Consider the following 57,671-nt stretch of genomic DNA (forward strand, 5'->3'; position numbering starts at 1 on the left):
TTGTATTCCGCGTCAAGTTGGCCGGCATCGAGCCGACCGGTGTTGTTTTCATTGTGCGGCATGGATGCCGTCCAGAAATAGTTGGACGGGTCCGCAAACGATGCCTGCGTGCCCGACCCCACCGAAATCTGCGGCAGATCGCCACTCAGATCCAGGCCGAAACTCTGCCCGAAGCTGACGTCACGGAAGATATCAAGACGATCGTAGATCTGCTTCGAGTCGACGCGCTGGAGCGACCCCTTGAGCGATAACGGGCCATCGGCCGGCGCCCAGGCAAACGACAGCGAATAATCGCGCGTCACCGTGTTGCTCTCGACAAACCCCTTGTTGCCGCTGCTGTTGACCGGCCCATTGGTCGGCGCGAAGCTGGTCGTGTCGCGGTTGAACAGCGCGCTGCTTTTCACCAGCATGCCATTCTCGTCGAACGTGCTGCTGGCCGGATCGACCGCCAAGGTCTGCGAATCCAGCTGCGTGCCATAGTCGCTCGACTGGCTCTTGTAACGCGACTGGAAGAAGCTGCCGGTGAACGTCAGATCGTCCGAAGGCGCCCACTGCACCGCGCCGTAAATACCGGTGCGACGATAGCGGAATGCTTCGTCGCCAAAAGCAAAGCCGCTCGGCACGTAACGATCGACCCCGTCGCCCAGCGCGGTCTTGAAATAGGGGCTCACGCGGATGAACTGCGACAGCGAGCTGAACTGGCTGTATGCGACATCCGCCAGCACGCCGATGCGGCCGATCGGCGTATCGAAAGAGTCGGTCACGAGCACCGAAGCCGATGGGTCCGCTTGCTGCGCCATGTCGCCAAGCGCCAGTTCGCCCGTCGCGGCAACATGGAACTTGCCGTTGAAGTCGAACGGCATCTTGGTGCGGAGATCGATCTGCCCACCGGTGCCGCCTTCGATCAGATCGGCAGTGGACGCCTTGTATACGTCGACGGCCGACATCAATTCCGGCGTAACGTCGCTCCACAGAATCGCGCGGCCATTGTTGGCGCTAAAAATTTCGCGCCCGTTGAGGCGTGATGCCACGCCGGTCAGCCCGCGGACCTGCACGCCCGAGCCCTGCACCGAATAGTGATCGGGATCGCCCAGCGCCGCAAAGCGCACGATCGACACGCCGGAGACGCGCTGCAGCACTTCGGTGATCGAATTGTCGGGCAACCTGCCAGCATCGTCGGCAACGATCGAATCGACGATCGTCTCGCTGCGACGCTTGCGGTCTTCGGCGGCTTCCAGCGCCGCCCGGCGCCCCGTTACAACGATATCGACAGCAGCGTCGTCCGTGGATGCCTGGTCCGTGTCGGCAGCCCCCTGTGGCGCAACCTGCGCATAGCTGGAAGGCGCGATCCCGGCCGCAACCAACGCCAACGCCGATGCGCCAAACTTGAACGCAGTCGAACGGGCAAAACAAACAGACATCAAACCTCCCCTGACCCGTGGCCTGCCTGGCCCTACGGTAGCGCTCTCATTAGCGCGTGCGGCAGGGCATGCAAATTGGAAAACTATATGTCCGACAGATTCTCGTACTGGTGTAGCATTCAAGCCTTCCATCGTGCGGATCTAAGTGATGTCCGTCACCCAGGCGCGATTAGCCTGCGGCACGTCGAACTGGCGATCCAATGTGTTGGCAGCAACGGCCGTTTTGACGTCCCCCCTGTTTTTTAGCCCATTTTGAGCGAGAGTTTTCCGGCCTTGTGATGCCCTCGGGCAAGGAGCTGGAAATGAAGAAATCTAGGCACACAGACGAGCAGATCGCCTTCGCGCTGAAGCAGGCGGAACCGGCACGCCGGTGGCCGAGTCATCCGGCGAATGGGGATTTCCGAGCAGACGTTCTACCGCTGGAAGAAGGTGTACGGCGGTCTCGGCGTTGATGAGCTGAGGCGCCTGAAGCAGCTCGAGGACGAGAACGGGCAGCTGAAACAGCTGGTCGCCGGCCTAAGCCTGGACAAGCACATTCTGCAGGACGTTCTGGCAAAAAAGCTCTGACGCCTGGACGACGACGCGAGCTCGTCGCGTACGTCCAGGCGTCTCATGCCGTAAGCTGCTCGGCGCTGGGCGTCGAGCGGTCGTCGGTGCGCTACATCTCCCACAGGCCGGACCAGACACCGCTGGTGATGCGCAACCGTGATCTGGCGGCAACGCGGACGCGCTATGGCTATTTCCGGATCTACATCCTGCTGCGCAGGGAGGGATGGGTCGTGAACCACAAACGCGTCTACCGGCTATATCGGAATGATGGACTGAGCCGTCGGCTCAAGAAACCAAGGCGCAATGTCAGCGCTGCCAACCGCGAGTGCCAAGCTGCCGCACTGGCGGCGAACGATATGTGGTCGATGGATTTCGTCTCGGACGCCCTGTTCGACGGCCGGCGGTTACGCGCGCTGACCGTGGTCGACGCCTTTACCCGTGAAGCGCTGGCGATCGACGTCGACCAGGGGATCAAGGGCGAGCAGGTCGTCGAGGCGATGGCACGGATCTCATCGATCCGCGGCGCGCCCAAGACCATTCGTGTGGACAATGGGCCGGAATTCATCTCGAAAGCGCTCGACCGCTGGGCGTACGAGAACGGCGTGACGCTGGACTTCAGTCGACCGGGCAAGCCCACCGACAATGCCTTCGTGGAGTCGTTCAATGGTCGCCTTCGCAACGAATGTCTGAACGCACATTGGTTCCTGTCCATGACCGACGCCCGAGCCAAGATCGAGGCCTGGCGGCGAGACTATAACGAGAGCCGTCCTCACACATCGCTTGGCTGGATGACGCCGGTCGAATATGCTGCTGCGACGGCCGCCAAGGCGGCCGAATGAACGCCGGAAACTCACCCTCAGGTTGGATGAGAAACCGGGGGACCCTCAAGCCGCAAATACAGAAAGTAGCTTGTTCATCAGCTTAGCCCCTAATCTGAGGATCTAAAAATTTGGTCAATCGGATCTGCAATTTGCGCTCACTGCCATTCTGTAATCGGCCCGCGCCGATCAGGGCATCGCGACAAGCTTGAACGAGGCCGACGACTTCGCCAGCAACCGGTCGCCAGCATCGAACAGCTCAGCCTCGATGAACGCAATCGACTTGCCCTGATGGCGAATCCGGCCGACGCACTCGAGCGATCCGAGCATCGCCGGGCGGACATAATCGGTGGTCGCGCTGATCGTCGCACCGATCTGACGTCCGTCGGTCGCGGCGAAAATCGTCGATCCCATCGTCTCATCGAGCATGCTGGCGACGAAGCCACCGTGAATCATGCCCATCGGATTGCAGAAGATCGGCTGCGGTGTAAAGCCGAGACGCAACGCATCTCCATCGTAATCGACGAACCGCCAACCGACCAATTCGCTCATCGTACCTTTCGTGTGCATGCGCGCGAACAGAGCGCGCGCGCGATCATCGGGCTTCAATTGCCGGCATGCCCGGTCGATGTCAGTTGTCGTCACTATCTTCTCTCCATTTGCCACCGCGCCGACCCGTGATACAGATTAGCCGATAGAGCTTACGACGATTGAGCAATCGATCTCATTGGCAGAACTTACAATATCGCGAAGCGCTGATGCAGCTGCGGCCGGGAGAATGACAGGATGTCGGCGGTGTTCGATCGCTTCGCCAAGCCGCCCTGCGCCGATACGCTCGGCTGGCAATTGATCTCCGCCGATCCGGCGACAGGCATCGTCCGGGTGCGGTTCGCGGCCCGCCCTGAATTCGGCAATCCCGGGGGAACCGTGCAGGGCGGTTTCCTCGCGGCGATGCTCGACGACGTGCTCGGGTCCGCGGTGCTGGTCAAGTCGGACGGGGCGTTCTGCTGCGCCACGATCGGGCTGAACGTGCTCTTCGTCGCGCCTGTCCATATCGGAACGGTAATCGGTACGGGTCGCGTCGTCTCGATGGGGCGCAGCATCGCCTTCGTGTCGGGCGAACTGCACGACGATACTGGCGCCTTGCTAGCGAGCGCGACAGCCTCGGCGCGGTTGATTCCCGTCGACAAGCTGCCGTCCGGCGGCGTGGTCGAAAGCTAGACCGCCGTCGCTACCAGCGGCACCGGGCCGTTGCCGAGCTTATCGCGCATATGGCCACGTAGCAGCCAGATGCTAACGATCGCCTGGCCGGTGACCGCAACCGCCGACAGGTACCAGTAAGCCTCCAGCGCGACGTCGCCGCGCGTTGACATGTACAGCGCGGGCAAGACGAACGTCAGCAGCCGACCTGCGCTACTAATCAACGCAGGCCGCGTATCGCCGAATGCCTGGAACATGCCCGAACAGGCGAAGACCAACCCGATCGCGACGAAATTCAGCGAGCTGATCCTGAGATAATCAGCCGCCACCGCAACGACCGACGGGTCATGCGTGAACGGAAGGATCAGCGCTTGCGGGTTCGTCTGGCACAGCAAGGTTAGCACGAGCATGACGATGCTGCCGATCCCCGCGCATTGGTAGAATGTGGAACGCACCCGATCCGGCAGCTTGGCACCGTAATTCTGTCCGGCCATCGCCGCCGCGGCGAAGGCGATCGCCATAGGCGGCAAGAAGATCGACTGAAGGATACGCGATGCGATCCCGTAGCCTGCCTGCACCTGAGGCCCGTAACCGCGGATGATCCAGTAGACGACCGCAGTCATCACGAAGATCATCACGAACTCGCCTGCCGCCGGTAGCCCCACATCGGCAATCCGCCTCCAGATTGTTAGGCGCGGTGCTAGGCGGCGAACATCGAGCCGGAGATGCGGCTGCATCCGGCCGAACAGCAGGACGAAGGCGATGCTCCCAGCCAGAGTTGCGATGCTGCTCGCCAGCCCCGCGCCGAACACGCCCAGTGGATATCCGATCAGCCAACCAGTCACCAGCACTGGCGCAAGCAGCGCGTTGAAAGCAACGGTCAGCGACTGGATCAGCATCGGCGGCCCTGCCACGCCCGACGCTCGGAGCGCTGACCCGATCGCGGCAACCGGGAACATCAGGGCGAGCGCGGGCAGATAGGCAGCGAGATACTGGGCGGCCAGCGCGCTGGTCGCGGCGTCTGCACCGAGCGCACGCACGCCGACGAGACCAACCGTATAACCGATTACCAGAGTCGCCAAGCCCAGCACCACTGATAGCGACAGCGACTGTTCGAACACGCCCTGCGCATCGGCCGCGTCGCGGCGGCCGATCGCCTGAGAGATGAGAGACAACGCTCCAACCGCGACCATCTGGCTGGCCGCCATGACGAGGAAGGTCGTGCTGCCCGCGCTCGAAACGCCGGCGATCGCTGCCTTGCCGAGCTGCGCAACGAAATACAAATCGACTAGGAAATACAGGGTCTGCACAACCAATCCGACGCCGATGAACGCCGCCATACCGATCAGATGCTTGCTGATCGGACCCGTCGTCAGGTCGCGCATGTATCTCTCCTCTCGTACGTGAACGTATCGTGACAGCATTGGTCAGGCGTGGACGATCAGCTTCTCCAATCCGCGGAAGAATGGCAGCGTGCGCCAAGCAGGCTCTGCGTCGCAATCGACGATCTTCAGGGTCGGGAACCGCTGGAATAACTTGAGCAGCGCCAATTGTCCCTCCAGCCTCGCTAGCGGCGCACCGATGCAGAAATGACTCCCGCCGCCGAATGAGAGATGCGGCGCCCGCTTTGCGTCGATTACGAACCGCTCAGGGTCGTCGTACACCGCCGGATCGCGGTTCGCTGCGCGCAAGATCGTCGTCACTGCCTGCGTCGCGTTGATCGGGCATCCGCTGAGTTCGATATCGTCGGTCATGATGCGCTCAGTGACATCGATGGGGCCCTCAAAACGCAGCACCTCCTCGACCAAGAGCGGCGCGAGCTCCGGATCGGCGAGCAACTTCTCGAGCTCGCCCGGGTTGAGCATCAGCAACCGCGCGCCATTGCCGATCAGGTCGGTCGTCGTCATGTTGCCGCCGACTAGCAATGCAATCAGGTTGAGCGCCAACTCCGCATCGTTGATCTCGGCGCCTGCCGCTTGCAGTGCCACCATGTCGCTGATCAGGTCGTCACGCGGAGTGACGCGGCACTGGTCAATCTGGCCGCGGAAATAGTCGCGTAAGGATGTGCGCGCCTGTTCGAGCAAAACCGTCTGCTCGGGCGAGCGAAACGGGTTGAGCCCAAGGGCGACGCCCTCCGACCACTGCCGAAAATCGGTCAGCGATACATTGTCCACGCCGATGATCGCGGCGATCGCATCGATCGGGACGGGCAGGCAGAACGCCACCATCAAGTCGAACGGTCGCTCCGGATCAATGGCGTCTAGCGCGGCGTCGACCACTTGTTCGAGCCGCAGCCGGCACGTCTTGACCCGCGCGTAAAAAGCGCGCTGGAGCGGACGACGAATTCGCGCGTGATCGGGATCGTCGAGCACGATCATCGACGCGACTTCGGAGCGCGGCACGTTAGTCGGCAGCTGCGCCTCCTGGCGGTGTGCGAGATGCGCACAAGTCTCGGCGCGGGCGCCATTGCGGGAGGTGCGGCGGTTGGCGAGCACGCGGTGCGCATCGACATAACGCGTGACGATGAACGTGCCCGCCTGAGGGTCGCGAGCCACTGGCCGCGTTTCGCGTAGCGGCCGTAGCACGACGTGCGGATCGGCTTTGAACACCGGATTCATCGGCGTCAGCGCAAGCAGCGAAGCCTGGGCATCTTCAGTCATCGCGCCCTCCTGCGAACCGCCAAATTGTCAAAACTTGAACACACCGATCGTGTTCTCCTCGGTATCGTGCGCGTAGAAGAACGATCCCGCCGGAATCGTGATGATGTCGGAAGCAACCTCTCCGCCACCCCGTTTCACGCGATCCATCGCGTCTTCTAACGTGTCGGGAATCGCGATGTGTGTGATCGCGCCCTCACCCTTGGTCGCCGGCTTGCCCTCGACGATATGTCCGAACACGCCGGTGCCCTCCGGGAAAGCCAACACCGCCTTCGCATATGGCCCTGCGGTGGTGTCGATCACCATCGGCGCGTTAAGCAACGTTTCATAGAACGTCTTCGCGCGCGCAATATCTGCGACTGGAATCTCCGAGAATACGATACCCGTAGGATGTGCCGTCATTGTTTTTCTCCTTGTTTATGTTGGATTGTGGCTGGTGCCGCTTCAGAAGATGACATGGCAGTCGCTGACCTGTCTAATCCCGCTTAACCCGGTGCAAGTCGCCGGACCGTCGCGCAGACGGATATTGGGGGTGAGTTCAGCGAACGCACTCAGCGTCTCGAATACCTCGATCCATGCGAGGCTTTCCCCCAAACAGCGATGCGCGCCGCCGCCGAACACCAGATGCTTGCGCTGGAAATCGGTCCGCGTGATGTTGAAAACTTGTGGATCCGCGAACAACGCGGGATCGCGCAGCGCGCCCAACAGGCTCGCTGACACGATAGAGTTGGCCGGGATGCGCTCGTCACCCAGCTCGATGTCGGCAAGCGTGAACCTGGGACAGGTGCCGACCGAGGGTTCGTACCGCAGCGTCTCGTTGACCGCGCCCCCGATGAATAAGGCATCTTGCGACAGCAGGTCCCATTGGCGGCGATCGGCGAGCAGCAGCGAAATCGCGTTAGTGATCGTCATCCGCGTCGTCTCCGCCGACGCCAGCATGAGATCGATCAGTTGGACATAGGTCTCCGCCGGCGTCAGTTCGGGATCCACTGCGCTAGCAGATTGCAGATATTGGCGGAGGAAGTCGCTTTGCCCGTGGGTGCGCTGCCGGTCGAGCAGGCGCTCGACATAGCCCATCAACGCCGCGGCAGCGGCGTCGATATCGCCCATCTGCTCGAGCGGAAACAGCGTCAGACCGACCGCCGCCTGCCGCGCCAACCCGACGAAGTAGTCGACGTCCTCTTCCGGGATGCCGATGATGCTGCACAACAATCGCGGCGGCATCGTCTTGGCGAATTCAGTCGCCACGTTCATCTCGCCGCGCGCCAGGTAAGGCGTCAGATGATCTCGCACGAAGCGGCGGATGTCGGGCTGCAGCCGCTTGATTACAGGCATGGTGAATGTGCCAGCGAGCGGTTTGCGGCGACGGCGGTGCACAGTGCCATCGACGGTCGGCATACCGTTGACGAAAAGGTTTTGCAGAGGCCCGACCGGCACGCCGCGCCACATCAGCAGCTGTGTATAAAACTGACATACTTCGGGATGCGTCAGCAGCTGCGTGCACTTATCGTGAGAGAACAAGGTATAGACGCCGATTTCGCGATTCACAGCGCTGACCGTGCGGCGCCAGACGTCGGACCGCTCACGCATGCGCGCTATATAGTTGTGTGGGTGTGCATCGAGTTCTACCTCCGCAACGTCGAAGATATCAACTTCGGCAAGATGGGGCCGGGGCTTTAGATCGGCGCGGTAGTCAACGACCTGGTTTATGGCGGCATTGGTCATCTTGGTACTCCGACGAGATAGGTGACTTTGTAACCGAAGGGCGCGTCGGCGATGCCCGCCTCCCATTCTAACGTGTTTCCGCCGAGTCCTGCGACCATCGCCTTCATCTCGTCGACGGTGTAGGTGCGAAAGGCAGAGACTATGCCGTCCCACATCACGAAGAACGGCACCAATGGCACGACATAGGTGAAGAATAGACGGCCAGGCGTCAGCGGGCGGATGAACGGTGTCATCAACCATGTGCCGAGTGGCGATAGCAGCATCGGTACCAGCCCGAGTATTGACCGCCGCGAGATCTCGAATACTGCGATCCCCTGTCCACTGGCCGCCGAATCACCCAATATTTGCTGCGCGATTTCAGGCCGGAAATGGTGGAAAGCGGAAAACATCGTCCGAATCCCCCGCAGCCGTGCCGGCACCGCCGTCGCATCGACGCTCGCCACTTCGAACTGCAGCGCGCTCGGCTGTTCGCGACAAATCGCCGACAACGCCTCTGCGTTGGGATATTTATCAGTGAAGGTGATCGATGTACCCGGCCGACCCGCTTTGCGGATATCGCGCTGGATCGCCGCAAGCAGCCCGCCGCCGCCCGAACAGAGATCGACAATCTTGGGCGTGCCTGTGCGGTTGATCATTGAGGTCAAGATCTGCACCATAGGCCGGTGTAGCTGCATCCGGACTGTCGAGTAGCGCAGGAAATCGGTCATGTAGTTGCGAATGCTGGACGGAAACCACGCCTGATCCTCGAACTCGAAAAGATGCATTCTGGGGATCAGCGCGGCCATATCGTCTCTCTTGCCGTGCGCCGCCACGATGGCCGCTGTTCACGTCTTGGGGTGCAGAATAGCAAACTTGCGCAAGTTACCTATCGTCAGAACTGACAATGGCGGCGGCTCCTTGCTTACTTCTGCAATGAGCGGGTCCTGGTCCAGTCGTGCCGCCACTCCTGGTCTCTTCCCGGCCGAGCGGTTACGCCGTCTAAGTTCATTGGCCGTCTCAAACTCAATGCGACTCAGCAGCCATCGCGTCGGACGTTTCAAAATCGAAAGCTGCTGCACATTCCAGCTCGCTCCCGATACGCGCGCTCAACAACTCCAGGGCATCGACTCCATTGGACATAATGTGTCGGGACCGGTTATGTGCAGCACGTCATCTTCGGACCTTGTGACGGCGCTCAACCCGGCCCCGGCTATTGTCTCGCCGACAAGCAAACGATCGACGGTGTAGAAGTGGGCCTGCGGATCATGGGCAATTGCGGCGCTCCCGCCGCCTGTCGCACGTCGGCGTCACTGGTTGGAACGATCCGGTTCTGAACTTGGTCACCGTGCGGACGGAGTGACGGTCTGCTCTGACGCAACACGGATCGTGCATCGCACGGTTTCGTGCCTTCAGGCTGCGGCCTTGCTGCACCCCTCGATCGCTTCGCGGTTAGCCGTTACAATTTGGTCGGCCGCGACGATTGCGTGGAACGCTGTCGGGCTTCCACTGTCCATCTCTTATTCGTTCCATCTGAGGCTGTACGAACCAGACCATCGACGCAGCTGCGAGCTGGTAAAGCCGCTTTCTCTTCTCGTCCTCTTCCTTGGCTCTGAGATACGTGTTTTGCCAGTAGCTTCCTTGTTCGCTCGGTCGCAGCGCGATCTTAAAATCCAGCGTTGGGTCGAGTAGGAAGGCAAGCTTCTTTACGCCATTAGCAAACGCAATTGTTGCTTGAGAAACGACTATCGCATCAGGAAAATCAACCTGCCGATGATCTAAATACAGCCGTAACGGCACTCCATCCAACGGCTCAACAGCGGCTCTAGCCATACATCCCCTTATCGAGGGTAAGCTATGCTGTTTCAGATCCTTACGTCAATCACGTATGCGAAGGGGATAGACGCCTCATTTTGCCTGGCGGGCGGTGGTAAGCCGGGATCCCCGGACCAAGCCCGGGATGACGTCGGCAAGGAAGCGAAGCGAACGGTCCAGCAAATGCGGCAATTATGCCAGCGCGTTCAGCGCCTTTTCCACGCCATCCATGGTGAACGGCTTGGGCAGCGTCGGGCGGTCGCGGTGCGCTTCGATCACGCCATCCTGCGATCCGCCGGTGGCAAAGACGAATGGCACACCCTTCGCCGCCAGCGCATCGGCAATCGGCCAGCTTTGTTCGCCATCGCGCAGGTTGACGTCGAGGATCGCCGCATCGATGCCGCCCGCCGCAACCAACGCCAGAGCATCGGCCACCGTATCCGCCTGTCCGGCCAGCGCACGCCCCTGAATATCGAGAAAGTCCTCGAGCATCATCGCAATCAGGGGTTCATCTTCGACAATCAGGATACGCTGTGGGCCATTCATACAGCGTCTTTAGCCATTGGCGTGGCCCCGCGCCAAGTCATTTCGCCTGGCGCTTTATGAAACGGTACAATTCACGAGAACGCTCAATGCTCTACGGCGTTTTAACGTTGAGTACCAAACGCGCCGCCTCGGCCAGTTGCTGCACTGAGAACGGCTTGGCGAGAAAGTGAACATTGTCGAGATCGATCGATTTGCGCACGGTTTCCTCGGCATAGCCCGACATGAACAAGATCGGCAGATCGGGATAGCGCGTGCGCACGCGCCGCACCATCGTTGGCCCGTCCATCACCGGCATCATCACATCCGAGATCAACAGATCGGGGCGCTCGCTATGCGCGAGCAGATCGAGCGCCGCTTCGCCATGTTCCGCGGTCAGCACGGTATACCCCTGGCGGGTCAGCGCGCGCTCGGCGATGGCGCGGACCATATCCTCATCCTCGACCAACAGAATAGTGCCCGTGCCCCACAGATCGGCGGGCTTTTGCTTGGGCGCGGCGAGCACCGGCGCCGGCTCTGCGGCGCTCGCGGTATGGACGGGCAGATACATGGTGAAGGTCGTGCCCGGGCCGTTCTTGTTATTCTCGGCGAAGATGTACCCCCCCGACTGTTTGACGATGCCGTATACCGTGGACAGGCCCAGCCCCGTGCCCTTGCCGACCTCCTTGGTGGTGAAGAACGGCTCGAAAATCTTGGGGAGTACATCGGCCGGGATGCCCGTTCCGGTATCCGCGATATCGAGCGCGATATAGTCCGCGGTCGGCAGGATATCGGAGCGCATCTGGCGGACCTGCTCGGCGGACACGGCACGTGTCCGGATCGCCAATGTACCACCGGCGCTGGGATTATGCGCGATCATCGCATCGCGCGCATTGACCGCGAGATTGACCACGACCTGTTCAAGCTGCCCCGGATCGGCGCGCACCGGCCCCAGATTGCGGCCATGCTTGACCGTCAGCGTCACCGCTTCGCCGAGCAGGCGCTTGAGCAGGTTGGACACCTCGGAAATCACATCGGGCAATTGCAATATCTGCGGGCGCAACGTCTGCTGACGGGAAAACGCGAGCAACTGGCGCGTCAGGCTGGCGGCGCGGTTCGAATTGGCACGGATCTGCTGAATGTCATCATAATCGCCATCGCCCGGCGTGTGCCGCATCAGCATGAGATCACAATGCCCGATGATCGCCGTCAGGATATTGTTGAAATCATGCGCCACGCCGCCGGCCAACTGCCCGACGGCCTGCATCTTGGTGGCCTGCGCCACTTCGCGCTTGAGCCGCGTTTCCTCGCCATTGTTCTTGAGGCTGAGCAGCACGGCCGCTTCACCCAGCCCGCGCGCGCCGGCGATGGTCAGCGCGACCGGCTCGTCGGAGTGATCCTTCAGCCGTACGGCGAGATCGGTGGAATGCGTCGCGCCATTGGCGAAGCGGCGGATCGCATCCGCCACCACGCCCTTATCCTCGCGCACGAGCAGATCGCCGGGATAGAGCGGCGGTGCATCCGCATCGACATGCGCGGCGCGGGCAAAGACCTCATTCATCTGGATGAAGCGACCATCGCGATCGACCAGGGCAATACCGAAGGGCATGAGGCTGACGAGGCTGCGGATATGCTCGCTGGCGGTGGCACCGGCGGCAATCGCGGGCGTCTCCACGCCACCTTCTTCATCAAGCAAGACGATGAGAATCGGCGCGTCATCGCCATCGAGGAACGGGATCTGCAACACCCGCAGCGGCACCCCGCTCAGCCCTTCGCGTTCGAAGCGCACCTGCCCCTGCATATCCGTGACCAGGAAATGCGCGAAATCACGCCCGGCAATGGTGCCGCCGTCTCCAATGGCGCGCGCATGCAGCACGCGATTGGCCTGGCGCACATGACCATCCGGGTCGATCAACGCGGTCATGATGCCCGCCGCCGCCAAGCGATCGCCGGTCGGGCCGGCGATCAGCGCCTCGACGCTCGCCGCCATGTCGATCCCCTCGGCATCGCAGAATCGCCAGATCAGCACATCATCGCTGGCCCCGGCCCGCTCAATCTCGGCGGCGAACAATCTGCCCTGGACCAGCAGGCGCTCGATATCGGCGCGGCCATCGCGCCAGGCGGCCCGGCCTGCGGCGCTGAGACGTTCGACGCAGGCCGGATCGATCGGCAGCCCGGGCGGCGTGGGGAAGCCGTCGAACAACGCCCCGTAACGATCATTGGCGCAGATCAGTCGCCCCGCGCGATCGGTGATCGCCACCGCATCGACACTCAGCGACGCAAGCGCCCGCGCGAGCGCCCAATCAGGTTCGCTGTCGCTCGCCGCGGTGACCGGGAACAGGCGATGCGCGGCGACCAGCCCGCCCGCCAGCAGCAGTGCCGCCGCGGCGAAGGCGGCAGCGACGATGACATTGCCGATCAGCCCGAGAATGGCGATCGCGGCCACGAGGCCGCAACCGATGGCAATCAGCGCCGCGCCGCGCGCCGGATGGCGTTGTTGCAAGGGAGCGGGGAGTGAGGCCATGGGGCCTTTCTTGGAGCCTGTGGCGTATGGGTCAAGCGATTAGGCCGATTGCTTAACCCGCCGCTAGGGATTGGCGCTGAAACCAGCTCTTGCCGGTGCACGCCATTGAAAGGATGGTTCGCACGAAGCCACGAAGAGATCCATTCTTTGTGACCTCATTGGCTTCGTGGCTTCGTGGCTTCGTGGCTTCGTGGCTTCGTGGCTTCGTGGCTTCGTGCGAGCTATCCCGTCACGGCATCAGGCGCTCGCGAGCGGGTAGAGCAATTACCAGACCTTCAGGCGTTCCGATGGCGCAAGATACAGCTTCTCGCCCGGCTTGGGCTGGAATGCGCCATACCAGGGCTCCATGTTGCGCACGATCGCGGTGCGCTGTTCGGAGGGGCTGTGCGGATCGGTCAGCAGACGCTGGCGCAGCGTTGCTTCGCGGTAGTTGCGGCGCCACACCTGCGCCCAGCCGAGATAAAAACGCTGATCGCCGGTGAAGCCATCAATCACCGGCGCCGCCTGACCGTTGAGCGACTTCTTATAGGCGTCATACGCCACTGTGAGCCCGGCGAGATCAGCCATATTCTCGCCCAAGGTCAGCGCGCCCTTCACATGCATCCCCGGCAGCGGCTCGTAGGCATCATATTGCGCGATGACCTTACCGGTGAGCGCGGTGAAATTCTTCACGTCCTGCGGCGTCCACCAATCGGACAACGTGCCGGTGGCATCATATTTGGCGCCCTGATCATCGAAATGATGGCTCAGTTCATGACCGATTACCGCACCGATGCCGCCATAATTGACCGCCGGATCGGCCGCCGGATCAAAGAACGGCGGCTGCAGGATGGCGGCGGGGAAGACGATCTCGACCATGCCGAAATTGGCATAGGCGTTCACCGTCATCGGCGTCATGCCCCATTCCCAGCGCTCGACCGGCTTGCCCAGCTTGGCGACCTGATACGCGGTCTGGAACTGACTGGCGCGGACGTTGTTGCCGAAGGCGTCGCCGGCGACGATCTGCAGCCCGGCATAGTCCTTCCAGCGATCGGGATAACCGATCTTGGGCACGAACGCGGCGAGCTTGGCGTGCGCCTTGACCTTGGTTTCGGGCGCCATCCATTCGAGCTGATCGATGCGCGTGTTCATCGAGGCGATGACGTTCTTGACCAACGTATCCGCTGCCGCCTTTGTCTCGGGCGGGAAATATTTGGCGACGTAGAGCTTGCTGACCTCGTCATCGAGCGCGCCGCTGGTGAACTGCACCGCGCGCTTCCAGCGCTCTTCCTGCTGCGGCGTGCCGGCGAGCGTCGTGCCGTAAAACGCGAACTGCTCGTCATCGAGCGGCTTGGGCAATACGTCGGCAAAGCTGCGCAGCGTGTTGTAGATCAGCTGATCGCGCAGCACCCCGATCGGCGCGGCACGCACCAGCTTGGCAATCCCGGCAACCGCGCTGGGCTGGGCGACGACGACGTCCGCGATGTTGCTGGCGCCGCCGGCCTTGAGCATGGCGGTGAAATCAATGCCCGGGGCCAGCGTCTGCAGCTCGGCCAGCGTCATCTTGTTATACGTCTTGGTCGCGTCGCGGCTGTCGACACGGGTCCAGCTGACCTGCGCGATTGCCGTCTCGAAATCGACGATCGCTTTGGCGCGCGCCGCAGCATCGGGCTCGCCGGCGAGTGTGAGCAGCTTGGCGACGTGCACCTGATAGGCCGCCCTGGCCTCGGCCAGCTTGGCATCCTTGCTGAGGTAATAATCGCGATCGGGCAGATTGAGCCCGCCCTGATAGATGCCGAAGATATAGGCATCGGGGTTCTTGTCGTCCTGCCCGACACCGGCATTCAGCGGCCCGCGCACGCCCATCGTGGAAAGTTCGCCGATCAGGGCTGAGTAGCCGGCTTTCGGCGTGGTCTTGATCTTGCCCAACAGCGGCTGGACCGGGGCGAGGCCCTTGGCGTCGATCGCGGCACGATCGAGATAGCTCGCATACGCGACGCCGATCTTGGAATTGGCATCGGTGGCGACGCCGTCGAGAATTTCGCGGGTGCGCGCTTCGGACAGGTCGGACAGGATGTTGAACGCGCCGTAATTCGATTTGTCGGCCGGGATCGGCGTGGTTCTGGCCCAGGTGCCGCTGGCATAATTGTAGAAATTGTCGCCCGGCTGGACGCCCCGGTCCATGCCGGCATCGTCAAACCCGAACGTGCCGTAAGCGGGCTTGGCGGCGGGCACAGCGGCGACGGGCGCAGCCGCGCCGGTGTCGGCAGCCGATTGGCCCGTGGTCGCGCAACCGGCGAGCATCGTGGCGGAAAGCAGAAGGGCGAACGACAGTTTCATGCGGGAGGACTCCGGGACAGCGACGCTGACCTGTTCTACCGCGGCTAAGCCGTTGTCAAATATTGGTAACAGGATTTACTGCTTTAGCCCTCGAGCGGATCACTCTGGCGGTGCCGGTGGCGCCATTTGTGCCCGATCCACAAGCGCCAGCCGAGCGCGGTCAGCGCATAGCCGACGACCGAAAACACCATGGTGATGACCAGCAGGCCAAGCATCGTGGCGGGCAGCGCGCCGGCCCACAGCCAGTGCAGCCAGCCGCTATTGGCCGCGACGGTATCGGCGATCGGCTGGCCGGGCACCTGCCGATCGAAACGCAACAGCGATTGCCCGAGCCAATAGGCCAAGATCCACAAGGGCGGCGTGGTCAGCGGATTGGTGATCAAGGTCGTGGCCGCCGCCGTCGGGATGTTGGCGCGGAACGGAAGCGCGAGAATCGCCGACAGCACGATCTGCGCCACTGGAAAGAGGATCCCGGTGACCATGCCCAGCGCCACGCCGCGCGGCACCGAGCGCCGCGTAAAGCGCCACAATTCGGGCGCCAGCACGCGGTGTGCAACAGGCTTGAGGAACCGATTATGTTCGAGGCTGTCGCGCGTCGGCATCGAGCGACGCCACCAGGCGGCGAGCCGCTTGGCCAGATTGGGTTTGGTGACCGGCGGGCGCTCAGCCGCGATCACGCATGATCCTCCCCTGCTCGCGCTTCCAGTCGCGTTCCTTGATCGTATCGCGCTTGTCGTGCGCCTTCTTGCCCTTGGCCAAAGCGAGTTCGATCTTGGCCCTGCCCGAGGGATTGAAATAGATCGACAGCGGCACCAGCGTCATGCCGTCACGCATCACCGCCCCGAACATCTTCTTGATCTCGCGCTCGTGCAGCAAAAGCTTACGCGGCCGTTTGGGTTCGTGGTTGAAGCGATTGCCGTGGCTGAATTCGGGAATGTTCGAATTGATCAGATGGACCTGCCCGTCCTTCACCTCGGCATAGCTCTCGACGATCGAGCCCTGCCCGGTGCGCAAGCTCTTCACCTCGGTGCCGACCAACGCGATGCCCGCTTCGAATACCGTCTCGATAAAATAATCGAATTTCGCGCGCCGGTTCTCGGCGACGATCTTTGTCTTTTCGAAAGCAGCGGGTTTTGGTCTGGCCATGAGAGCCAGCGATGTAGGCGTGGTGGCGGCGGAAAGAAAGCACCGCTATTATGCTTTTCGCCGGTATCAACGATCACCGCGACGAGACGAAAATGCTGCAACGCAACATATTATGGCTTTTTCTGAATTGTTGTGTTACGGCGCCTGCAGACAACGGTGTCATACGCCCTGGGGGCCTGTAAATGCTTAAAAAACTAGCCGAACGGCGCGCGCTCAGACGCGCGCACGCGACAGCAGCAGCAGCCGATATCGCGCGCAGGATGCTCGCCGCACGGCGCGCCTTGCAAGAGCATCTGCCCATCGATCTGATCCACGATCCGAGCCTCGACATGCTGCTCAGCTTGTTCGTCACCGAAGTCGAAGGCGTAGCGATGGGGGCGGCCGAGCTGGCGACGACGACCACCGTTGGACCCGTGACCGCGGGCCGCTTCATCAAGGCGATGATGCAAGCCGCGCTGATCGAGGATCGCGACGACGTGATTGCGCTGACCGAAGCCGGCCGCGCGGCCGTGGAAGCCGCAATGGAGGCCGCGGCGGCCGCGCAGGCGACACGCGAGCATGTCCTGCGGCCGCGCCTGCGCATGCTATACCGGCGGGATCAGCTGGCCGCGGCGCGCGGCTAAGGCCAGCGCCGCCACCGCGCCGGGCTGCTGAATCAGCCCGGTTTGCCCTTGCCGAGATACCAGCTGATCTTGTTATTGACGCCAGCCGAGCGTGCCCGCTGCGGATTCATCAAATCATACACCACGGCGTTTTCGAGCACGCGCTGCACGTAATTGCGCGTTTCCTGCAGCGGAATGGCTTCGATCCAGTCAATCACGTCGACCGTGCCCGAGCGCGGATCGCCATTGGCACGGAGCCATTTGTTCACATTGCCCGGCCCGGCATTATACGCCGCCACCGCCAGCGGATAGCTGCCAAACTGTGCGTAGATGCGCTGGAAATAGCTCGAGCCCAGCTGGATATTGTAATCCGTGTCCATCGTCAGCGCCGCCGCGTTATAGGACAGGCCGAGCTTGCCCGCCTGCTCGCGCGCCGTGCCGGGCATCAACTGCATCAGCCCGCGCGCACCGGCATGACTGATTGCAGCGCGATCGAACTGGCTCTCCTGCCGCGCGATGGCATGGATCATCGTCCAGTTGGCAGCATGTGAATCGGGCACCCGAACGCTGGGAAACGCTACCTTGGTATAATCGGGAAGCCCATTCTGCGCCGCGCTGCGCCCGACCATCACGCCGAGATCAGGCCGCCCCATCACCCGCGCAAGCTCGGTCGCCAGTGTGTGATCGGCATCGCTCTTGGCATCGATGGCGATCTGGCGGACGAACAGGCTCTGATCTTCCCAGCGCCCGACGCGGCCGAGATATTGCGCCACGCGCACCGTTTCGCGGTTGAAAAAGGCGCTGCGCGTTGCCGGATCGACGGTGCGCGGCGCCGGCGCGCTTGGCGGCGTCAGCGGGCGCCCCAGCCGCTCGATCGCCAACTGGCCGTAGAACAGATCACGATAGCCCGCCGCGCGCGTGAAGAACGCGGTGGCATCGGCCTGTCGCCCAGCGGCCTCGGCCGCGCGACCAGCCCAATAATAGCCCTTGGATTGCGACTGCGGCGTGGCCGAGCCGCGCGCATAGCGATCGTACATGCCGATCGCGTCGGCCGGCCGATAGGTCTTCTTCATCGCCGTCTGCCCGGCGAGCCACACCAGGCTGGTATAATCGTCACGCTCGCCAAGCGGCGTGCGACTGACATCGGTGCCCGCCGGATAGGCGTCGTCAACCTTGCTGGCGATGGCGAAAGCGAGCTGCCCCTGCCCGTCATTGGCCGCTTCGCGCGCGTTGGTCAGCAGCACTTCATACCATTTCTCGACATCGCCGGGGCGGCTGGCCAGCGTGCGCGGGCGGGCCAGCCAGGCGCGTGCACTGGGCGCGGAACCGGCGTTGCGCAGCCAGGTCGCGCGATCAGCGATATAGCCGGGGTCGCTGGCCCCCTGCCCTTCGGTCTGCGCCGCGCGTTGCGCCGCATCGGGCGCGTTGGTGCGGAAAGCGAGCCGCGCCTCGAACAGCGCGCGATTGGCCGGGCTGGTAAAGGCCAGCTGGCGCGCGGCGGATGTGGTCGCGCCCTGCCAGAGCAGTTCATCCATCCGCGCATCGTGATCCGCCGGGGTCAGCGCGCCGGAAAAGCTGGAGGTGAGCAACGCTTCATCGCTGACCGACAGCACGCCGGTGACCCACGCCTTGCGCGCCGCCGCGAACGCCGCATCGCGCTGCCCGGTGACCGACAAGGCCTGGGCATAGGCCGCGCCGCCGCCGGCGGTGAGCGGCGGGAAGCGCGCGAAGAAGCTGATCACCGTGCTTGGGGCAGCAGCGCCACCGGTCAATGTGCGCTCGGCCGTACGCCGCATCGCCGTCTCGCCGGGCCAACCGGGATGCGCGAGCAGGAAGCGGGCATAGGAATCGAACGGCAGGCTATCGGTCTGCCGCAAGGCATTCCATTGCCCGACCGCGGAGGCCAGCGCATTATCCTGCGGCAGCGGCTGGTTCTGCAGCAATTGCTGCGCCCGGCCCCAGCCAAGCTGGTCCTGCGTGGCGCTGGGCAAGGCGACTCCCGAAGCGGAAGCGGCGAGCAGGGCGATTTTGAATAACGCTGGTAACATGGTGGACAGCTTACGCCACGAGACCTTATCTGTCAGTGAACAAAATACCAAAAATCGCGCGCTTTTTTGACGCGCCCCCAGGAGCTAAGCCCATGTTTTCCGGATCGATCCCGGCACTCGTCACGCCGTTCGGGCCTGATGGCGCGTTCGTCGAGAGCGCGTATCGCGACTTTATCGAATGGCAGATCGCCGAAGGCTCGTCGGGCCTGGTGCCGTGCGGCACCACCGGCGAGGCGGCGACGCTCTCGGCCGACGAACATTATACCGCGGTGCGCGTGTGCGTGGAGCAGGCCAAGGGCCGTGTGCCGGTGATCGCCGGCGCGGGATCGAACGACACGCGCGTCGCCATGCAGAACATCCAGGCAGCGAAGGATGCCGGCGCGGATGCGGCGCTGATGGTGCCGCCTTATTACAACCGCCCCAATCAGGAAGGCATCTTCCGCCATTTCGAAGCCGTGGCGAATAGCTGCGATCTGCCGATCGTGCTGTACAACGTGCCCGGCCGCACCGTGACCGACATGGCGGTGGAGACGATCGCGCGGATTGCCAAGGCGTTTCCCAGCGTGGTCGGGATCAAGGACGCCACCGGCATCATCCAGCGCGCCTCGGCGCAGCGGATCGCCTGCGGCCCGGATTTCTGCCAGCTGTCGGGCAATGACGACATGGCGCTGGCGTTCAACGCCAGCGGTGGTGTGGGATGTATTTCGGTCACCGCCAATGTCGCGCCGCGGCTGTGCGCCGAATTCCAGGCGGCCTGCGCGGATGAGGATTATACGCTGGCGCTCGATCTGCAGGACCGGCTGTTCGGCTTGCATACCGCATTGTTCACCGATGCTTCGCCTGGCCCGGTGAAATATGCGCTGAGCGTGCTCAAGTCCGCCTGGCCGATGGCGTTGCGGCTGCCGATGACCCCGCCCGGCGAAGCCAGCCGCGCGGCGGTGGATGCCGGGCTGCGCACTGCGGGGTTGATCCAGTAGCTGCCGTCATCCCAGCGCACGCTGGAATCTTAATGGGGCGGGCGCAGCGCCCGCCCCGCAAAGACCCCACCTTTCGCTGGGGTGACGGTGTTGGCCTTATTTTACCCGCACGCCGCCCTTGATCACCGCGCTGACCTTTTCCAGCACGCGCACATCGGCCAGCGGATCGCCATCCACCGCGACGATATCGCCGTAGCGCCCGACCGCGATCGCGCCGACATCGCCGGTTTTGCCGAGCGCTTCGGCGGCATCGGAGGTGGCGGCGCGGATCGCGCCCAGCGGGGTCATGCCCCATTCGACCATCTTGGCGAACTGCCGGCCATTGTCGCCGTGCGGATACACGCCGGCATCCGTGCCGAAGATCATCCGCACGCCCGCCTTGACCGCACGCTGGAACGTCTGGCGCTGTTTCAGGCCGATGATCTTTTCCTTGTCCAGGCTTTCCTGTTCGGTGCCGTTGGCGGTGCCCGTCGCCAGGATATAATCGTCGTTATAGATATCCATGTCGAACCAGGTACGCTTTTGCGCGGCAAGCTTGAGCGTCTCGTCCGACGCCAGGCTGCAATGCTCGATCGTGTCGATCCCGGCGAGGATCGCGGCGCGGATGCCTTCATCGCCATGCGCGTGCGCCGCGACCTTGAGGTGCAGCATATGCGCCTCGTCGGCGATGGCCTTCATTTCCTCGAGGCTCAGTTGCTGTCCGCCGACGCTGTCGCCGAGCGAAAACACCCCGCCCGTCGCGCAGATCTTGATCACCTGCGCGCCATATTTGTGCAGCCAGCGGATCTTCGCGCGCGCTTCCTCGGGCGAATTGACCACGGACGGCGATTGCTTGTCCATGCTCGGCGGCAGGCTGTTGTCATCGCAATGCCCGCCGGTCGCGCCGATGGCGTAGCCGGCGGTGGTGATGCGCGGGCCGACCGCCCAGCCACCATCGATGGCTTCACGCAGGCCCACATCCTGGAAATCCGCCGACCCGACGTTACGCACCGAGGTGAACCCCGCCTCCAGCGTCTTCCGGGCATTGGCGACGCCGACCGCGCTCCAGAAGCTGTCGGTATATTGCAAGCCCCGATAGCCGCCCACTTCGGCCAGCGAGGTGAGATGCACGTGCATGTCGATCAGCCCGGGCAGGATCGTTTTGCCGCCAAGATCGATATGCTTGACGTCGCCGCCGAACTTGATCGTGCGCGCATCGGCGATACCGGTGATCCGCCCGTCGACGATGGTAACCGCAGGATGCTCGATCACCTTGCCGCCCAGCACATCGACCATGCGATCGGCGGTGACAATGACGGTTTCGGCGGAGGCTGGCGTAGCGGCCAGCGCCAAGAGTGCAGCGCCCAGATATTTCAGCATGTATTTCCCCGTGTTGACCTACCCGCCGTCACCCCGGACTTGTTCCGGGGTCCACCGGCCCGCATGATCGGCGTTCGGCGCGTGTGCGGCACCGTGGACCCCGGAACAAGTCCGGGGTGACGACTTTGCTCAAATATGCAGCGCCTTGCCGTACGCCGCGAGCACGCTCTCGTGCATCATTTCGCTCAGCGTGGGATGCGGGAAGACGGTTTCGATCAACTCCGCTTCGGTCGTCTCCAGCGTCTTGCCGATCGTATAGCCCTGGATCAGCTCGGTGACTTCCGCGCCGATCATGTGCGCGCCGAGCAGTTCGCCGGTCTTGGCGTCGAAAACCGTTTTCACGAAGCCTTCCGCTTCGCCGAGCGCGATCGCCTTGCCGTTGCCGATGAACGGGAACGTGCCGACCTTGAGGTCGTAGCCGGCTTCCTTGGCCTTGGCTTCGGTGAGGCCGACGCTGGCGATCTGCGGGTGGCAATAGGTGCAGCCGGGGATGTTCTTCGGGTCCATCGCGTGCGGATGGTTGCCCGCGATCTCCTCAACCGCGATGACGCCTTCGTGACTGGCCTTGTGCGCGAGCCAGGGCGGCGCGGTAATGTCGCCGATCGCGTAGAGGCCGTCGATATTGGTTTTGCAGTCCGGCCCGGTTTTGAGGAAGCCGCGCTCGTCCATCTCGACGCCCAGTTCCTTGAGCCCGATATCGGCGGTGTTGGGGACGATGCCGATGGCAACGATGACATGGCTGAACTCGGACGTCGTCGCTGTGCCGTCCTTGGTGGTGATCGTCGCGGTGACGCCCGTGTCGCTCGCCGCGATCCTGTCGATCTTGGCCGAGGTCAGGATGTTCATGCCCTGCTTCTTGAGCGCCTTTTCGAGGAAGGTGGAGACATCGACATCCTCGACCGGCACGATCCGGTCGAGCATCTCGACAACCGTCACTTCCGATCCCATGTCGTTGTAGAAGCTGGCGAATTCGATGCCGATCGCGCCCGATCCGATGACCAGCAGCCGGCGCGGCATTTCCGCCGGGGTCATCGCGTGACGATAGGTCCACACGCGCTTGCCGTCGGCCGGCAGACCCGGCAGGTCGCGCGCGCGGGCGCCGGTGGCGACGATGATGTTCTTGGCGGCGAGTTCGGTAGTCTTGCCGTCGGCAGCGGTGACGGTGAGCTTGCCCGCGCCCGTCAACGTGCCGGTGCCCATGTGCACGGCGATCTTGTTCTTCTTCATCAGATGCGTGACGCCCTGATTGAGCTGCTTGGCGACGCCGCGCGAGCGTTTGACCACCGCATCGAGATCGGCGCTGATGCCCTCGGCAACCAGCCCGTAATCCTTGGCATGCTGCATGTAATGAAAGATTTCGGCCGAGCGCAGCAGCGCCTTGGTCGGGATGCAGCCCCAGTTGAGGCAGATGCCGCCGAGCAATTCGCGCTCGACAATGGCGACCTTCAGCCCGAGCTGGCTGGCGCGGATCGCCGCGACATAGCCGCCGGGGCCCGAGCCCAGCACGATGAGATCATAGGATTCGCTCACGAGACAGTCCTGACTTTCTTGGGGAGGAAGGCGCCGCGATGCACGACGCAGCAAAGGAGAAGATTGAGAAGGAAGAGCGACCAGGGGAGCATGCGAGCGCCCAGCGCGGTAATCCCGCCGATCACGCGCAACATGGTGTCGAGCCAGTCGATCAGGAAGCCGAAACAGGCCAGCGCGATGCCGGCGAACAGCGCGCTGTTGATCGCCCAGGAGCGCAAGCCGATCTTGTTGACGATCAGCGCGCCCAGCACATTGGCGACGACGACGAGCAGACCCAGCGCACCCCCCATCACCGCGGCCATCGCATAGCTGCCGGCATCGGCGGGTGTCGCTTGCCACACCAACAGCAACGGCCCGCCGGCGAGCCCCAGCAGCAACGGAAGGGCGATGACGTAGGCGAGGCGGAACATCAACCGATCACCGCGCGCGGACGATCGTCCTCGCCCATCGCCACCAGCGTGAACGTGCCCGCCGCGACCGGCGCGCTTGCCTCGCCATGCCGGTCGCGCCGCCACACCTGCACCGCCACCGTCATCGAACTGCGCCCGGTGCCGACGATCTCGGCATGAAACGACACTTCGTCACCGATATTGACCGGCGCTGTGAAGCTGAACCCGTCCGCCGCCACCACCGGGCAGCGCGCACCCGACCGCCGCGACGCCACCGACCCCGCGGCCAGCGCCATCTGCCCCATCAGCCAACCGACGAATATCTTGCCATACGGATTGGCATCTGCCGCCATCGCCGTGGCGCGGATCGCGGGGGCTGCATCGGGTGGCGCGTCAGCCACGGCTACCGCTATCGTTGCTGACCGGCGCATGATCGGTTGCCCAGGCGCGCCGCAAGGGCCGCACGCCCATCAGCACCACGACGCCCGCGACGATCCACGCGACCAGCACGATCGAGCCGCGGGCATTGGGCACCGACCACGCCGCCAGCCAGGCCAGCAACCACGTCGCCAGCAGGCCGCCTACGAGGTGCAGCAGCTCGACGAGCGTGCGGACGGGCATGTCAGGCCAACATGCCGAGCGGATGTTCGATCAGTTGTTTGAACGCCTGCATCAGCGCCGCGCCATCCGCGCCATCGATCGCGCGATGATCGAAGCTGCCCGTCGCGGACATTACCGTAGCGACGCCCAGCGCATCATCGATGATGTACGGACGCTTCTCGCCCGCGCCGATCGCCATGATCATGCCCTGCGGCGGATTGATCACGGCATCAAAATTCTTGATCCCGAACATGCCCATGTTGCTGATGCTGGCGGTGCCGCCGGTATATTCCTCGGGCTTCAGTTTCTGCTCGCGCGCACGGCCGGCCAAGTCCTTCATCTCGGTCGAGATGGCGGACAAAGACTTCGTGTCGGCGGACGTGATCACCGGCGTGATCAGCCCGGAGGGCGCGCTGACCGCGACCGAGATATCGGCGCGGCTGAACGTGATGAGCTGATCGGGGGTGAACATCACGTTGCATGTCGGCACCTGGATCAGGCTGACCGCAAGCGCCTTGATCAGCAGATCGTTGACCGACAGCTTCACGCCGCGTGTCTCGAGGCTGTGGTTGAGCTCGGCGCGCAGCTTGAGCAGCGGATCGAGCCGGATATCGACCGTCAGATAGATGTGCGGCACCTGCTGCTTGGATTCGGTCAGACGGCGCGCGATCGTCTTGCGCACGTTGCTGAGCTTGCTCGCCTCATGCGGGATATCCGGGATGGCGGCGGGCTTCGCCGCGGCGACCGGGGCAGCGGCGGCCTGCGGAGCGGCCTGGGTGGCTTGAGCGGCCGGCGCAGCGCCCGGCTTGGCGCTATCCAGATCGGCTTTCACGATGCGCCCGTTGGGGCCGGTACCGGTCAATGCCGACAGTTCGATGCCCTTCTCCGCCGCGAGCCGCCGCGCCAGCGGGCTGGCTTTCAAGCGCTCGCCAGACGCCGCCGGTGCGGCAGCCTGTGCCGCGACGGGTTCAGCTGCTTTGGCCGGTGCCGCGGCCTGCGGTTCCTGCTTCGGCGCGGCCGCGGCGGGCGCTGTCGCTGGCGGTGCCGCCGGTGCCGCATCCGCGCTTTCACCATCCGCGAGCAAGGTCGCGATGACGGTGCCGACCTTCACGTTGTCGGTCCCCTCGGCGATCAGGATCTTGCCAATCACGCCTTCATCGACCGCCTCGAATTCCATCGTCGCCTTGTCGGTTTCGATTTCGGCCATGAGGTCGCCAGACTTGACGGCGTCGCCTTCCTTGACGAGCCATTTGGCCAGCGTGCCTTCTTCCATCGTGGGCGACAGAGCGGGCATCTTGATTTCGATCGGCATGAGATTCCTTAACTCGTTCCTGGGGAGGACGCGATTCCGTGAATGCGCGCGATCCTTCGCCTCCGCGTCCCGTCCGGTCAAGACCGCCCCTTGCGCGGACAACCGCATATCGGCACGTATGGCGCCAACAGGGGAGCCGTACATGCGTATCTATCTCGTCGTCGTCGACGAAACGCCCGAGGCGGGCATCGCGCTGCGCTTCGCCGCGCGCCGCGCGGTCAAGACCGGTGGCGGAGTCGAGATTCTCGCCCTGCTGCCGCCGGCAGAATTCGGCCCATGGGGCGGCGTGCAGGCCACCATCGAGGAGGAAGCGCGGGTTCATGCCGAGGCGCTGGTGACCGGCGCGGCGGGCACATTGATCGAGGAATCGGGGCTGCGCCCGTCGATCACGCTCAAGCAAGGCGACGGCCCCAAGATCATCCGCGAGATGATCGCCGACAATCCCGATATCGCCGCCCTGGTGCTGGGCGCCGCCGCGGTCGGCGCGCCCGGCCCGTTGGTCGCGCATTTCGTTGGCACCGATGCCGGCGCGCTCCCCGTCCCGCTCATGATCATCCCCGGCTCGCTCGACCGCGACGCCATCGACAGGCTCAGCTAATGAATTATCTTCCGCTTATCGCGCTCGTTCTCGCTACCCCCGCTCCCGCCGCTGCCGCTGCCGCAGCGCAGGATCGCCCCGACCCCGCCCGGCTCAAGGCGGATGTCGAGAAGCTAGTCTCGTTCGGCACGCGCCATACGTTGTCCTCGGCGACCGATCCGGTGCGCGGGATCGGCGCGGCGCGGACCTGGGCTGGGGGCGAACTGACGCGCATTTCGGACAAATGCGGCGGCTGCATCGTGGTCTCGAACATCGCGCGCACGATGGTCTCGCCGCGCACCCCCGATGGCGCGAACATCGTCGACGTGCTCGGCTTCCAGCAGGGCAGCGACCCCAAGCGCGTGGTGATCGTCGGCGCGCATATCGATAGCCGCGTGACCGATGTGATGGACGCCAAGAGTGACGCGCCGGGCGCCAACGACAATGCGTCTGGATCGGCTTTGGTGCTCGAGGCAGCGCGATTGCTGTCCAAGAACAAATATCGCGCGACGATCGTCTATGTCCTGTTCTCGGGCGAGGAGCAGGGGCTGCTCGGCGCGCAATTGCTGGCGGAAACGGCGCGCGAGAAAGGCTGGACGGTCAGCGCGATGCTCAACAACGACATCGTCGGCAACAGCCTGGGCCAGGGCGGCGTGCGCGACAGCGCCAAGGTGCGCGTGTTTTCCGAAGGCATCCGCGCGTCCGAGGATCTGCCGGCGCAGATCGCGCGGCGCGGCAATGGCGGCGAGGATGATGGCCCGTCGCGCGCGCTGGGCAAGGCGATCGACGGCATCGCCGCCACGATCCCCGGTGGCGTGGACGTGTTCCTCGATCGCCGCCCCGATCGCTTCGGCCGCGGCGGCGATCACGAACCCTTCCTGAAGCTGGGCTTCCCCGCCGTGCGCTTTTCGTCCTCGGTGGAGAATTGGGATGCGCAGCACCAGGATCTGCGGACCGACAAGGGCGTGGTATATGGCGACACGGTCGATCAGATGGACTTTGCCTATCTGGCCAAGGTCACGGCGATCAATGTCGCCGCGATCGCCCGGCTCGCCGCGGCGCCCGCCGCCCCCGACAAGGTGACGATCGCGGGGGATCTCTCGCGCGACACGACGGTGAGATGGGCCGCCATCCCCGGCGCCACCAGCTACCGCATCCGCTGGCGCCGCACCGACGCGCAGGACTGGACCGGCAGCCGCGACGTGCGCGACGTACAGGCGCTGCTCAGCAACGTGCCGGTCGACGATCATCTGATCGGCGTGTCGGCAGTCGCGGCGGATGGCGCGGAGAGCGTGGTGACGTTTGGGGAGCGCGCGCGGCGGTGAGCGACCGGCGGCGTTAGCGGCGCCTCTCGTACATTGCCGTCACCCGGCGAAAGCTGGGGTCTCAAGCGGCTCTGGCGCGCGCTTGCCGCTTGAGATCCCAGCTTTCGCTGGGATGACGCAAACCGTGGTGAGGGTCGCCACGCGGCGCCCCGATCAGCGGCTGGCCGCCGGCTCCATTTCCCCCTCGTCCCCGTCGGGATCGCGCCCGTGCAGCCGATCCAATTGCCGCATTGCCGGCGTAACAGTCAGCCCGTGCATCAGGATCGACAGCAAGACGACCAGGCCCATGATCGCCCACAGCCGATCGACATAAGCGACCTCCATATGGTTCAGACCATAAGCCAGGTAATAAAACGACCCCATCCCGCGAATGCCGAAAAAGGCCAGGGTGAGCTTTTCACTGCGTTCCGCCGACGACCCGAGGAAGCCGAGCATCCCGGCGACCGGCCGCACCACGAGCAGGATCGCCAGCGCCACCACGATCTCGATCCAGCCGAGCGGCGCGAGCAGCCCGCTGACCAGCGCGCCGCCGAACAGCAACAGCCCGGCCATCATCGCCAGGCGTTCGATCTGCTCGGTGAAATCGTGCATGTCGCGCTGGAAATCATGGCTGCGATGCGAGTGCCGCAGCGACAGCGCCGCCACGAACACGCCGAGGAAGCCGTAGCACTGCGCGATCTCGCACACGCCATAGGCGATGAACGTCGCGGCGATGGCGATCACGCCGTCGCCGGTTTGCGCCAGCTTGCTCTCCGCCGGGATATGGAAGGTGATCCAGCCGAACAACCGGCCGATGCCCCAGCCGATCACGATCGCCACGGCGATTTCCCATATCACGCTGTGCAGCGCCCATTTGGTCGCCCATGCCTCGCCCGTCGCCGCGGTAGCAGCGAGCGCCAGTGCGAGATGCACGAAAGGAAAGGCCAGGCCGTCGTTGAGCCCGGCTTCGGAGGTCAACCCGAAGCGCACCTCGTCCTCCTCGCCGGTCTTGGGCGGCCCGACCTGGACATCCGCCGCAAGCACCGGATCGGTCGGCGCGAGCGCCGCGCCAAGCAGGATCGCCACGGGGAGCGAGAGGCCAAGCGCATAGACGCCGAGCAGCGTGATCGCGCCGATCGTCAGCAACATGGTCGGGCCGAGCAACCGCCAGGTCGTGCCCCAGCGTCGCCAGCCGAACACGCGATCGATCTTCAGCCCCGCCCCCATCAGCGCGACTATGACCACGAATTCGGTGAAATGCTCGACGAACACGGGATGCCGATCGGGCAGCGGCACGATCGGCAGGGGCAGCGCATAGAATAAGGCCGCGCCGATCGCGATGCATACGATCGGCAGCGACAAGGGCAGCTTCTTCAGCGCGAGCGGCAACCACGCGACCAGCGCAATAAGCAGACCGGCCGCGGTGAGCGCCAGGATATAGGGCTCGGGTGGCCAGGAGAAGGTTTCAAACATGCCCCCCGAACCCCTGGCCGGCGCGGACGTTCATTTCGCGCAAAATTAACTTACAGAAGGCGGCGCCAGCGCACGCAGCGCCGGGCCAATTCCCCGATCAGAGGCGCGGCCCCAGCAGCGCCATAAGCGCCTCGCAGCCGGCCGCATCCTCGGCATCGAACCGTGCCGGCTGCGGGCTATCGAGATCGAGCACGCCGATCAGCCGCCCGTCCACCACGATCGGCACGACCAGTTCGGAACGGCTGGCCGCGTCGCAGGCGATATGGCCGGGGAAAGCGTGCACATCCTCGACCAATTGCGTCGTGCGCGTTTGAGCCGCCGCACCGCATACACCCTTGCCCATGGCGATGCGGATGCACGCCGCCTTGCCCTGGAACGGCCCCAGCACCAATTCGCCCGCCACCGCGCGGTAAAAGCCGGCCCAATTGAGATCGGGCAGATATTCCCATACCAACGCCGCGGCATTGGCCATGTTGGCGATCGCATCGGGCTCATCGGCCGTCAGCGCGTCGAGCGCGGCGGTGAGGTCGCGGTAAAGCTCGGCCTTGCTGCCGGCGGCGATGTCGAACTGGTACATGTCGTTTCCACTAATAAGTCGGCATCCCGAATGCCTTTCGGGGTCCACATGCGGCCCGCCGTCTCATGAACGGTGCCGCTGGGTCACATGGACGCGGCTGCATCCTGAAACAAGTTCCGGTTGACGACCAACGATGTGGTTGCCCCCGGCGCCATTCTGCGCGATCGCATCGCGGATGGTCGCCATTCCCGTCACCCGCTCGATCTCGATCGACAGCGACGAGCTGCAGGAAAGCGCCACGCGCTCGGGCGGCGCGGGCGGCCAGCATGTCAACACAACCGACAGCGCGGTGATCCTGCGCTTCGATGTGGGCAATTCGCCGAATCTGCCGCTGGCGGTGAAAAACCGGCTGGCGATCATCGCCGGATCGCGGCTGACGCGCGATGGCGTGCTGGTGCTGCGCAGCGAAAGCACGCGCTCGCAATTGCTCAACCGCCAGGAGGTGCGCGAGCGGCTGATCGCGATGATCCAGGAAGCGACGATCGTGCCGAAAAAGCGACGGCCGACCAAGCCGACCCGCGCGTCGCAGACGCGGCGCGTGGACGGCAAGGTAAAACGCGCGACCGTGAAGAATCTGCGCGGGAAAGTGCGGGACTGACCCCCGTCATCCCGGATTTAGTCCGGGATGACGGGAAAGGTCATGCCTCTTCCGGCTTCTCGAATTCGGTTACCACGGTGGCCGCCTCGGCGCCCTCGGGCAGCGTAAACCCGGCCTCGGCGAAGCGCGCGGGCAGCGGCGCGACCGCGATGATCGGCGGCTTGCCCGCGCGCGGCACGGTCAGCGCCGCGGCATGCAGCAGGCTGTGCTTGCCGCCAGAACCGTAAATCGGATCGCCTACGACGGGCGCGCCCAATGCCTCGGCCGCGTGCACGCGGATCTGGTGCGTGCGCCCCGTCTCGGGGGTGAATTCGACGAACGAGCGCCCGTCCTTCACCTCGATCACGCGCCAGCCGGTGCGCGCCGCCTTGCCGGCAGGATCGCCCTTCATGCGCCAGCCCGCTTCCGCGCTGCTGATCTTGGACAAAGCGAGATCGATCACGCCCTCGCCCTCGACCACGCCATCGAGCACCGCGAGATAGCGTTTGGTCACCAGCCCCTGCTCGAACGCCTGCTGCAGCCGCGCATGCGCCTTGGGATTGCGCGAGAGTAGCAGGCAGCCCGACGTATCGCGATCGAGCCGGTGCACGGCATGCGGCCAGCGGCGAAACCCGAAGGTCAGGCCGGCGAGATGGTTTTCAAGGCTGATCGAGCCGTCGCGCGGGCGATCGACCGGCAGCCCGGCGGGTTTATCAATGACCAGCGCTTCGCCGTCGAGAAAGAGAACATGATTTGCAAGCATGCCGCCCCCTTGCCACCGCTTGCGGCTGCATGCCAGAGAAACACCCCGTGACCTTGTTGCTTAAAATCATCATCGGCGCGTGCGGCTGGTTGCTGGGCATGGCGCCGGCACTGGCGCTGGCGCTGCCCGTGCCCTTGTGCGCCACGCAAAGCGCGGAGACCGGGGCGGATGGCCGCGCGCTGGGCCATCTGCCATATGGCCAGGGCGCCGAGGCGGATCTGCTCAGCGCGCCGCCGGGCTTCAGCATCGGTGGCCCGTGCCGCTTGCAGCGCGCCGCGGCGGACGATCTCATCCGACTGCTGCAGGCGGCGGATGCGGTGCCCGGCGTGGCCGGGACGCTGCGCGGCGTCTCCTGCTTCCGCTCGATCGAGTATCAACGGCAGGTTTTCTGCGGGCAGATCGGGGCCGACAAGCGCTTCGCCAGCGCCGCCGAGCGCGCCCGCGTCGTGGCGCCGCCGGCGTTCAGCGAACATGCCACCGGCTATACGCTCGATTTCGCGATCCGCCCGTCGCCCGATTGCCCCGACGTCGATGCCTGCATCATCTGGCACCCCGCCGGGCGCTGGCTGCTGGCGCATGCGCGCGAGTTCGGCTTCGAGTTGTCGTTCCCGGCAGGCAATGCGCAGGGCGTGTCGTGGGAGCCATGGCATTGGCGCTGGGTCGGCACGTCGCCGCGCGCGCCCGGCGCGGCGGCGGCGCGCGCCGTCTTCGCGCGGGCCGCGGCCAATTATCCGGCGATCCCGGGCCTGTATCTGAAGCCGCCCCGCGTCGTGTCGACGCTGCCGCAGCCCGCCTTCCCGCTCTATTTTCCGCGTCTTCCGGGCATGTGAAAGCGGCCGGCCGGGACTCCCCGACCGGCCGCTCGGTCACACCGTCAACCGCTCACGCGATCTGCTTTGCCGCCACTTCGGCGATGCGCCGGCCCTGATAGCGGGCGCCGTCCAGCTCGCTGGCGCTCGGCATGCGGCTGCCATCGCCGTCCGCAATCGTCGTCGCGCCATACGGCGAACCGCCCTTGACCACATCCACACCGACCTGCCCCTGGAAGCCATAATCGAGCCCGACGATGGTCATGCCGAAATGCAGCAGGTTGGTGATGATCGAGAACAGCGTCGTCTCCTGCCCGCCATGCTGGCTGGCGGTCGAGGTGAATGCGCCGCCCACTTTGCCGTTCAGCGCGCCGCGGAACCACAGGCCGCCGGCCTGATCGAGGAACGACGCCATCTGGCTGGGCATGCGGCCAAAGCGAGTCGGCGCGCCGATGATGATCGCATCATAGCTGGCCAGCGCCTCGACGCTTTCGATCTCGGGATGCGCGGTATCGGTCTTGAACCCGGCAGCGGCGACCACGGCGGCGGGCGCCGTCTCTGCCACGCGACGGATATCGACCTCGGCACCAGCGGCGCGCGCACCTTCGGCGACGGCATCCGCGATCTGTTCGATATGGCCGTAGGAGGAATAATAGAGGACGAGGACTTTGGTCATGGGATTTTCCTTTGCTGAACACCGGCTTCGCGACGAATGTAGCGGAAAGCCTTCGCTCCCGCTTTAAGTTGTTGATCGCTTAATGGCACTGGGACCGGAAGACGGGCGGGGCCTCAGCACACGCCCTGGGTTTGCTCTGCAAATCGGCTGGAGCTTGGCGAAATTCCGACGGTCCGGTTGCGGTGATCGTCGCCTAAAAGAAAATTGGCCATGTGGTCTGCCAAGCGCTCACCAGTAGCCGCTTCTAAAAATAGAAATTGACCCTGCGGATTTACCTCAAGGAAAACATATTCATCATCCGGTGTGATTTTTACGTCGAATATTCCCATGGCCAGTGACAGCTCTCTAAGCACTCCGTCAACAAGTGCCTGCAAGGTATCATCGACAGCCCAGGGCTTGATTGGCACGTCTAGGTTCGGCCGCCAATCGAGCTGTTTTGTCTCAATAATGCTCGCATGCGACACTGCACCGAAAGCGTTAAGCCGAATATGCCGGGTTCCGGGGACAAACTCCTGATATATAGTTGGGGCGGACCGAATGATTTCCTCGGGGATACACTTTAGGTCCAAGAAACGAGTGAAAACAAGTGGACCCCGCGTGCCTGCCACCGGCTTGTAGATAATTTTATCGAACGCATCAGCAAAGCTGCCCAGTGCGCCGGGAGATTGGGTTACAAGCGTCGCAGGAATGTTGAAGCCGGCCCTAACGGCGGCTGCAAGCTGCACAAGTTTGTTAGAAGCCGCTTCCGTCGCCGACGGGTGGGATACCCACCGTCCCTCGAACGAGGTTTCCAGCGCCCCGCGCAGTCCGGCGCAGCAATCATTGTTAATCAGCGATTGCTCGTCACGCCCTAATATAGCTAGGCCGGTCTGCGCTGGCTTATACCTTCGCCACCACAAAGTCGCAAACTCCTTGGGATCTACGACCGTCCCGCATGTCGTTGTCAATCGTACCTGCGGAGCTGCTCCACTTACACAAAGATAATTGACCAATTCACTACCATGGACGCTATCACTGCCAATAATGTAGCAATTACCGCCCTTGCTCTTGATAACGTCCTGGATCAGCAAGGCATGGAGATCATCACTTTCAGATACGATCAATACGCCATCTTTCATTAGACAATCTCCATACCGGTACCCGCATTTCGTCAGTCGCAGTCGTCAGAACATCCTGCGGAACACGATTCCGAACCAATACCGAGGTTTCCACTGAATTTTACGCCAAGGCGCTCTCGAACTTCATGTTCCCACGCCTTTATTTCCTCGGGACTAGTGAACTCTATATGGCTATCCGGAACAGGATAGAATACTACCGCTGGGGCACCCTTGGTGACCCTTGATGGATCAACCTTATCAAAAAGCTTGATGCTTGCCTTACCTTCCATGCCTTCCATGCCTTCCTCCATTTATTATAGAGCATATGGATTATTGAAGCCTGCGGTCACGTGCGACCTCCAGACATATAATTCGGCGATCACACAAATTCTATGTTACTATGCATTAGTATAAAGGGCAAGATTCGCTTGATGTCATCGTAAACATCTTGTTTTACAGATACTAAATATTCATCTCGCAGAACCCGCCGACTCATTAACATCAATTCAGGCGTCCCTACTGGACTGGGCAGGCGTGCTATGTGCAATTTTAAATTGCGAGTCGCGTATCTATTGATCTAAAATAGTCGGTACCCGTGACGACTCTTCATGAAAGTCGATATATTTGGCTGTCGACTTAAGAGGATGGCGTGTGGGCCGGCCAGCGCCTGCTGCCGCGGGGCTGGGTGCGCACGATGACCACGGCCAGCGGCCCGCAGCCCGCCAGCGGGCCGGGCTATGGCGCGACGATGTGGCTGTTCGGTCCGCAACAAGGTCTGCCCGCGGGCAGCTTCGCCGCGCAGGGCAATCGCGGCCAATATGTCATGGTCATCCCGGCGCGGCAGCTGGTGGTGGTCCGCCGCGGCGAAGATCCGGGCGCGGCGCGGTTTGACATCGCCCGCTTCGTCGCCGATGTCGCGGCGACGCTGCCGTAAGGACGGAGCCGGGTGCATCGCACGCCGGGCTCGCTGCCGCTCGAGCGGGCCGGGATGACCCATCCCGATCCGCTCGAATCCCGTCTTCTGGACAGCCGCCACGCGGCGCTGTCCGGGCGTGTTATACCGCCGATGCCGCCAACGGGCTGGTGTCTACCTGCTCCGGCTGCTGGAAGCGGAATTCGCCATCCTCGCCCATCACGCGCAACTGGCCGTCTTCCAGCGCGAAATACGAACCGTGCAAGGTCAGCGCGCCCTTGGCGATCGCGGCCTGCACGAACGGGAAGCTTTGCAGATTGGCCAGCGATGTCCGCACGGCTTCATATTCCATTTCGCGCGTGGCATCGGGCCCATCGCCGCAGCGCGCTTTAACCTTGTCGCGCGCGCCATCGAGAATGCTCACCCAGCTGGCGATAAAGCCGCCCTTGCCCGGCTCGGCATCACGAAACGCACCGCTCAATGCGGCGTTGCAGCCGCCACACGCGCCGTGCCCCATGACAACGATTTCCTCGACCTGCAATTTGGTGACGGCAAATTCCAGTGCGGCGGAAACGCCGTGGAAGCCGGCGCGCGTCTCGAACGGCGGCACCAGCGCGGCCACGTTGCGCACCACGAAAATCTCGCCGGGCATGGTATCGAAGATCTGCGCCGGCTCGACGCGGCTGTCGGAACAGGCGATCACCATCACCTTGGGGCTCTGGCCCTCGCGCAGCTCGTGCCAGCGGTCGCGCTGACGGCGCAGGTCGGACGTGCGGAAGCGGTGATATCCTTCCACCAGATCAGCAAAATAGGTCATTCTTCGCTCCTCGAGAAATCGGCGCCGCCGCGTGGTCGCCATATCGTGATCGAGCGCCGGAGATAGGCATCCTTGCGCGACGGCGCATGTCGCTATTGTGTCAAATCATGTACGCGGTGTCAGCTCCACCAGCGCGGCATTGGTGCCGTCGCGGAGCACCCATAACGATCCGTTGGGGCCCTCCTCGATCTCGCGGATGCGGTTGCCCAGCGCGATCCGGGCCACTTCGCGCGCCTCGGTGCCGGTCACGCGCACGCGCACCAGGCCCTGCTGGACCAGCCCGGCGAGGAGGAAATCGCCCGTCCAGCCGGCAAAGGCGGTGCCGCGATACTGGATCATCCCGCCCGGCGCGATCACCGGCGTCCAGCTGGTCAGCGGCGCGACGACGCCAGGCGCAGTCGCGTGGCGCGGAATGAACGTCCCATCGTAATTGTCCCCCTCAGACACACCCGGCCACCCATAATTGCCGCCCGCGACGATAAGATTGAATTCGTCGCCGCCCGCCGGGCCCATTTCGGATTCGAACAATCGCCCATCGGCGGCAAAGACCAGGCCATAAGGATTGCGGTGCCCCAGCGACCAGATTTCGGGCCTGGCGTTCGGCGTCCCGGCAAACGGATTCCCCGCCGCGGCGCTGCCATCCAGAGTGATGCGCACGATCTTGCCCAGCGTGCCCGACTTATCCTGCGCAGGGCTGCCTTGCTGACGCTCGCCGGTGCTGATGAACAAGGTCCGCCCGTCCGGCGCAAACGCCAGCCGACCGCCGAGCTGCCCGCCAGTCGTGGCGGGGGTCGCGCGCCAGATGACAGCCACATCGGTGAGCCGCGGCGCCGCCGTCAGGTCAAGCGTCGCGCGGGCCACGGCAAGTTGCTGGCCGCCGGTGGCCGGCTCGGCATAACTAAGCCAGACCCGCCCGTTGGCGGCAAAATCGGGATCGAGCGCGACATCCTGCAATCCCAGCTGCCCCTGGAAGGTCACGCGCGGAACATTGGTTACTGAGGTCTTGGCCCCGGCCTGCGTGACCAGCTGCAATTGTCCCGATTTCTCCGTCACGAGCATCCGGCCATCGGGCAGGAACACCATCGCCCACGGATTGTCGAACGTGGCGACCACGCGCTGGTCGACGGCGGTCGTCACGCGCGTCGGGGTGGGGGTCGGCAACGGCATGGGCGTGGGCGTGGGCGTGGGTGTTGGGGTCGGCGCCGTGGTCGGCGGGGGCGCCTGCCCGCCGCCATCATTACCACCACCACAGCCGGCCAAACCCGCCGCCAAGGCCATCGGCACTAAACACAGACGCCGCATTGTACGCTCCCTCAACCACCACTTGCCATCAACGCGTGGCACCGCTGGAAGATGCCCAAGGGTCGCGCGCACGCCAATCGCTGCCGTTCGAACTACGTAGATCGCCGCATGGCAGGCGGCTGGGCCTGCGCGCATGATCCCGCGATGACCCTGCCCCTCCAGCTAGCGTTCGCCACGATCATGGTCACGCTTACCATTGGCCTGCATCTGGCCGGGCTTACCGTGCTGCTCAGGCTGCTGCGGGGGCATCGTTCACGGCGGCCCGATGGCAATGTCCACCTGCACGATAGCATCGGTATCCTGATCGCCGCATTTGCCCTGTTCGTGCTCCACGCGATCGAGATATGGGGGTACGCCGTGCTCTATTTCACGGCCGGGGCGTTGCGAACGTTCGAGGAGGCGCTGTATTTCTCGACCTCGACCTATGCCACGATCGGCTATGGCGATGTCGTCTTGGCACCGGGATGGCGCGTCTTGGGCGCGATCGAAGGGGCAAACGGCATCATCCTGCTCGGCTGGTCGACGGCCTTCTTCGTCGCGGTGGTCACGCGCATCCGCTTGCTCGAACTCGAGATCGATGCCGAGCCGGCAGCGCCCATGCGGGAAATCCCGTAACGACGCTTTCCGCGTCGGCGCGCAAACTTGCTGTGCGAAAGGAGCGACTCATGGCGGACAAGATGCGCGCGACGATTTTTCTCGGGCCCGGGCGGCTCGTGCTGGGCGAAAAGCCCGTGCCGGAGGTCGGCCCGCTCGATGCGCTGATCCGCATCACCATGACCACGATCTGCGGCACCGATATTCACATCCTGAAGGGGGAATACCCGGTCGCGCCAGGTCTAACGATCGGCCATGAGCCGGTCGGCGTGATCGAAAAGCTCGGGTCCGCCGTCAGCGGATATGAAGAAGGCCAGCGCGTTATCACCGGCGCGATCACACCTTCCGGCTGGTCAAATGCGTCGCTCGACGGATGCCATGCGCAATGCGGCGCGGGCACCCCGCATGGCTGGAAAGCGCTTGGCGGCTGGCGCTTCGGCAACACGATCGATGGTGCACAGGCCGATTATCTTCTCGTGCCCGATGCGATGGCCAATCTAACGCCGATCCCCGATGGGCTGACCGACGAACAGGTGCTGATGTGCCCTGACATCCTGTCAACCGGGTTAGGCGGCGCAGAGGCTGCGAAGATCCGTATCGGCGACACCGTCGCGGTCTTTGCGCAGGGCCCGATCGGCTTGTGCGCCACTGCGGGCGCACGGATGATGGGCGCCGCAGAGATCATCGTGATCGAGCATCTGCCGGAGCGCTGCGCCATCGCGCGCCGCATGGGCGCCGATCACGTCGTCGATTTTGCCATCGAGGATCCGGTTAGCGCCATCATGCGCATTACGCGTGGGCGCGGCGTGGATGTCGCGATCGAGGCATTGGGCAAGCAGCAGACATTCGAATGGGCGTTGCGCGCGCTGCGCCCCGGCGGCACATTATCCTCGCTCGGCGTCTATTCCGAGGACATCCGCCTCCCGCTCGATGCCTTTGCCGCCGGGCTCGGCGACCATCGTATCGTCACCACCTTGTGCCCGGGCGGCAAGGAGCGGATGCGCCGGCTGATGGCCGTGGTGGCGAGCGGGCGTGTCGATACCAGCGCCCTGGTCACGCACCATTTCAGCCTCGACGATATCGAAACGGCATACGATATCTTCGGCCATCAGCGCGATAACGTGCTCAAGATCGCAATCAGACCATAAGCACGATGGCGCCGCTGCGCATTCGGTATACCGTGATCACGAAGCGCCTGGCGCGGATGGCGGTCGTGGCTGAAGCCAGCGGCTGACGCTCCCTACGCTGATGCATATCATGACGCCGTGCGGAACACCGCGCGAGCGCCAGCCGTTGGCTGGGCAGGCATCAGGGATATAAGCATGGCGGCGTTGGAGCTCTGGGGCGGTCCCGAATGTACCGTGAACCGCACGCATGATGGTTATGCTGATCAGATCAGGTTAAGCGGCCACCACGAGCGCGATGGCGATCTCGATCTCTTCGCCGAGCTTGGACTGTCTGCGGTGCGCTACCCCATCTTGTGGGAGCGCGTCGCGCCCGGAGATCCGGCAACGCCGGATTGGTCATGGAGCGATCAACGTCTGCGCGGTCTGCACGATCGCGGCATCCGGCCGATCGCGGGGCTGGTCCATCATGGCAGCGGCCCTGCCTATACCAATCTGCTGGACAACGGGTTTGCACCGGGCCTTGGCCGCTTTGCCGGCCAGGTGGCGGAGCGTTATCCGTGGATCGACGATTGGACCCCGATCAACGAACCGCTCACCACGGCGCGCTTTTCGGCGCTGTACGGGCACTGGTATCCCCATCACCGCGACGAGCGGTCGTTCTGGCGCGCCATGCTCAATCAGATCGATGGCACGCGCGCGGCGATGTGCGCGATCCGCCGGATCAACCCCGCGGCGCGGCTGATCCAGACCGACGATCTCGGGCGCACGCAGGCGACCACGCCGCTCGCCGAGCAGGCGGCGTTCGACAATCTGCGTCGTTGGATCGGCTGGGATCTGCTGTTCGGCCGCGTCACGCGCGCACATCCGATGTGGGATCGGATCGACGGGTTCGGGCTGGGCGATCGGCTGCGCGCGATCGCCGATGACCCCTGCCCGCCCGACGTGATCGGCGTGAACCATTATCTCACCAGCGATCGTTTCCTCGATCATCGGCTGCATCATTATCCGCCGCACACGCACGGCGGCAACGGCCGTGCCGCTTATGCCGATATCGAGGCGTTGCGCGTGCTCGATCCGGCGCCGCCCGGGCTGGGCGGCGCGCTGCGCGAGGCCTGGCAGCGTTATGGCGTGCCGCTGGCGATCACCGAGGTACACAATGGCTGCACGCGCGAGGAGCAATTGCGCTGGGCGGCGGAAATCTGGGACCAGGCCGTCATGCTGCGCGCCGAGGGCGTGGATATCATTGCCGTCACCGCCTGGGCGCTGTTCGGCAGCCATGGCTGGAACACGTTGCTCACGGCGCCCGGCGTTTACGAAGCCGGCGTGTACGACGTGACGACAGGCACGCCGCGCGCGACGGCGCTTGCGGCCTTGTGGCGCGGCCTGCCGCATGATGCCCCGCGCCACCCGGTGGCCACGGCGCCAGGCTGGTGGCAGCGCCCCGACCGGCTGCTTTACCCGCAGGCGGCCCACGCGACGCTGTCGCAGCCCGGTAATGTCGCGCCGCTGCTGATCTGCGGCGCGACCGGCACGCTCGGGCAGGCCTTTGCCCGCGCCTGCGCCGCGCGCGGCATCGCCCATGTCGTCACCGGGCGCGACACGCTCGATCTCGAAAATGGCCACAGCATCGCCGCCGCGCTCGATCTGCACCGGCCGTGGGCGGTGATCAATGCCACCGGCTGGGTGCGTGTCGATGAGGCTGAAGCCGCAGAAGCGGCGTGCCACCGCATCAACGCCACCGGCGCGATCGCGATCGCGCAAGCCTGCGCCGCGCGCAGCATCGGCTGCCTCGCTTTCTCCAGTGATCTGGTGTTCGATGGCCAGGGGTCGCGCGCCTATGTCGAAACCGATGCGGTGGCCCCGCTCAATGCCTATGGGCGCAGCAAGGCGGCGATGGAGGCGGCGTGCGCCGATCTGCCCGGGGTGCTCGTCGCGCGGACGGCAGCGTTCTTCTCGCCCCACGACACGCACAATTTCGCCGTCGCCGTGGTCGACACGCTCGATCGCGGGCAGTGCTTCATCGCGGCGGAGGACTGGGTCGTGACCCCAACCTTTGTGCCCGCGCTGGTCGATGCCGCGCTGGATCTGCTGATTGATGGCGCAGACGGCATCTGGCATCTGGCCGGCGACGAGGCGGTCAGCTGGGCCGACTTTGCCCGTCGCATTGCCGCAGCCTGCGGGTATGACACAAGACTGATCGATGGCGTGCGCGGCGATACGCTCGGCTGGCCTGCGGCGCGCCCCGCGCAGGCCGCGTTGGCCAGTGCGCGCGGTGCTGCGGCTGGCACGCTGAGCGCAGGAATCGAGCATTTCGCGCGCGACAATCGTGCCCGTGCCGGCCGCGCCAAGGCAGCATAAGGGCGCGCGGGCAGGCCGGGGCGATGGCGTCAGCCATCACCCCGCCCGGTCGATCACACCTTGGCTTCGGATGCGCCCTCTGCGGCATAGAGCGAGGCGTAACGACGCGTGATCATCGGCAGTGCCTCATCGATCCACTGCGCCATGCTCTGCTCTTCGCCGAGCGATTTGGTGAGCGCTGCAGTGGCGTTGCTGAAGCCGCCATCATCGGCCAGCACCAGCAGCGACTTGTAAGCCGCGATCTCGAAATGCTCGAACGCGTAATTGGCAAAGCTGTTCTTCAGGATTTCATCGTCGGCCACGGTGTGCATCATCGCCGCCATCGTACCCGACATGCTGAGCGCGGTATCCTTGAGCACCGAGCCGCTCGATTCGAAGCTGGCCAGCAGCTCATCGAGCCGCGCGATCTGCCCGTTGGTTTCTTCGATATGCAACCGCAACCGCTCGGCGACTTCAGGATAATGTTCGATCCGCGCGACCTGCGGGGTCATGATCGACAGCGCCTGCTTCTCGACCGCGTGCGCGTTGCGCAAGCCGACGATGAATATATCGCGCGTGGTATCGTTGTGCGTTGCCATGATGCCTGCTCCAATGAGGGGTCAGGGGGAAACGCGTGGTTAAGCCGATGTGTCCTTGTCTAAACCACGCTGTTCAGCGTGCCGTGCGGAGCGTGATGCGGGTCATTTCCGGCGGTCGCCCGAGCCGCAGGGCAAAGCCGGGCCACAAGGCGGTGCCGTTGCTGACGTAGAGCGTCATGCCGCCGACCGCGTAGCGGCCCGAAACGAAGCCGTTATTGGCCCGCGCCACAAAGCGGTCGAGGCCGCGGATCATGCCGCCATGCGTGTGACCGGAGAGTTGGATGGCAACGCCCTTGGCCGCCGCCGCCCGCGCGCCGCGCGGTTGATGGTCGAGCAGCAGGATTGGCACCTCCGCTGGTGCGCCGGCCAGCGCGGTGTCCAGATCCGGCCCGGCCTCCCCGGCCGCCCGCGCCGAAAGATCGGTGACCCCGGCCACCACGAGCCGCGCCTCGTCCCGCGCGAGCACGACATGCGCATTAGGCAGCATGCGCAGCCCCATCCCGCGCAGATGACGCATCCAATCGGGATAACTGAAAAAATATTCGTGATTGCCGGGAATGGCATACACGCCGTCCGGTGCGCGCAGATCGGCCAATGGCGCGACATCGGCGCGCCGCATCGCCACCGACCCATCGATGAAGTCCCCGGTCACCACGATCAGATCGACGCCCGAGGCATTGGCGCGATCGACCACATTGCGTGTCCAGCTGGCCGGGAACAGTCGGCTGATGTGTAGATCGGCCAATTGCAGCACACGATAGCCGTCGAAGCGCGGCGGCAGCCCCGCAACGGCGATGTCGATATCCTTCACCGCCGGCACGCCGATGGCATTGTTCACGCCGATGGCCGCCAGCAGCGCCGCCGCAGCGGCAAGCGCATATCGCACGCCATCCGGTATGGTGATCGTCCGTTGCCGCACCAGCACGATGCCCAGACTAACCAGATCCGCCAGCACTTGGGCAACGGCGAGCAGCACGATCACCCCGAATGCCCAGTTGAACAGGATCACGATCGCGCGAGGAAATTCCGGCGCGAATACCGAGCCGGAGGAAAGCCTGCTCCACAAATGATATTGCGACGCCACCAGCAGCAGCACGGCCACCGCGATCTTCCATTCCAGCGCAATCGCCAGCGGCCATAGCCATCGCGCCAGTACCAACAGGCACGGCAGCAAAAAGAACAGGTGAAAGATCGTGCATCTCCTTGGCCGGATCCCGGTGAGCCGGCGGTCGCGCGATGCACGTCTCCTAGATCAGCCGCAATAGCTTAGGCCGAGCGATCGATGCCGCCACTACCGCCAAGCCTCTCACGATCATCGCCGTCCCCTCGCCCGTTGCTCAGCGCATCAGCGCCGCGTCACCCCAGGTTACCGGCAGCCGCTGGTTGGTCGCGCCGCGGCTCCGCGCGACGAGTTCGATCAGCTTCACCCCGGCGACGGGCACCGATAGCGGTTGCGCGGCCATGCCCCATTTCAGCGGCGCGCTGGTCGCCAGCAACCTGCCATCGCCGTAAACGGCGAAGGTGACCGCGTGTGTCTTGTCCACCGCACTGTCGTCTACCCCGACCATCGTCGTGAACCGTCGTGCCGTGTTGCGCACCTCCAACCGGGAATTGGCCAGGATGCCGATGCCCGCCCCGAAGGTGGTGCCCGCGATCTGCAGCACCTGGCCGTAGGGCGCGCTGTCGGCGCGCGCGCCGCCCCAACCGGCATAGGTCGGCCGATCGCCCGGTCCGGTGGTGCCGGTCCAGCCTGCCGCCGTGCGGAAGATCGTCGGGTCGACGGTCGGGTCGATCACGCCATCCACCGCGGGGTTCACGCTCCCGGGTTGTTCCGACAGATAATAGCCGCCTAGCAGGCTGCGCGTCCCCTGCGCCCGGAAAACCAACGTCTCGCGCGGGGCCACGCGCAGCTTGATCCGTCCGGTAAAATCGGTGCGCTGCTTGCTCCACAGATCGGTCAACGCGATCGGCGCGGTGTCGCTGAATTTCAGGTGCCCGGCATTGAGCTCGACGTCGTAAGGCCCCGAGCCGCGGTTGAAGATCGCCACGCCCTTGTCCCCCGAAGCGAGCGGCTTGACCAAAATCTGCAGGTCACTGCTATCATAGGCCAGCACTGCCTGATTGCCGGCCGGATCCTGATTGAGCGCGATGATGTCGGCATTGCCGAAAATGTTCATCAGCGAGGCGGGCGTAGCCCGCAAATCGGTGCCGATCATCAGCGGGGCGTTGAGCATCGCCCACAAGGAAAAGTGCGAGCGCGCTTCGATCAGGTGATCCGCATCGAAATCGCCCGCCCCGATATGCAGCATGTCGGGATCGTTCCATGCGCCCGGATGCGCATAGAGCGACCGCGTCACAGCGCTATCGTAATTGACCAGCAGCCGCCCCCAGGCCGGCGCGATATCGTCGCTGGTGCGCGAGATATTGCCGTAATCCTTGCCCCAGGCGCGCACATTGGCGGCGCCCCAGACGCATAGCGACAGCAGATAATCACCATCCGGATTGGCCCGCGCCAGCGCTAGGTTGATCTCTCGAAACAGGCCCTGCACCGCTCCGCTATCGCTGCGCGTCACTGCGCCCGAATCGAGCATCGGCCCGAGCGCGCGAAACTTGCCCGATCGCACGCGTACGCTGGCAGGCCCGTAATCGCGCAGTCCGCAGCCATCGACCTTGATGAAATCGAAGCCCCAGCTGGCAAAATACAGCGCGATATCCTGATCGATATGACCATACAGCCCGACTTCGCGTTCCGCCACGCTGCCCTTGGGCAGATCTGCGTCGCTCGGCGCATAAGCCTGTGAGCATGTGTTGCGGCCGAGGTCGGAATAGATGCCGGCCTTCAATCCCAGCGCGTGAAGCCGATCGGTAAACGGCCGAAAATTTGGCGTGTCGCCGTTGCGCGCGGAGGGAAATTTGTCGGCGCGCACGATCAGCTGGCCATCGCGACCCCGCCGCTGCAGCGCCCAGCCATCGTCGATATTGATGTAGCGATAGCCTTTAGCGGCCAGCCCGCTATCGACGATGCGCTGCGCCGATGCCAGAATCTTGGCCTCGTCGATATCCGTGGCGAACGCGTTCCAGCTGCTCCACCCCATCGGCGGGGTCGCCGCGCGCCCCGCCGTATAGGCGGACCAGCGTCCGGTCGCGGCCAGCGGATCGTCCGGGGTGGCGGCAAGTGCCGATCCTGTGAGTAACCCGCCCAGTGCTGCGGCCAGTGCTGGGGCCAGTCCTACTGCCAGTGCTGCGGCCAGCATCTTTTTCATCGTCATCCCGCCCCGTTCGTCCGTCTTGATCACAGACTGCCGCAAGCGGATCAACGACGCCACCCCCGCCGCTCCGGGCGGTGGATCGGTCGGGGTCACGCCTCCAGCGACGCCCGCAAGTCCATCCCGGCCGCAATCGCCAGGCGTATTGCGGCCGAAAAATTCGGCAGGTCCAGCCGGCTCATCAGCTTGGCGCGGTGCATCTCCACCGTGCGGCTGCTGACCTGCAGGCGATGCGCGATCAGTTTGTTGGGCAATCCCGCCAGCATGAGTTCGAGCACCTCGCGCTCGCGTGGCGCGAGCAGGGCCAGCTTGCGCTCGGCCGCACGGCGACATTCCTGTGCCTGATCGGCATCCTTGCAGCGCGCAACCGCACTTTCGATGAGCGTGATCAGTTCATCATCGACATAGGGTTTTTCAATGAAATCGATCGCGCCCAGTTTCATCGCGCGCACCGCGGCCGACACATCGCTAAAACCCGTCACCACGATTACCGGGAAGGCGGCATTGCGAGCCGTGATGGCCTGAAGCACGTCGAACCCGCTGACGTCGGGCATGTGCAGATCGAGCAGCACCGCGCCCAGCGTCAGATGCGGCAGCTCTTCTAGGAAATCGGCCCCCCCGGCAAAAACGCGTGGGCTCAGCCCGGCCGCTGACAGCATGAACCACGATGACCGTCGGATCTCGGCATCATCGTCCACGATATATACGATCGTCGGCGACGGGATTGTCATCACCAGGCTTTCTTACGCAACATCGCTTCAGCTTAAGAACAAGGCCCGCGTAGCTCAAGGTTCGAACCGCCGAACGAGCAAAAAAAACGATCTGCCTTATGGAGATAGCGGGATGGCAACGATGTGGCCATGGGATCAACTATAATGAGATTGGATCACGTGATCGACGGCGATCCCACGTCGTTATTTCGAACCGTTTCAGATCATAATGATCCCGTTGTGGATTAATCAAGGGTTTGCCGGGCAAAGTGGCCCAATGGTTTCTCCCCGCGCGAAGGATTGTAATGCAGCTAGGCATCAGCGAAGTGTTCCCGGTGTATGTCGTCGATGACGATCCCGTCGTGCGTGAGTCGATCGATTTCCTGCTCAGCACGGTCGACATCGCCTGCCGCAAGTTCGATGGCGGCGTGCCGTTCCTGGCCGAACTGCCGGCGCTTGCTGATGGCTGCCTGTTGCTTGATCTGGTTATGCCGCAAGCCAACGGGCTGGATGTGATGCGCGCCCTGTCGGCGGCGGGGCGGACGATGCCGATCACCCTGATGACGGCCGCGGCCAATGCCCCTGCCATGCGCGTGGCGGCGGAAATCTGCCCGTTCGTGCTCATGGAAAAGCCGTTCGACGAAGAACGCTTGTTCGACGCGCTGGAAATTGGCTTTCAAACGCTTGCCAGCGGCGTCCCGGATCTCGCCGCGGCACGTGCGCGGGATGCAATCGCCACCCTTTCGGCCGACCAGCTCGTCGTGCTGCAGGGTTCGATCGCGGGAATGGCGTCGTCGGCGCTCGCCCTGCTGCTCGGCATATCCGAAATGCAGGTGCGCCGGATCCGCGTGGCGCTCGAGCAGCAGATTGGCGCCAGAGACGTTTATCACAGCGCGGAAATCGGCAAGTTGGCAGGGCTGCAGCCGTTACGGCCGTAAACGCGGGCATCCTGATCGACGTCACCGCCCTCATACAGACTGGAGTCAATTATCCTACGCGATCCCGCTTTTGAACAATCTGGCGCCGCATTGATCGACTTGGACGAGCGCTATCGCTTCACCATCAGAATCAGCCGCCAGATCCTTTTTGTGGCCGATGCCTCGGGTGCGCTGGTCAGCATCGACGAATCGTGGACGGAGCGTACCGGCGGTCCTGTTGCCGATGCGCTTGGTCGCGGGTTTCTGGAGTATATCCATCCCGAGGATCGTCAGGGGTTGGGCGACGCCTGGACTGCCGCCACGCGGGACAGCGAGGAATATCTGTTTGATCACCGCGTTCGGATGGCAGACGGCGCCTATCGCTGGTTTCGCTGCCGGGCCGAAAAATTCCGCAGCCGTGATGGCGGCGAGGTGTTCTGGCGCGGCCTGCTCAGTGATGTAGACGAACTCATCAGAGCGCGTGCCGCGGCCGAAGCCAATGCAGCGCGCTTCAGCAAAGCGGCCTGGGCGACCCGCGATGTCATCTGGGAGATCGACATTGCGACCGATACGCTCACGTTCAGCAACGATCTCGATTCGACGCTGGGGTACGGCAATGTGGAAGCCGTGGGGGCGCTTGCCTGGTGCCGGGAACGTATTCATCCCGATGACCTCGCCCGCTTCACCCACTCGTTCTTTTCCTGCCCGGAAGGCGAACGCTGGATTTGCGAATACCGCACCCGGCGCGCCGATGGCGCCTACGCGCACGTCCAGGCGCGGGCCTTTATCGAACGCGACCGCAACGGACGCGCGATCCGCGCCACCGGTGCCCTGTCCGACTTGACGGAAGAACGCGCGACCCAGCAGCGGATCGAACAATTGCAATCCGAAATGCTCGATATTTCACGCTCCGGCACGGCCGCGGCGCTGGCCGGGATGCTGTCGCACGAGCTTAATCAGCCGCTCACGTCGCTGACCAATTATGTCCGCGGCGCCCGCCGGCTGCTGCTGCAGGACGATCCGCTGTCCCGCGATCGCATTCTGTTGGCGGTGGAGTCCGCCGCGACCAATGCGCTGGACGCCGGCGCGATCGTTCATCGCATGCGCGAATTGACGCTGCGTGGCGAAGGACGTTTGTCGGTGCATAACTTATGGGAGGCAGCCAACGATGCCTGCGCCCTGACCAGCCAGAATAGCGCGGGCGGCGGCGTACGCATCATGATCGCATCCGCTTTGTCCGAATTCGATATCATCGCCGATCGCATCCAGACCAGGCAGGTATTCGTCAATCTGCTGCGCAACGCGGTCGATGCTCTGGATGATACGCCGACGCCCGCGATCTCGGTTGCCGCCACGGCCAGCGGCGATTTTGTCAAAGTGGAGATCGCCGATAACGGGCGGGGCTTTGGCGTCAATCAGCCAGAGGGATTGTTCGCTCCGTTCATGACCACCAAGCTGCATGGTGTCGGCCTCGGGCTGGCGATTTGCCAGATGATCATCGAATCCAATGGCGGCCAGATCTGGGCGGAAAATGCCGCCACCGGTGGCGCGGCGTTTTGTTTCACCTTGCCGCTCGCCGAGAAAAAGCCATGACCGCAGCGCTGCCCGGGCGCCGCTGCACTATTACGGTTTGGTAAACAGCGCTGCCGCATCTTCCACGGCTTGTCACAACGGTGTTGACCGTCGATACGGGCACAACAGCGCCCCTTTGGCGACGCTGCAATCGTCTCGTGGCCGATGCCCGGGATATTTATCGGTGGGCAGGCAGCAATGGCGGGCTTCTCGCGGAGGTCGCAGGATCTTTCCGTCACGACGAAATCAAGCGCACGCCGAGGCGTTTCTGGCCTGCGCTCGCGCAGCGCCCGGCTTATGCTGCGCCGCAAAGGCAGCGCGCCGTCTCCATCGGCACGGATGTCCATCGGATCGTTGAATTGACCGCGCTCGGCGTGCTTCGCGCGGCCGCCGCGCGCGCCATCGCGGTGCCCACAGCCAATGACGTGAAAGTAGCCGTCGGCTATTTCGTGCTGGCCTCCGCGGCGATCGTGCTGACCCGCTTCAATGGCGGGGTCGCCTTGCTGTGGCTCGCCAATGCGCCGTTGGTCATGCATCTGTGCGCCACGAAAATGGATCGCTGGGGGGGCGCGCTGCTCGGGCCGCTGCTCGCCTCGATCACGGCCAGCATGCTGTTCGGCCCGGTCTTGTGGGCGGCCCCTCTGCTCGGCATCGCCAGCATCGGCGAAGCCGCGCTGGGCGCGCAGCTGCTCCGCCGCTTTCTGCCCGATGGCCGCTATTTCGAAACGTCGGGGTCCGTGGTTGCCTTCACCGCAATCGTCGGGCTCGTCGTGCCGCTGGCCAGCGGATTGATCGCTGCCACCGTAATGTGGTTTGCGCTCGGCCATCCCTGGCTGCAGACTTATACCGATTGGAGCGTCGGGCATGGGCTTGGCACACTGATCGCCAGCCCGATCGTGCTGTTGCTGCACGATCGCAACGGTGCCAGCCGCGCCACGTCCCTGTTCGCTGGCCTGTGGGGCGGCGGTGGCGCCTTGCTGCTCGCGGTCGCGGTGACCACCGCGACCGTCTTCTGGCAAACGAAGTTGCCGTTATTGTTCCTTCCCGCACTACCCATCCTCCTCGCCACATTCAAACTTGGCCGGCGCGGCGCGTCATTGTCGATTGCTATCGTGGCGGTGATCGGCTGGGTGGCGACCGCTAGCGGACATGGCCCGGTCATGATGACGAGCCTGTCGCAGGCGTCCCAATTTCAGTTCTTCCAGCTGTATCTCGCTGCCACCTTTCTGATGTCCTTGCCCGTCGCGGGAGCGCTTGAGCAGCGCGCGCATTTGATGGCGGCGCACGAACGCAGCGACGCGCGGCACCGGCGCATCGTCGATCGAGCACAGCATGTGATCTTTGAAACCGATGCCGCCGGGCACTGGACATTTTTAAGCGAATCCTGGGTACACCTGACCGGCGAGGATATCACCTCCAGTCTGGGCCACTGCGCCAATCTGTGGTTCCCAGCAAAGGAATGGGCCAAGCTCGACGCGGCCGCCCGCGCCGCCGGGCAGACGGAAGGTGGCTTCAGCCGCGCGGAACTCCGGTTCATTGGCGGCGATGGCATGCGTTGGGCGGCCGTGCACCTCACCACGCTGCGCGATGCGGCGGGCACGGTCGTGGGCAGCTACGGCTCGATCGCCGACGTGACCCAGCGCCGGCTCGCGCAAGCCAAGATCGCGGAAAGCGAGCGCCTGTACCGCCTGCTGGCGGAAAATACGAGCGACATGATTGCACGCATCGGCATCGACGGCTGCTTCCGATCGGTGACCCCGGCGGCGCTGCGATTGCTTGGTGTCGCGCCCGCAGAACTCGTCGATACGCCTTATGCCGAACACGTCGTGTCAGAGCATGTAGAGCAGGTATCTGAGGTCTTCACCGCGTTGCTGGCGGGCGCCCCGGATCAAACGCTCAGCTATCGTCAGCGTCGCTTTGGTAGCCGGGCAATCTGGGTCGAAGGCGTGTTTCGCCTGATCCGCGACAGCAATGATCGGCCGTGCGAATTCGTGGTTTCCGTCCGCGACATCTCGGTGCGGAAGTTGCTTGAGGCCGATGCCGCGGTGGCGCATCAGCGCGTCCGTGAAAACAATCGTCTGTTCCGGATGGCAGGAACGATGGCGTCGTTCGGGCATTGGCGCTTCGCGCTGGATAACGACAGTGTCATCTGGTCCGATGAAATGTTTCGCATCCACGGCTTACCCGTCGGCAAGCCGCCCGCGGTCGATCAGGCGATGCATTTCTATCATCCTGATGATCGTGCCCGCGTGACCGCGCTGCTTACGCAGGCGGTCGCCGATCAGAAAGATTTCGAATGCGAGGCGCGGATCATCCGCCCCGATGGCGCGGTGCGCCATATCGTGGCGCAAGGGCAGGTCGAGTTGGACGAGACCGGCACGATGATCGGCATGTTCGGTGTGCTTCAGGATGTCACGGAACGCGCGCTGGCGGAGGCAACGCTGCGCAGTGGCGAGGCGCGCTTCCGGCTTATCACGCAACGGGCCAGCGATATGATCACGTTGATCAGCGGCCACGGCGTCTGCTTGTTCATGTCGCCGGCATCCGCCGCCATCCTCGGCATCGCGCCGGAGGAATTGATCGGCACAAGGCCACTCGCGCGTGTGCACCCGGACGATTACGCCCGCATCAATGCGTATGCCACTGCGCTTTATGCGGGCGACGCCGGGGCGCACACCTCGATCCACTTCCGCATGCGCCGCGCCGACGGCGACTATGCTTGGCTGGAGGCCAGCTCGGGGCTGGCCGAAGTCGATAACTCGCTGTGCTTCGTCAGCGTGTGGCGTGATGTCTCGCAGCAGGTTGCGATCAAGGCCGAGCTCACCGCGGCGAAGGCCGATGCCGAGGCCGCCTCGCTCGCCAAGGCCGGATTTCTCGCCAATATGAGCCACGAGATTCGCACGCCGATGATCGGCGTGATCGGGTTCGCCGAATTGCTGCTGGCCAGTGACCTGTCCCCGGATCAGCGCCGCGATGCCGAATTGATCGCCGATAGCGGCAAGGCGATGATGAAATTGCTTAACGACATTCTCGATCTGTCCAAGATCGAAGCGGGGCAGCTCGACGTCAGCAGCGAGCCATTCGAACTCCCCCACGCGCTGCGCGCCTCCGCGCGATTGCTGGGGCCAAGCGCCGCCAAAAAACGTCTGACCTTCGACGTGTCCGTTGCCCCCGATGTCCCGCGCTTCGTGCTCGGAGACGGGCTGAGGATTCGGCAGATCGTGCTCAACCTGATCGGCAACGCCATCAAGTTTACCGAGACAGGCGGCATCACCGTTACCCTGCGGACGCTTCAGGAACGCGGACAACCGTGGTTTGCGATTGCCGTGCGCGATACCGGCATCGGCATCGCGCCCGAACGCCAGAGCATGATCTTCGCCGAATTCGTCCAAGCCGATCAAACGATCACGCGCCGCTACGGCGGCACTGGGCTGGGCTTGGCGATCAGCAATCGCTTGGCGACGCTGATGGGCGGCCGCATCAAGCTGGAAAGTGTCATCGGCCAAGGCACGACCGTCACGCTGCTGCTCCCGATGACGGTCGCCAGCATGCCCGTGGCGACCGAGCCGCAAGCGAGCGCGGCGACTAGGCAAGCGGGCGGGAAGCCGTGCCAGGTGCTGCTGGCGGAGGATCACGAGGTCAATCAGTTGCTGCTGCAGGCAATGCTGGCGCAGGGAGGGCATGATGTGGTGCTGGCCGAGGACGGCCGGGCGGCCGTCGCTGCGGTGCGCGCCAGTCTGGCCGAGGATGGCACACCGTTCGACATTGTGCTGATGGACATACAGATGCCCGTGATGGACGGGCTGGCCGCGACCCGAGCGATCCGCGCAATGGAAATGCCGGGCGCGCGCCGGCTGCCCATCGTGGCGCTCACCGCCAATGCCTTCGGATCGGATCTCGACAATTGTCGCGAGGCGGGGATGGATGATCACATCGCCAAGCCGATGTCGATGGACACATTGTTGGCCGCGGTGGAGCGCTGGGCGCTTCCCCGACCAGCGCCAGGAAGGATCCGCCGGCCCAAAACCGGCTTCAAACTCAGCGCCGCGGCGCAGACCAAATATGCCGAGCATCGTGCACGAACGCTTGAACAGATCGCGGCGCTGATCGAACGTGGCACCTTCACCGATGCCGAGAGCGAAACGGTGGCCGGGCTGTTGCACAAATTGGCCGGCACCGCAGGCATGTTCGGCGAAAAAACGCTGGGGGATCATGCCAGCGCATTGGAAGAGGGATTGAGTACTTGGGCCTCTGCCGAAAGACGCGAGCGCTTTATCCAGAGCGCCGCGCTGCTCACCACCGCGGCAGACTCGCGCGAGACGCCGCATGACCATGTATCGGGTGCGGCAACGAAAGACGTATAGTGGCGCTGATAATAGTTGCGGAAGATGACGAGATCACTGGCGCGATCGCGTGCGATGCGCTCATGGCTTACGGCCATGGCGCCGGTCTGGTGCAGGACGGCGCCGAAGCGCTGCGTATCGTAAAGGCCCGGCGGCCTGACCTGCTCGTTTTGGATTGCAGCATGCCCGGCATGTCCGGCGTGCTGGTGCTGCGCGAATTGCGCAAGATGGAGGCATTTTGGGACCTGCCGGGGATGATGCTTACCGGGCGGCGCGGCGCGCAAGATGAGGAAATGGCGCGATTTGCCGGCGCGGACGACTATATGAAAAAGCCTTTCGACCCAGACGAGTTCGTGTTCCGCGTGGAAGAACTGTTGGCGCGGCGACAGACCAGCCCCGCCCTCACGCGGCCCTAGCCCAACGAGGCCCGCCCGGTGCCGTGCCCGATGCTGCCCGCCCGCAACTTTTGCCCTGGCAACTGGTCTGGCAGCAGAGCTACCGAATACACAGCCGGCCCTTTCGCTCTTCGGTTCTGCTCCGCCCGCTGTACAAGCCGTGCTTGGGCACCGAGTGGTAATGGCGGTGCGAGGACAGCCAAGCGGAGGAAAGAATGCGCAAGGAAGTGATCGTCGGCTTGGCCCTTACTCTTGCGACCCCGGCGAGCGCGCAGATGGACGATGGCGTGATCGAATTGCGCGATGGCGCGATGGTCGTGCGCCTGATCCCGTTCGGCGCTGCCGTCACCCAGATCAAGGTGCCCGACCGCGACGGCACAAGCGCCAATGTGTTGCTCGGCTTTGCCACGCCGGCCGAGTTCCGCGCGAAAAATGACAAGGTTTCGTTCGGGGCAACGATCGGGCGCTATGCCGGGCGCATCGCTGGCGCGCGTCTCTCGATCGACGGCACGCCGGTGCAGCTCGTCGCCAATGACGGCCCCAACGCGCTGCACGGCGGCGGGCGCGCGAAATTCGATACGCAGCTTTGGTCGGTGCGCAAGGTCGATCGCCGCGCCGTCACTTTCACGCTGGACAGCCCGGACGGCTTCCAGAATTTCCCCGGTCGCCTGCAGGTCGCGGTGACCTATCGGCTGATCGGTCGCACGGCGCTGCGCATCGATTATGAGGCGCGCACGTCGAAGCCCACTGCACTCAATCTCACCAATCATGCCTATTTCAATCTCGCCGGCGAAGGCAGCGGTTCGATCCGCGCCCAGCGTCTGCAGCTGATGGCGACGCGTTATGTGGCGACCGATGCCGGCGGCATTCCGACCGGCGCTTTCCCCCCGGTCGCCGGGACCCCACTCGACCTGCGCACGCCGCGCCCGCTCGGCATGGGAATCGACAGCCGCGTGGCACCGATGGGAGCGCGCGGCTACAACCACGCCTGGCTGTTCGATAAGCCACTTGGCGCGCTGGCGCCGGTGGCGCGGCTCGATGATCCCGCTTCCGGCCGCACACTGACGGTGGAGACCACCGAACCCTCGATCCAGGTGTATACCGGCGGCTATATCGACGGTCAGGATCGTGGCCCGAGCGGCAAATTCATGAAGGCTTATGACGGCGTGGCGCTGGAAACGCAGCACTTGTCGGACAGCCCCAATCATCCGGAATTTCCCAGCACGGTGCTTCGCCCCGGCCAGATCTTCCGTTCGACCACGATCTGGCGTTTTGGCGTGAAGCGCTGAGGCGCGCGCCTCCGGGCAGCGCGCTCGCTCCAACGCCGACGAGCGTTAACGTGCCGAACATGGCCCGCCGGCTGATCACATCGCCGCTTGCCGCCGAAGCGCGCGCAGATCGATGCCCAGCCGTTTGACGCGATAATAGAAGGTCTTGCGTGGCAATTGCAGCGTTTCGATCGCGGCCGCGATCTCGCCATTGGCCGCCGTCACCGCATCGATGATCGCCGCCCGCTCGAACGCATCGAGCCGCACCGGCAACGGCGCCAGCCCGGGCGCCGAGGCTGCAATGCTGTCATCCAGCCCGAGGCAAATCCGCTCGGCGGTCTTCTCCAGCTCCAGCACATTGCCCGGCCAGGCGCGCACGGCAAGGCGGTGCGCGTGATCGGCCAGCGGGGGCACGGCGCGGCCATGATGCTGCGCCAGCCTGGTCATGAAATGCGCAAAGAGCAGCGGAATATCGGCCGCGCGCTCGGCCAGTGGCGGCATGCGCAGCGGCACGCCGGCCAGCAGATGATACAAGGCCGGCGACACGCGCTCCCGCGCACCTTCCTCCAGCGAGGCGATGATGCGCAGATCGACCGGATCGGGATCGCGCGCCTCCAGCGCCACCGCACGCGTTTCCGCCAGCCGCACAAGCCGATGCTGCAGATCGTCGCTCGCCCAGGCCAGATTGTCGAGAAACAGCGTGCCGCGATCCGCCCGCGCGATCACCCCGTTGCGCACAAACAGGTCGCGCTCGATCAGCGGCGCGGTCACCGTGGCGCAATCGATCTTGAGGAAGCGATGCCGCGCGCGCCGCCCGGCGCGGTGCACCAGCCGCGCGAAATGCTCCTTGCCGGTGCCAAGCTCGCCCTCGATCACCACGTCGAGCGCGGCATCGGCGAGCATCGGGATCATCGTGCGCAGCCGGCGCATCGCCGGGCTGTCGCCGATCAGCGCGTCACCCGCCGCCGCATCCGCCGCCGCGCGCAAGTGCCGGTTTTCCAGCGTCAGCGCGCGCGCCTTGGCCCCGCGCACCGCGGCCGCGATCAGCGCTTCGGGATCGAACGGCTTGGTCAGGAAATCCCATGCCCCGGCCTTGAGCGCGCTGACTGCCATCTCGACATCGCCATGCCCGGTGATCAGGACGACGGGCAGCTCCGCGTCGCGATCGTGCAACAGCCGCAACAATTCGATGCCAGACATGCCGGGCATGCGCACATCGGTGATCACAACCCCGGCAAAATCGGCGTCGATCACGGCCAGCGCGGCGTCGGCGTCGGCAAAGGCGCGCACCGTGAAGCCGTGCAGCGACAATAATTGCGTGGTGGCGGCGCGCAGATCGTCATCGTCGTCGATCAACGCCACACAAGGCAGTCCCGGGGCGAGCGGCGCAGCGGTCATGCCCGCCGCATCCCGATTTCGAACCGCGCGCCGGCGTCGGACGGGAGCAGCCGGAGCCAGCCGCCCAGTTCCTCCATGATATCGTGCGCGATCACCAGCCCCAGCCCCAGCCCTTGCGCGCGCGTCGTGACGAAAGGCGTAAACAACCGCGCGGCGACATCGGCGGCGAGACCCGGCCCGGAATCCGTGACGGTAAGCCGAACATGCGCCGCATCACGCGCCAACGTCAGCGCGATGCGCCGGTCGGCGCCGTCGGCGATCGCCTCGGCCGCGTTCTGCATCAGGATTACCAGAACCTGCTCGAGCCGCACCTTGCCGCCGATCACTGCCAGCGTCGGGTCGGGTCCCGGTAAGTCGAGCGTGACGCGACGTAATTGCTCTTTCAGGATCAACAGCGCGCCCTCGATCACTTCGCTGACCCGAACGGCCCGCAAATCACCCGGCTGCCGGCGCGAGAATCCGCGCAGCTGCGCGGTGACCGCGCCGATCCGCTCCGCCAGGCGGTCGATAGCGGCAAGATTGCCGCGCGCCTCATCCAGTGCGCCGCGATCGATCAAGGTCCGCCCCGAAGAGGCATAGGCGCGGATCGCTGCCACCGGCTGCGCGGTTTCATGCGCCACGCTGGCGGTGATCTGGCCCAGCGAGGCAAGCCGATTGGCCTGGCGCAGCGCCTCGCGCAGATCGGCGGCGCGCGCCTCGCTGTCGGCACGTTCATCCATTTCGCGGCGCAGATCGGCGGTGCGCTGCGCCACGGCAGCCTCCAGTTCGCTGGTGCGGCGGCGCGCCAGCGTCGCGCGCTGCCGCAGCATCCAGGCCACCGCTGCCAGCGCGATCGTCGCCAGCGCGGCGCTGAGCGAAGCCGCGCGCCGCCCGGCAGTGATGGCCGCCCCGATCGGCTCAAGCAAGGTCAGCCGCCAGCCCGGTTGGGCGGTCGCCACGTCCTGCCCGACGAACCGCGCCGCGCCGCTGGTGAAGCGATCGTCACCAGCGGGGGCCACCGGCAGCCTGACCAGTGCCCCATCCGACACGCGCGTCTCCGCACGGAAGCGAACCTCATCGGGCGCGGAGAGCGGCGTGCTCGCGGTGAAGCGCCAGGCCGGCCGACTGGTCACCAGCACCACGCCCAGCGGATTGCGCACCAGCGTGATGCCGCCCGCCTCGGCCCAGGCGCGCTCGATCCGATCGAATTCAAGCTTGATCACGATCACGCCGCCATTGGCGGTGCGCCGCGCGAGATACAGGCCAGGCCGCCCGCTCACCGTGCCGAGCGCATATTGGCTGCCCTCGCCGCGCGCGCGCGCCTCGCGGAAATACGGGCGAAAGCGATAATCCGCCCCGACAAAGCTATATCGCGTCCGCCAGTTGCTTGCCGCGATGGTCACGCCATTGGCACCGATCACATAAATTGTCGGCGCACCGGTCACTCGCGCGAGCGCTTCGAGCTTGCGATTGAGCGCGCCCATGTCCCCCGCCGGACGATCGATCGCGGCAACCACATCGCGGTCGTCAGCCAGGGTCATCGGCAACAGACGAAACCGCGCGACCTCGCTGTTGAGCAACGCGGCGCGGAGCCGCGCGTCAGTTTTGGCCTGCACGCGCGCTGCGGCGACCACGCGATGCTCGGCGATGCCCCCGGCGAGCAACGCGGCGAGCAGCGCCAGCACCACGGCGCCCAGCACCCAACGCCCCTCGCGTAATCGATCCTGCCACACCATTGGCTCGGCATAAGCGGTCGCAGCAGATATGCAACTTTTGACACTATGCGTATAAGTGCTGTGCCGAAATCTGCCCTAAAATGCTCGCGATGCGTTGCGCCACAGGGTATATTATCTCTTGATTATAGAGTCTTATCAAACCATGGCTTTATTGTGCCGCCCGCCACCCGGCTTGCCGCAAACCGCTTCCTCATACACCCGCCCGACAGCGGCGCTTCATCCCGGACGAGGACGCAAGGCCGATGATTCCCATTTCGCACTCCGCCACCGACAGGTCCAGCGCGGCGCATCGCCCCTGGTACCGCCACTTGTATGCCCAGGTCGTGGTTGCCATCGTCGCCGGCATACTGCTCGGCCATTTCGCCCCGACCACGGGCGAGGCGCTGAAACCGGTCGCCGATGCGTTCATCAAGCTGGTCAAGATGATCATCACCCCGGTGATCTTCCTGACGATCGTCACCGGTATCGCCGGGATGCGCGATCTGGCCTCGGTCGGACGCGTGGCGGGCAAGGCATTCGCCTATTTCTTCTTCTTTTCCACGCTCGCGCTGATCATCGGTCTGATCGTCGCCAATGTCGTGCGGCCAGGCGCCGGGCTCAACATCGATCCGGCCACGCTCGACGCCTCCAAGGTCGCCGAATATGCCAGCAAGGCGCATGAAACCACGCTCACCGGGTTCCTCACCGGGATCATTCCCGACACGTTCCTGTCCGCGCTGACCGACGGCAATATCCTACAGACCTTGTTCGTCGCGGTGCTGTTCGGCGTCGGGCTGGCAATGATCGGCGATCGCGGCACGCGCCTGCTGCATGCGCTGGAAGACGTGTCGATCGCGGTGTTCAAGGTCGTCGCCATCGTCATGAAAGTCGCGCCGATCGGCGCGTTTGGCGCCATGGCCTTCACGATCGGGCGCTACGGCGTCGGCACGCTGGCCAATCTGGCGATGCTGGTCGGCACCTTCTATCTCACCTCGCTGCTGTTCGTGATCGTCGTTTTGGGGCTGGTGGCGCGCTGGGCGGGCTTTTCGATCTTCAAGCTGATCGGCTATCTCAAGG

Annotated in this window: 50 protein-coding genes and 1 pseudogene (2 of these 51 running past the window's edge); 18 read left to right on the forward strand and 33 right to left on the reverse strand. The window is 64.3% G+C overall.

Annotation, left to right across the window (positions count from 1 at the left end; translation table 11 throughout):
- Window positions 1-1,421, reverse strand: the start of a protein-coding gene (locus tag ABC969_RS01050) for a TonB-dependent receptor (protein ID WP_345862381.1). Its footprint begins 1,627 nt before the window's first position; only the first 1,421 of its 3,048 coding nucleotides appear in the window; it begins with the start codon at window positions 1,419-1,421; its stop codon lies off the left edge, out of view.
- Window positions 1,422-1,723: 302 nt separating this feature from the next.
- Between ABC969_RS01050 and ABC969_RS01055 the strand changes: the two are divergent.
- Window positions 1,724-2,809, forward strand: a pseudogene (locus ABC969_RS01055) (IS3 family transposase).
- Between the two features lie 168 nt (window positions 2,810-2,977).
- On the opposite strand, the gene ABC969_RS01060 reads toward ABC969_RS01055, so the two are convergent.
- Complete coding sequence (locus ABC969_RS01060; RefSeq protein ID WP_345862382.1) at window positions 2,978-3,433, reverse strand: PaaI family thioesterase; 456 nt, start codon at window positions 3,431-3,433, stop codon at window positions 2,978-2,980.
- A gap of 141 nt (window positions 3,434-3,574) precedes the next feature.
- Here ABC969_RS01060 and ABC969_RS01065 point away from each other — a divergent pair, with 141 nt between their 5' ends.
- On the forward strand, window positions 3,575-4,009 hold the full coding sequence (locus ABC969_RS01065; RefSeq protein WP_345862383.1) for a PaaI family thioesterase: 435 nt from the start codon (window positions 3,575-3,577) through the stop codon (window positions 4,007-4,009).
- Here ABC969_RS01065 and ABC969_RS01070 read toward each other — a convergent pair.
- From ABC969_RS01070 to smpB, 11 genes are all read right to left on the reverse strand, one after another.
- Window positions 4,006-5,373: an MATE family efflux transporter gene (locus ABC969_RS01070; protein WP_345862384.1), complete on the reverse strand. Its 1,368-nt coding sequence runs from the start codon at window positions 5,371-5,373 to the stop codon at window positions 4,006-4,008. The two genes, ABC969_RS01065 and ABC969_RS01070, sit on opposite strands and share 4 nt — an antisense overlap.
- 42 nt (window positions 5,374-5,415) lie before the next feature.
- Window positions 5,416-6,648 (reverse strand): cytochrome P450, encoded by a 1,233-nt coding sequence (locus ABC969_RS01075; RefSeq protein ID WP_345862385.1) that lies wholly within the window; start codon window positions 6,646-6,648, stop codon window positions 5,416-5,418.
- Window positions 6,649-6,675: 27 nt separating this feature from the next.
- Window positions 6,676-7,047, reverse strand: coding sequence for a VOC family protein (locus ABC969_RS01080; RefSeq protein WP_345862386.1), 372 nt, complete (start codon window positions 7,045-7,047; stop codon window positions 6,676-6,678).
- Window positions 7,048-7,089: 42 nt separating this feature from the next.
- Window positions 7,090-8,370 carry a cytochrome P450 gene (locus tag ABC969_RS01085; RefSeq protein ID WP_345862387.1) on the reverse strand — a complete coding sequence of 427 codons (1,281 nt, stop codon included), beginning with the start codon at window positions 8,368-8,370 and terminating at the stop codon, window positions 7,090-7,092.
- The gene (locus ABC969_RS01090; RefSeq protein ID WP_345862388.1) at window positions 8,367-9,155 is read right to left on the reverse strand and encodes a class I SAM-dependent methyltransferase; all 789 of its coding nucleotides are present in this window, start codon (window positions 9,153-9,155) and stop codon (window positions 8,367-8,369) included. The genes ABC969_RS01085 and ABC969_RS01090 overlap by 4 nt, the downstream gene beginning before the upstream one ends.
- Before the next feature lie 643 nt (window positions 9,156-9,798).
- Complete coding sequence (locus ABC969_RS01095) at window positions 9,799-10,179, reverse strand: hypothetical protein (protein WP_345862389.1); 381 nt, start codon at window positions 10,177-10,179, stop codon at window positions 9,799-9,801.
- A gap of 174 nt (window positions 10,180-10,353) precedes the next feature.
- A complete protein-coding gene (locus ABC969_RS01100) occupies window positions 10,354-10,707 on the reverse strand; it encodes a response regulator (protein WP_345862390.1) in 354 nt (117 codons plus the stop codon).
- A 91-nt stretch (window positions 10,708-10,798) separates the two neighbouring features.
- Window positions 10,799-13,207 (reverse strand): hybrid sensor histidine kinase/response regulator, encoded by a 2,409-nt coding sequence (locus ABC969_RS01105; RefSeq protein ID WP_345862391.1) that lies wholly within the window; start codon window positions 13,205-13,207, stop codon window positions 10,799-10,801.
- Between the two features lie 264 nt (window positions 13,208-13,471).
- The gene (locus ABC969_RS01110; protein WP_345862392.1) at window positions 13,472-15,526 is read right to left on the reverse strand and encodes a M13 family metallopeptidase; all 2,055 of its coding nucleotides are present in this window, start codon (window positions 15,524-15,526) and stop codon (window positions 13,472-13,474) included.
- A gap of 83 nt (window positions 15,527-15,609) precedes the next feature.
- A complete protein-coding gene (locus ABC969_RS01115; protein WP_345862393.1) occupies window positions 15,610-16,203 on the reverse strand; it encodes a DUF2062 domain-containing protein in 594 nt (197 codons plus the stop codon).
- The gene (smpB, locus tag ABC969_RS01120) at window positions 16,190-16,672 is read right to left on the reverse strand and encodes an SsrA-binding protein SmpB (protein WP_332703670.1); all 483 of its coding nucleotides are present in this window, start codon (window positions 16,670-16,672) and stop codon (window positions 16,190-16,192) included. Before smpB ends, ABC969_RS01115 begins: the two co-directional genes overlap by 14 nt.
- A 182-nt stretch (window positions 16,673-16,854) precedes the next feature.
- Between smpB and ABC969_RS01125 the strand changes: the two genes are divergently transcribed.
- Window positions 16,855-17,295, forward strand: a complete 441-nt coding sequence (locus ABC969_RS01125; RefSeq protein WP_345862394.1) for a hypothetical protein — start codon at window positions 16,855-16,857, stop codon at window positions 17,293-17,295.
- A gap of 32 nt (window positions 17,296-17,327) precedes the next feature.
- Here ABC969_RS01125 and ABC969_RS01130 read toward each other — a convergent pair whose 3' ends face one another.
- Entirely contained in the window at window positions 17,328-19,322 is a 1,995-nt protein-coding gene (locus ABC969_RS01130; RefSeq protein WP_345862395.1) for a lytic transglycosylase domain-containing protein, read from the reverse strand.
- Between the two features lie 92 nt (window positions 19,323-19,414).
- Here ABC969_RS01130 and dapA point away from each other — a divergent pair, with 92 nt between their 5' ends.
- Window positions 19,415-20,299 carry a 4-hydroxy-tetrahydrodipicolinate synthase gene (gene dapA / locus ABC969_RS01135; RefSeq protein WP_345862396.1) on the forward strand — a complete coding sequence of 295 codons (885 nt, stop codon included), beginning with the start codon at window positions 19,415-19,417 and terminating at the stop codon, window positions 20,297-20,299.
- Window positions 20,300-20,395: 96 nt separating this feature from the next.
- On the opposite strand, the gene ABC969_RS01140 is transcribed toward dapA, so the two are convergent.
- The 6 genes from ABC969_RS01140 to ABC969_RS01165 all read right to left on the reverse strand — a co-directional run bounded on the left by ABC969_RS01140 (window position 20,396) and on the right by ABC969_RS01165 (window position 25,489).
- Complete coding sequence (locus ABC969_RS01140; protein ID WP_345862397.1) at window positions 20,396-21,658, reverse strand: Xaa-Pro dipeptidase; 1,263 nt, start codon at window positions 21,656-21,658, stop codon at window positions 20,396-20,398.
- 129 nt (window positions 21,659-21,787) lie between these two features.
- On the reverse strand, window positions 21,788-23,188 hold the full coding sequence (lpdA, locus tag ABC969_RS01145; protein ID WP_345862398.1) for a dihydrolipoyl dehydrogenase: 1,401 nt from the start codon (window positions 23,186-23,188) through the stop codon (window positions 21,788-21,790).
- Window positions 23,185-23,598: a hypothetical protein gene (locus ABC969_RS01150; protein WP_345862399.1), complete on the reverse strand. Its 414-nt coding sequence runs from the start codon at window positions 23,596-23,598 to the stop codon at window positions 23,185-23,187. The genes lpdA and ABC969_RS01150 overlap by 4 nt, the downstream gene beginning before the upstream one ends.
- Window positions 23,598-23,978 carry an acyl-CoA thioesterase gene (locus tag ABC969_RS01155; protein WP_345862400.1) on the reverse strand — a complete coding sequence of 127 codons (381 nt, stop codon included), beginning with the start codon at window positions 23,976-23,978 and terminating at the stop codon, window positions 23,598-23,600. The genes ABC969_RS01150 and ABC969_RS01155 overlap by 1 nt, the downstream gene beginning before the upstream one ends.
- A complete protein-coding gene (locus ABC969_RS01160) occupies window positions 23,971-24,198 on the reverse strand; it encodes a hypothetical protein (RefSeq protein ID WP_345862401.1) in 228 nt (75 codons plus the stop codon). Before ABC969_RS01160 ends, ABC969_RS01155 begins: the two co-directional genes overlap by 8 nt.
- A 1-nt stretch (window position 24,199) precedes the next feature.
- Window positions 24,200-25,489 (reverse strand): pyruvate dehydrogenase complex dihydrolipoamide acetyltransferase, encoded by a 1,290-nt coding sequence (locus ABC969_RS01165; RefSeq protein WP_345862402.1) that lies wholly within the window; start codon window positions 25,487-25,489, stop codon window positions 24,200-24,202.
- A gap of 142 nt (window positions 25,490-25,631) precedes the next feature.
- Here ABC969_RS01165 and ABC969_RS01170 point away from each other — a divergent pair, with 142 nt between their 5' ends.
- Window positions 25,632-26,087, forward strand: coding sequence for a universal stress protein (locus ABC969_RS01170; RefSeq protein WP_345862403.1), 456 nt, complete (start codon window positions 25,632-25,634; stop codon window positions 26,085-26,087).
- Complete coding sequence (locus ABC969_RS01175) at window positions 26,087-27,391, forward strand: M20/M25/M40 family metallo-hydrolase (protein ID WP_345862404.1); 1,305 nt, start codon at window positions 26,087-26,089, stop codon at window positions 27,389-27,391. Before ABC969_RS01170 ends, ABC969_RS01175 begins: the two co-directional genes overlap by 1 nt.
- A gap of 153 nt (window positions 27,392-27,544) precedes the next feature.
- On the opposite strand, the gene ABC969_RS01180 is transcribed toward ABC969_RS01175, so the two are convergent.
- Together ABC969_RS01180 and ABC969_RS01185 are read right to left on the reverse strand one after the other, a co-directional pair.
- Window positions 27,545-28,843, reverse strand: a complete 1,299-nt coding sequence (locus ABC969_RS01180) for a cation:proton antiporter (protein ID WP_345862405.1) — start codon at window positions 28,841-28,843, stop codon at window positions 27,545-27,547.
- Window positions 28,844-28,940: 97 nt separating this feature from the next.
- A complete protein-coding gene (locus ABC969_RS01185) occupies window positions 28,941-29,420 on the reverse strand; it encodes a GAF domain-containing protein (RefSeq protein WP_345862406.1) in 480 nt (159 codons plus the stop codon).
- A 175-nt stretch (window positions 29,421-29,595) separates the two neighbouring features.
- Between ABC969_RS01185 and arfB the strand changes: the two genes are divergently transcribed.
- Complete coding sequence (gene arfB / locus ABC969_RS01190) at window positions 29,596-30,018, forward strand: alternative ribosome rescue aminoacyl-tRNA hydrolase ArfB (RefSeq protein ID WP_345863779.1); 423 nt, start codon at window positions 29,596-29,598, stop codon at window positions 30,016-30,018.
- 40 nt (window positions 30,019-30,058) lie between these two features.
- Here the strand turns inward: arfB and ABC969_RS01195 are convergent, their stop codons facing one another.
- The gene (locus tag ABC969_RS01195; RefSeq protein WP_345862407.1) at window positions 30,059-30,760 is read right to left on the reverse strand and encodes an RluA family pseudouridine synthase; all 702 of its coding nucleotides are present in this window, start codon (window positions 30,758-30,760) and stop codon (window positions 30,059-30,061) included.
- Window positions 30,761-30,807: 47 nt separating this feature from the next.
- Between ABC969_RS01195 and ABC969_RS01200 the strand changes: the two genes are divergently transcribed.
- Entirely contained in the window at window positions 30,808-31,590 is a 783-nt protein-coding gene (locus ABC969_RS01200) for a M15 family metallopeptidase (protein WP_345862408.1), read from the forward strand.
- A 52-nt stretch (window positions 31,591-31,642) separates the two neighbouring features.
- On the opposite strand, the gene wrbA is transcribed toward ABC969_RS01200, so the two are convergent.
- Complete coding sequence (wrbA, locus tag ABC969_RS01205; RefSeq protein ID WP_345862409.1) at window positions 31,643-32,245, reverse strand: NAD(P)H:quinone oxidoreductase; 603 nt, start codon at window positions 32,243-32,245, stop codon at window positions 31,643-31,645.
- Between the two features lie 113 nt (window positions 32,246-32,358).
- Complete coding sequence (locus ABC969_RS01210) at window positions 32,359-33,363, reverse strand: hypothetical protein (protein WP_345862410.1); 1,005 nt, start codon at window positions 33,361-33,363, stop codon at window positions 32,359-32,361.
- 628 nt (window positions 33,364-33,991) lie between these two features.
- Here ABC969_RS01210 and ABC969_RS01215 point away from each other — a divergent pair.
- Window positions 33,992-34,276 carry a serine hydrolase domain-containing protein gene (locus tag ABC969_RS01215; protein WP_345862411.1) on the forward strand — a complete coding sequence of 95 codons (285 nt, stop codon included), beginning with the start codon at window positions 33,992-33,994 and terminating at the stop codon, window positions 34,274-34,276.
- 121 nt (window positions 34,277-34,397) lie between these two features.
- Here the strand turns inward: ABC969_RS01215 and ABC969_RS01220 are convergent, their stop codons facing one another.
- On the reverse strand, window positions 34,398-35,072 hold the full coding sequence (locus ABC969_RS01220) for a carbonic anhydrase (protein ID WP_345862412.1): 675 nt from the start codon (window positions 35,070-35,072) through the stop codon (window positions 34,398-34,400).
- 105 nt (window positions 35,073-35,177) lie between these two features.
- Window positions 35,178-36,374 (reverse strand): PQQ-dependent sugar dehydrogenase, encoded by a 1,197-nt coding sequence (locus tag ABC969_RS01225; RefSeq protein ID WP_345862413.1) that lies wholly within the window; start codon window positions 36,372-36,374, stop codon window positions 35,178-35,180.
- A 144-nt stretch (window positions 36,375-36,518) separates the two neighbouring features.
- Here ABC969_RS01225 and ABC969_RS01230 point away from each other — a divergent pair, with 144 nt between their 5' ends.
- From ABC969_RS01230 to ABC969_RS01240, 3 genes are all read left to right on the forward strand, one after another.
- Window positions 36,519-36,989 (forward strand): potassium channel family protein, encoded by a 471-nt coding sequence (locus tag ABC969_RS01230; protein WP_345862414.1) that lies wholly within the window; start codon window positions 36,519-36,521, stop codon window positions 36,987-36,989.
- 50 nt (window positions 36,990-37,039) lie between these two features.
- Entirely contained in the window at window positions 37,040-38,116 is a 1,077-nt protein-coding gene (locus tag ABC969_RS01235; protein WP_345862415.1) for an NAD(P)-dependent alcohol dehydrogenase, read from the forward strand.
- A 174-nt stretch (window positions 38,117-38,290) separates the two neighbouring features.
- Window positions 38,291-40,453: a family 1 glycosylhydrolase gene (locus ABC969_RS01240; protein WP_345862416.1), complete on the forward strand. Its 2,163-nt coding sequence runs from the start codon at window positions 38,291-38,293 to the stop codon at window positions 40,451-40,453.
- Window positions 40,454-40,506: 53 nt separating this feature from the next.
- Here ABC969_RS01240 and ABC969_RS01245 read toward each other — a convergent pair whose 3' ends face one another.
- From ABC969_RS01245 to ABC969_RS01260, 4 genes are all read right to left on the reverse strand, one after another.
- Entirely contained in the window at window positions 40,507-41,031 is a 525-nt protein-coding gene (locus tag ABC969_RS01245; RefSeq protein ID WP_345862417.1) for a ferritin-like domain-containing protein, read from the reverse strand.
- Window positions 41,032-41,104: 73 nt separating this feature from the next.
- Window positions 41,105-42,190 (reverse strand): metallophosphoesterase, encoded by a 1,086-nt coding sequence (locus ABC969_RS01250; RefSeq protein WP_345862418.1) that lies wholly within the window; start codon window positions 42,188-42,190, stop codon window positions 41,105-41,107.
- A gap of 178 nt (window positions 42,191-42,368) precedes the next feature.
- Window positions 42,369-44,294, reverse strand: coding sequence for an NPCBM/NEW2 domain-containing protein (locus tag ABC969_RS01255; RefSeq protein ID WP_345863780.1), 1,926 nt, complete (start codon window positions 44,292-44,294; stop codon window positions 42,369-42,371).
- A 95-nt stretch (window positions 44,295-44,389) separates the two neighbouring features.
- Window positions 44,390-45,028: a response regulator transcription factor gene (locus tag ABC969_RS01260; protein ID WP_345862419.1), complete on the reverse strand. Its 639-nt coding sequence runs from the start codon at window positions 45,026-45,028 to the stop codon at window positions 44,390-44,392.
- Between the two features lie 284 nt (window positions 45,029-45,312).
- On the opposite strand from ABC969_RS01260, the gene ABC969_RS01265 reads away from it, so the two are divergent.
- The 5 genes from ABC969_RS01265 (at window position 45,313) to ABC969_RS01285 (ending at window position 53,523) form a co-directional block, all read left to right on the forward strand.
- Complete coding sequence (locus ABC969_RS01265; protein WP_345862421.1) at window positions 45,313-45,945, forward strand: response regulator; 633 nt, start codon at window positions 45,313-45,315, stop codon at window positions 45,943-45,945.
- Window positions 45,946-46,095: 150 nt separating this feature from the next.
- Window positions 46,096-47,517, forward strand: coding sequence for a PAS domain-containing protein (locus ABC969_RS01270; RefSeq protein ID WP_345863781.1), 1,422 nt, complete (start codon window positions 46,096-46,098; stop codon window positions 47,515-47,517).
- Window positions 47,518-47,855: 338 nt separating this feature from the next.
- Window positions 47,856-51,860 carry a PAS domain S-box protein gene (locus ABC969_RS01275; protein WP_345862422.1) on the forward strand — a complete coding sequence of 1,335 codons (4,005 nt, stop codon included), beginning with the start codon at window positions 47,856-47,858 and terminating at the stop codon, window positions 51,858-51,860.
- Entirely contained in the window at window positions 51,860-52,255 is a 396-nt protein-coding gene (locus ABC969_RS01280; RefSeq protein WP_345862423.1) for a response regulator transcription factor, read from the forward strand. The genes ABC969_RS01275 and ABC969_RS01280 overlap by 1 nt, the downstream gene beginning before the upstream one ends.
- A 218-nt stretch (window positions 52,256-52,473) precedes the next feature.
- Window positions 52,474-53,523, forward strand: coding sequence for an aldose epimerase family protein (locus ABC969_RS01285; protein WP_345862424.1), 1,050 nt, complete (start codon window positions 52,474-52,476; stop codon window positions 53,521-53,523).
- A 75-nt stretch (window positions 53,524-53,598) separates the two neighbouring features.
- Here ABC969_RS01285 and ABC969_RS01290 read toward each other — a convergent pair whose 3' ends face one another.
- Window positions 53,599-54,900, reverse strand: a complete 1,302-nt coding sequence (locus ABC969_RS01290; RefSeq protein WP_345862425.1) for a sigma-54-dependent transcriptional regulator — start codon at window positions 54,898-54,900, stop codon at window positions 53,599-53,601.
- Window positions 54,897-56,579, reverse strand: a complete 1,683-nt coding sequence (locus ABC969_RS01295; protein ID WP_345862426.1) for a sensor histidine kinase — start codon at window positions 56,577-56,579, stop codon at window positions 54,897-54,899. Before ABC969_RS01295 ends, ABC969_RS01290 begins: the two co-directional genes overlap by 4 nt.
- A 278-nt stretch (window positions 56,580-56,857) precedes the next feature.
- Here ABC969_RS01295 and ABC969_RS01300 point away from each other — a divergent pair, with 278 nt between their 5' ends.
- On the forward strand, window positions 56,858-57,671 hold the 5' portion of the coding sequence (locus ABC969_RS01300; RefSeq protein WP_345862427.1) for a dicarboxylate/amino acid:cation symporter. 527 nt of this gene lie beyond the right edge of the window; only the first 814 of its 1,341 coding nucleotides appear in the window; its start codon is at window positions 56,858-56,860; its stop codon lies off the right edge, out of view.

It is taken from the genome of Sphingomonas qilianensis, from assembly GCF_039614825.1.
Classification (GTDB): domain Bacteria; phylum Pseudomonadota; class Alphaproteobacteria; order Sphingomonadales; family Sphingomonadaceae; genus Sphingomonas; species Sphingomonas qilianensis.

Coding starts and splice junctions, on each gene's coding strand:
- dapA (WP_345862396.1), top strand. CDS start 19,415: ATGTTTTCCGGATCGATCCCGGCACTCGTCACGCCGTTCGGGCCTGAT.
- wrbA (WP_345862409.1), bottom strand. CDS start 32,245: ATGACCAAAGTCCTCGTCCTCTATTATTCCTCCTACGGCCATATCGAA.
- ABC969_RS01235 (WP_345862415.1), top strand. CDS start 37,040: ATGGCGGACAAGATGCGCGCGACGATTTTTCTCGGGCCCGGGCGGCTC.
- ABC969_RS01160 (WP_345862401.1), bottom strand. CDS start 24,198: ATGCCCGTCCGCACGCTCGTCGAGCTGCTGCACCTCGTAGGCGGCCTG.
- ABC969_RS01255 (WP_345863780.1), bottom strand. CDS start 44,294: ATGAAAAAGATGCTGGCCGCAGCACTGGCAGTAGGACTGGCCCCAGCA.
- ABC969_RS01180 (WP_345862405.1), bottom strand. CDS start 28,843: ATGTTTGAAACCTTCTCCTGGCCACCCGAGCCCTATATCCTGGCGCTC.
- ABC969_RS01260 (WP_345862419.1), bottom strand. CDS start 45,028: ATGACAATCCCGTCGCCGACGATCGTATATATCGTGGACGATGATGCC.
- ABC969_RS01090 (WP_345862388.1), bottom strand. CDS start 9,155: ATGGCCGCGCTGATCCCCAGAATGCATCTTTTCGAGTTCGAGGATCAG.
- arfB (WP_345863779.1), top strand. CDS start 29,596: ATGGTCGCCATTCCCGTCACCCGCTCGATCTCGATCGACAGCGACGAG.
- ABC969_RS01080 (WP_345862386.1), bottom strand. CDS start 7,047: ATGACGGCACATCCTACGGGTATCGTATTCTCGGAGATTCCAGTCGCA.
- ABC969_RS01125 (WP_345862394.1), top strand. CDS start 16,855: ATGCTTAAAAAACTAGCCGAACGGCGCGCGCTCAGACGCGCGCACGCG.
- ABC969_RS01130 (WP_345862395.1), bottom strand. CDS start 19,322: ATGTTACCAGCGTTATTCAAAATCGCCCTGCTCGCCGCTTCCGCTTCG.
- ABC969_RS01265 (WP_345862421.1), top strand. CDS start 45,313: ATGCAGCTAGGCATCAGCGAAGTGTTCCCGGTGTATGTCGTCGATGAC.
- ABC969_RS01150 (WP_345862399.1), bottom strand. CDS start 23,598: ATGTTCCGCCTCGCCTACGTCATCGCCCTTCCGTTGCTGCTGGGGCTC.
- ABC969_RS01075 (WP_345862385.1), bottom strand. CDS start 6,648: ATGACTGAAGATGCCCAGGCTTCGCTGCTTGCGCTGACGCCGATGAAT.
- ABC969_RS01195 (WP_345862407.1), bottom strand. CDS start 30,760: ATGCTTGCAAATCATGTTCTCTTTCTCGACGGCGAAGCGCTGGTCATT.
- ABC969_RS01220 (WP_345862412.1), bottom strand. CDS start 35,072: ATGACCTATTTTGCTGATCTGGTGGAAGGATATCACCGCTTCCGCACG.
- ABC969_RS01185 (WP_345862406.1), bottom strand. CDS start 29,420: ATGTACCAGTTCGACATCGCCGCCGGCAGCAAGGCCGAGCTTTACCGC.
- ABC969_RS01170 (WP_345862403.1), top strand. CDS start 25,632: ATGCGTATCTATCTCGTCGTCGTCGACGAAACGCCCGAGGCGGGCATC.
- ABC969_RS01095 (WP_345862389.1), bottom strand. CDS start 10,179: ATGGCTAGAGCCGCTGTTGAGCCGTTGGATGGAGTGCCGTTACGGCTG.
- ABC969_RS01230 (WP_345862414.1), top strand. CDS start 36,519: ATGACCCTGCCCCTCCAGCTAGCGTTCGCCACGATCATGGTCACGCTT.
- ABC969_RS01140 (WP_345862397.1), bottom strand. CDS start 21,658: ATGCTGAAATATCTGGGCGCTGCACTCTTGGCGCTGGCCGCTACGCCA.
- ABC969_RS01225 (WP_345862413.1), bottom strand. CDS start 36,374: ATGCGGCGTCTGTGTTTAGTGCCGATGGCCTTGGCGGCGGGTTTGGCC.
- ABC969_RS01100 (WP_345862390.1), bottom strand. CDS start 10,707: ATGAATGGCCCACAGCGTATCCTGATTGTCGAAGATGAACCCCTGATT.
- ABC969_RS01110 (WP_345862392.1), bottom strand. CDS start 15,526: ATGAAACTGTCGTTCGCCCTTCTGCTTTCCGCCACGATGCTCGCCGGT.
- ABC969_RS01165 (WP_345862402.1), bottom strand. CDS start 25,489: ATGCCGATCGAAATCAAGATGCCCGCTCTGTCGCCCACGATGGAAGAA.
- ABC969_RS01085 (WP_345862387.1), bottom strand. CDS start 8,370: ATGACCAATGCCGCCATAAACCAGGTCGTTGACTACCGCGCCGATCTA.
- ABC969_RS01105 (WP_345862391.1), bottom strand. CDS start 13,207: ATGGCCTCACTCCCCGCTCCCTTGCAACAACGCCATCCGGCGCGCGGC.
- ABC969_RS01175 (WP_345862404.1), top strand. CDS start 26,087: ATGAATTATCTTCCGCTTATCGCGCTCGTTCTCGCTACCCCCGCTCCC.
- ABC969_RS01290 (WP_345862425.1), bottom strand. CDS start 54,900: ATGACCGCTGCGCCGCTCGCCCCGGGACTGCCTTGTGTGGCGTTGATC.
- ABC969_RS01210 (WP_345862410.1), bottom strand. CDS start 33,363: ATGAAAGATGGCGTATTGATCGTATCTGAAAGTGATGATCTCCATGCC.
- smpB (WP_332703670.1), bottom strand. CDS start 16,672: ATGGCCAGACCAAAACCCGCTGCTTTCGAAAAGACAAAGATCGTCGCC.
- ABC969_RS01245 (WP_345862417.1), bottom strand. CDS start 41,031: ATGGCAACGCACAACGATACCACGCGCGATATATTCATCGTCGGCTTG.
- ABC969_RS01070 (WP_345862384.1), bottom strand. CDS start 5,373: ATGCGCGACCTGACGACGGGTCCGATCAGCAAGCATCTGATCGGTATG.
- ABC969_RS01240 (WP_345862416.1), top strand. CDS start 38,291: ATGGCGGCGTTGGAGCTCTGGGGCGGTCCCGAATGTACCGTGAACCGC.
- ABC969_RS01065 (WP_345862383.1), top strand. CDS start 3,575: ATGTCGGCGGTGTTCGATCGCTTCGCCAAGCCGCCCTGCGCCGATACG.